This window comes from Cellulophaga baltica 18 (assembly GCF_000468615.2).
In the GTDB taxonomy this organism is placed as follows: Bacteria; Bacteroidota; Bacteroidia; order Flavobacteriales; family Flavobacteriaceae; genus Cellulophaga; species Cellulophaga baltica.
Genome location: NZ_CP009976.1, coordinates 1 through 57,671, shown reverse-complemented (window position 1 = coordinate 57,671; position 57,671 = coordinate 1). Strand labels below are relative to the sequence as shown.

The 57,671-nt window shown below is 36.1% G+C and carries 34 protein-coding genes; 25 read left to right on the top strand and 9 right to left on the bottom strand.

The features are described 5' to 3' along the window. Window positions 1–217 precede the first annotated feature (217 nt). The 3 genes from M666_RS00170 to M666_RS00160 all read left to right on the top strand — a co-directional run bounded on the left by M666_RS00170 (window position 218) and on the right by M666_RS00160 (window position 8,517). Window positions 218–3,289: a SusC/RagA family TonB-linked outer membrane protein gene (locus M666_RS00170; protein ID WP_226989942.1), complete on the top strand. Its 3,072-nt coding sequence runs from the start codon at window positions 218–220 to the stop codon at window positions 3,287–3,289. 16 nt (window positions 3,290–3,305) lie between these two features. Continuing rightward, entirely contained in the window at window positions 3,306–4,865 is a 1,560-nt protein-coding gene (locus M666_RS00165) for a RagB/SusD family nutrient uptake outer membrane protein (protein ID WP_029445454.1), read from the top strand. Between the two features lie 133 nt (window positions 4,866–4,998). Further along, entirely contained in the window at window positions 4,999–8,517 is a 3,519-nt protein-coding gene (locus M666_RS00160; protein ID WP_029445455.1) for a VCBS repeat-containing protein, read from the top strand. Window positions 8,518–8,546: 29 nt separating this feature from the next. Here the strand turns inward: M666_RS00160 and M666_RS00155 are convergent, their stop codons facing one another. The 9 genes from M666_RS00155 to M666_RS00115 form a co-directional block, all read right to left on the bottom strand. After that, complete coding sequence (locus M666_RS00155; protein ID WP_029445456.1) at window positions 8,547–9,713, bottom strand: alpha-hydroxy acid oxidase; 1,167 nt, start codon at window positions 9,711–9,713, stop codon at window positions 8,547–8,549. Beyond that, window positions 9,710–10,039, bottom strand: a complete 330-nt coding sequence (locus M666_RS00150) for an L-rhamnose mutarotase (protein WP_029445457.1) — start codon at window positions 10,037–10,039, stop codon at window positions 9,710–9,712. The genes M666_RS00155 and M666_RS00150 overlap by 4 nt, the downstream gene beginning before the upstream one ends. Further along, window positions 10,036–11,367, bottom strand: coding sequence for an L-fucose:H+ symporter permease (fucP, locus tag M666_RS00145; protein WP_029445458.1), 1,332 nt, complete (start codon window positions 11,365–11,367; stop codon window positions 10,036–10,038). The genes M666_RS00150 and fucP overlap by 4 nt, the downstream gene beginning before the upstream one ends. Window positions 11,368–11,404: 37 nt before the next feature. Beyond that, on the bottom strand, window positions 11,405–12,196 hold the full coding sequence (locus tag M666_RS00140; RefSeq protein WP_029445459.1) for an SDR family oxidoreductase: 792 nt from the start codon (window positions 12,194–12,196) through the stop codon (window positions 11,405–11,407). 3 nt (window positions 12,197–12,199) lie between these two features. Continuing rightward, window positions 12,200–13,027: an amidohydrolase family protein gene (locus M666_RS00135; protein ID WP_029445460.1), complete on the bottom strand. Its 828-nt coding sequence runs from the start codon at window positions 13,025–13,027 to the stop codon at window positions 12,200–12,202. Further along, the gene (locus M666_RS00130) at window positions 13,027–13,884 is read right to left on the bottom strand and encodes a fumarylacetoacetate hydrolase family protein (RefSeq protein ID WP_029445461.1); all 858 of its coding nucleotides are present in this window, start codon (window positions 13,882–13,884) and stop codon (window positions 13,027–13,029) included. Before M666_RS00130 ends, M666_RS00135 begins: the two co-directional genes overlap by 1 nt. 50 nt (window positions 13,885–13,934) lie before the next feature. Then, window positions 13,935–14,711, bottom strand: a complete 777-nt coding sequence (locus M666_RS00125; protein WP_029445462.1) for an SDR family NAD(P)-dependent oxidoreductase — start codon at window positions 14,709–14,711, stop codon at window positions 13,935–13,937. After that, window positions 14,711–16,039, bottom strand: a complete 1,329-nt coding sequence (locus tag M666_RS00120) for an L-fuconate dehydratase (RefSeq protein ID WP_029445463.1) — start codon at window positions 16,037–16,039, stop codon at window positions 14,711–14,713. The genes M666_RS00125 and M666_RS00120 overlap by 1 nt, the downstream gene beginning before the upstream one ends. Window positions 16,040–16,103: 64 nt before the next feature. Continuing rightward, window positions 16,104–16,997, bottom strand: coding sequence for an AraC family transcriptional regulator (locus tag M666_RS00115; RefSeq protein WP_029445464.1), 894 nt, complete (start codon window positions 16,995–16,997; stop codon window positions 16,104–16,106). A gap of 356 nt (window positions 16,998–17,353) precedes the next feature. Here M666_RS00115 and M666_RS00110 point away from each other — a divergent pair, with 356 nt between their 5' ends. The 22 genes from M666_RS00110 to M666_RS00005 all read left to right on the top strand — a co-directional run bounded on the left by M666_RS00110 (window position 17,354) and on the right by M666_RS00005 (window position 57,660). Then, window positions 17,354–18,685 (top strand): sugar porter family MFS transporter, encoded by a 1,332-nt coding sequence (locus M666_RS00110; protein WP_029445465.1) that lies wholly within the window; start codon window positions 17,354–17,356, stop codon window positions 18,683–18,685. A gap of 4 nt (window positions 18,686–18,689) precedes the next feature. Further along, entirely contained in the window at window positions 18,690–19,520 is an 831-nt protein-coding gene (locus tag M666_RS00105; RefSeq protein WP_029445466.1) for an alpha/beta hydrolase, read from the top strand. Window positions 19,521–19,708: 188 nt separating this feature from the next. Then, window positions 19,709–21,691, top strand: coding sequence for a glycoside hydrolase family 97 protein (locus tag M666_RS00100; protein WP_029445467.1), 1,983 nt, complete (start codon window positions 19,709–19,711; stop codon window positions 21,689–21,691). A gap of 121 nt (window positions 21,692–21,812) precedes the next feature. Further along, window positions 21,813–23,228 carry a sulfatase family protein gene (locus M666_RS00095; RefSeq protein ID WP_226989941.1) on the top strand — a complete coding sequence of 472 codons (1,416 nt, stop codon included), beginning with the start codon at window positions 21,813–21,815 and terminating at the stop codon, window positions 23,226–23,228. Window positions 23,229–23,363: 135 nt separating this feature from the next. Next, window positions 23,364–26,165 (top strand): heparinase II/III domain-containing protein, encoded by a 2,802-nt coding sequence (locus tag M666_RS00090; protein WP_226989940.1) that lies wholly within the window; start codon window positions 23,364–23,366, stop codon window positions 26,163–26,165. A gap of 1 nt (window position 26,166) precedes the next feature. Continuing rightward, window positions 26,167–27,042 (top strand): alpha/beta hydrolase, encoded by an 876-nt coding sequence (locus tag M666_RS00085; protein ID WP_029445470.1) that lies wholly within the window; start codon window positions 26,167–26,169, stop codon window positions 27,040–27,042. A 22-nt stretch (window positions 27,043–27,064) separates the two neighbouring features. Then, entirely contained in the window at window positions 27,065–29,431 is a 2,367-nt protein-coding gene (locus M666_RS00080) for a PDZ domain-containing protein (protein ID WP_029445471.1), read from the top strand. A gap of 26 nt (window positions 29,432–29,457) precedes the next feature. Continuing rightward, window positions 29,458–30,828, top strand: a complete 1,371-nt coding sequence (locus tag M666_RS00075) for an alpha-L-fucosidase (RefSeq protein WP_029445472.1) — start codon at window positions 29,458–29,460, stop codon at window positions 30,826–30,828. A gap of 96 nt (window positions 30,829–30,924) precedes the next feature. Then, a complete protein-coding gene (locus tag M666_RS20585; protein ID WP_029445473.1) occupies window positions 30,925–31,878 on the top strand; it encodes an SGNH/GDSL hydrolase family protein in 954 nt (317 codons plus the stop codon). 189 nt (window positions 31,879–32,067) lie between these two features. Further along, window positions 32,068–32,892 (top strand): 3-keto-disaccharide hydrolase, encoded by an 825-nt coding sequence (locus M666_RS00065; protein ID WP_029445474.1) that lies wholly within the window; start codon window positions 32,068–32,070, stop codon window positions 32,890–32,892. 93 nt (window positions 32,893–32,985) lie between these two features. After that, the gene (locus tag M666_RS00060) at window positions 32,986–34,650 is read left to right on the top strand and encodes an FAD-dependent oxidoreductase (protein WP_029445475.1); all 1,665 of its coding nucleotides are present in this window, start codon (window positions 32,986–32,988) and stop codon (window positions 34,648–34,650) included. An 8-nt stretch (window positions 34,651–34,658) separates the two neighbouring features. Then, entirely contained in the window at window positions 34,659–35,387 is a 729-nt protein-coding gene (locus M666_RS19840; RefSeq protein WP_029445476.1) for an SGNH/GDSL hydrolase family protein, read from the top strand. An 8-nt stretch (window positions 35,388–35,395) separates the two neighbouring features. Further along, window positions 35,396–38,128, top strand: coding sequence for an endo-acting ulvan lysase-like protein (locus tag M666_RS00050; RefSeq protein WP_052206633.1), 2,733 nt, complete (start codon window positions 35,396–35,398; stop codon window positions 38,126–38,128). A gap of 79 nt (window positions 38,129–38,207) precedes the next feature. Then, complete coding sequence (locus tag M666_RS00045) at window positions 38,208–40,151, top strand: hypothetical protein (RefSeq protein ID WP_039326151.1); 1,944 nt, start codon at window positions 38,208–38,210, stop codon at window positions 40,149–40,151. 283 nt (window positions 40,152–40,434) lie between these two features. Further along, window positions 40,435–41,931: a sulfatase family protein gene (locus tag M666_RS00040; RefSeq protein WP_039324844.1), complete on the top strand. Its 1,497-nt coding sequence runs from the start codon at window positions 40,435–40,437 to the stop codon at window positions 41,929–41,931. A 20-nt stretch (window positions 41,932–41,951) separates the two neighbouring features. After that, window positions 41,952–43,406 (top strand): sulfatase-like hydrolase/transferase, encoded by a 1,455-nt coding sequence (locus tag M666_RS00035; protein WP_029445480.1) that lies wholly within the window; start codon window positions 41,952–41,954, stop codon window positions 43,404–43,406. Between the two features lie 49 nt (window positions 43,407–43,455). Then, the gene (locus M666_RS00030) at window positions 43,456–45,957 is read left to right on the top strand and encodes a glycoside hydrolase family 95 protein (protein WP_029445481.1); all 2,502 of its coding nucleotides are present in this window, start codon (window positions 43,456–43,458) and stop codon (window positions 45,955–45,957) included. Between the two features lie 18 nt (window positions 45,958–45,975). Then, window positions 45,976–47,397, top strand: a complete 1,422-nt coding sequence (locus M666_RS00025; RefSeq protein ID WP_029445482.1) for a hypothetical protein — start codon at window positions 45,976–45,978, stop codon at window positions 47,395–47,397. Window positions 47,398–47,435: 38 nt separating this feature from the next. Next, entirely contained in the window at window positions 47,436–49,280 is a 1,845-nt protein-coding gene (locus M666_RS00020) for an arylsulfatase (protein ID WP_052206632.1), read from the top strand. A gap of 67 nt (window positions 49,281–49,347) precedes the next feature. Further along, window positions 49,348–50,979: a GH39 family glycosyl hydrolase gene (locus tag M666_RS00015; RefSeq protein ID WP_029445484.1), complete on the top strand. Its 1,632-nt coding sequence runs from the start codon at window positions 49,348–49,350 to the stop codon at window positions 50,977–50,979. 12 nt (window positions 50,980–50,991) lie between these two features. Continuing rightward, window positions 50,992–53,403 carry a glycoside hydrolase family 3 N-terminal domain-containing protein gene (locus M666_RS00010; RefSeq protein ID WP_029445485.1) on the top strand — a complete coding sequence of 804 codons (2,412 nt, stop codon included), beginning with the start codon at window positions 50,992–50,994 and terminating at the stop codon, window positions 53,401–53,403. 78 nt (window positions 53,404–53,481) lie between these two features. After that, complete coding sequence (locus tag M666_RS00005) at window positions 53,482–57,660, top strand: hybrid sensor histidine kinase/response regulator transcription factor (RefSeq protein WP_029445486.1); 4,179 nt, start codon at window positions 53,482–53,484, stop codon at window positions 57,658–57,660. Window positions 57,661–57,671 lie beyond the last annotated feature (11 nt).

Here is a 57,671-nt window from a genome sequence, read left to right as displayed (position 1 = left end):
TTTTTTGGCTGGTGTTAAAGCTACAAAAAACAATGTAATACAAAACATATTGTGCTTTTTTAAATGTTAGGAAAGCGCAAATCATTTAGCGTCGCAATTCCTTGTAGGCTAAGGACTACAACGGTTTTTAAACATTTGTTATAGTATAATAATCATCTATTACCTAAGAATCATTTTAATATTTTGAATTTGCAGATTCAACTAACAACTTAAAATTATGAGTGAAATAATGATGTTAAAAGAAGGGCGAAGTCTTAGCAGGTACTTAAGTGTACTGCTTCTCTTTTTCGCTTTTATGAGTATGAATGGCCAATCAAAAACGGTCACAGGAATAGTGGCAGATGGGCAAGGACCATTACCAGGCGTTAACGTAATTGTGAAAGGTACAAGCAACGGCACGCAAACAGATTTTGATGGAAATTTTTCCATTACCTCCGTAACAGCAGGAGATATTCTAGTTTTTACGTATATAGGATATAAGAAAACAGAAGTGTCTGTTGGGAGTGAAGCTACTTTAACGGTTACTTTAGAAGAAGATACACAAGCTCTAGATGAGGTTGTAGTCGTTGGTTATGGTACACAGAAAAAATCAGATTTAACAGGTTCTGTTGGTCAGGTAGATGGAGATGATATTGATAAGTATACATTTTCCGATGCTTCTCAGGCATTACAAGGTAGAGTAGCGGGTGTAAATGTAGAAGCTAACGGTGGTGCTCCTGGAGCTAATGCCATTGTGACTATTAGAGGGGCAAGCACCTTATCAGATGTAGGCCCACTGTATGTGATTGATGGCATGTTTACAGACAATATGAATTCTCTAAACCCTGCAGATATTGCAACTATTTCTGTATTAAAAGATGCTTCTGCTGCTGCAATTTATGGTTCAAGAGCAGCCAATGGGGTTATTCTTATTACCACTAAAAAAGGGGCAATAGGTAAAGTTGGGGTAGATTTAGATTATAGTTATGGGTTTCAGCAGTCCGTTAATAAATTAGACTGGGCTAATGCAAGACAATATGCCGATATTGTAAATAGAGCAAGAGATAATGATGGTAATCCTAGATTCCCAGCAAACGATACGCAATTCAATCCTAATATCGATAGTGATATTCAAGAGGCAAATTTAAGAACGGCACCTATTTTAAATGCGAATGCAAGAATTTATGGAGGTAGTGAAAATGTAAGATTTAGTCTTTCTTTAAATCACCTAGAGCAAGAAGGTATTATTAAGGAGTCAGATTATACAAGAACAACGGTAAGGTCTAATGCAACTCTTAATTTCGGAAAGTTTAAATTAGAGAACACGATTGGGTTAACAAGGTCTATTGACAATCCTAATACCTATTTTAATAAAGAGAGAGATCTTATTCCTACGATAAATATTTATGATGCTAACGGAGATTTTAGTGCTTCTGATATTCCGGATGTAGCTGGGGCTCCTACCTTATCTTCTTATTACGGAATAGGAAATATAAGTAACTCTTTAGCGCTTGCAAGCTTAGAAGACAGAACAGTTACCAGTAATTCTATTTTAGGAAGTATAGCTGCTTCTTATGAAATTTTTGATGGTTTAACGTATAAATTGAATTTAGGTTTAGATGCATCATTCACCAATAATTATAGATTTACACCAACCTACTTCTTAAATGCAGGTACGGTAGGAAATCAGCAATTTGCAGAATTGAGAGAAACAAATAATAATTTTATTTCTTCTTTAATAGAGCATACCTTAGCGTATAATAAACTTATAGGCAAGAGCAATGTAAACGCTGTTGTAGGGTATACAGACCAAGTTTCTAATACACGATCTTTAGGGGTTGTAGCCAGAGGCTTTCCTTCAAATGATATTCGTGTAGCTTCTGCAGCAGAAGATAGAGCAGAAATGCCATCATTAGATTTAACAAAAGCAATTCGTTCTTATTTTGGTAGAGTTAGTTATACCTATGATAGTAGGTATTTGTTAACCGCTACTGTACGTCGTGATGGGTCCTCATTATTTAAAGATGGTTTACGTTGGGGTACTTTTCCTTCTGTAGCCGTTGGATGGAATATTAGTAATGAAAAGTTTATGGAAGATGTAACGGCTATTTCTAACCTAAAAATAAGAGCTAGTTACGGAGAGGTGGGTTCAGATAACGTTTCTATCTATGCCATTAGTCCAGAATTGAACTTAAACAGTGAATATCCTTTAGGTACGGATCAAGAAAGGCAAACAGGATATTCTATTACCAAAGGTGTAAATGATGATATTACTTGGGAAACCAGTAAAACTACAGATATAGGTTTAGAATTTGCTACGTTCAATAATAAGTTGCGTTTTACGATGGATTATTTTAATAAGAAGTCTGAAGATGTATTAGTAGAACTTGCTTTACCATTATATACTGGGTTTGGTAATAGAGTGCCATTCAATACCGCAAGTATTACGAACAAAGGTTTTGAATTTTTAGCAAACTATTCTGATAATGTTGGGGAGTTAAACTTTAATATAAGCGGAAACTTTACAATTTTAAATAATGAAGTAACCACTTTGGGTGATGCAACACCAATTATAGAAGGACAGTTTACTTCAAACGGCTTAAAGGGTACAAAAACTGATGTTGGGCAACCTGTTTCTTCTTTCTTTGGCTATGTAACAGATGGTATCTATCAAACAGATGCGGAAGCTGCAGCAGCTAATGATTCTTTTAGCCCACAAGCAGGAGATATTCGTTTTAAAGATTTAAATGAAGATGGTCAGATAGATACGGAAGACCAACAATTTCTAGGAAATCCTTCTCCAGATTTAAATTACGGAATTAATATTTCAGCAGATTACAAAGGGTTTGATATTAACTTATTCTTTAATGGCGTTGCAGGCAATAAAATATTGAACTCCAATTTATATCGTGGTTATTTTGATACGGAAGGGAATTATTTAGCAGCTGCATTGAATGCTTGGACTCCTCAAAATACAGCAACTAATATTCCTAGAAATACCTTATTAGATCCTGGATTTAACAGACGTATGTCAGATTTTTACTTAGAAAAAGGAGACTATATTAGATTACGTAATGTACAACTAGGTTTCAAACTTCCTGAAGATGTCATTAACTCTGTAGGCTTGTCTAAGCTTAGATTGTATGTTTCTGCTAGTAATTTATTTACCATCACAGACTATACAGGATATTATCCAGAAGTAGGTAGAAATTCTAGAGGAGGTTCTAGAAGAATCTTCAGCTCTGGAGTAGATGAAGGTGCTTACCCAACAGCAAGATCATTTCAATTAGGTATACAAGCATCATTTTAATCATAAAATTAAGAACATGAAAAAAAGAAATATAAAAGCAAGCTTGTATGTATCACTGTTTGTATTAGCAGCGGTACTATATGGCTGTAGAAAGAATGAAATTTTAGATACTGAAAATCCAAATGCTGTAACTCCTGATTCATTTTGGAATACAGAAGAAGATGCTGTTAAAGGTATTGTGGGCGCCTATAGCCCATTTACACACATATGGTATTACAGTCGTTTTGAAATCTTCTTATCGGATTATAGAGATGATGTGGTCAATGCTTTTGGAACATCGGAGCGTACCGCTGCAGGTTCCTTTAATGGGGTGTCAACATCAAATGGTGCCTTTTGGGTATGGAGTACTATGTTTCAAGGAATAACTAGAGCAAATGAAGTATTGGCCAATGTTCCGGAAATTGAAATGAATGGAGAAACCAAGAATAGTATCTTAGGGGAAGCGTACTTCATCAGAGCATTTAACTATTTTAATTTATTAAATAATTGGAAAAATGTGCCATTGATTACCACTCCAATTAGTGACTTAGAAAACCCAAAAAGCTTATTGCAAGAAGATCCTGCAAAAGTTTGGGCACAAATAGAGTCAGATTTAATGAATGCAGAAGAACTGTTGCCAGATTCTTGGCCTACGCAATATACTGGTAGAGTTACTGCTGGTGCAGCAATAGGTTTGTTGGGGAAAGTATATTTATACCAAGGAAAAGATTCAGAAGCTAAAACAGAATTTTTAAAAATTATGGATGGTCGTTATGAGTTGATGGCAGATTATGCAGCTAACTTTACGGAAGCTTCTGAAAATAATAAAGAATCATTATTTGAAATTCAATTAGTGAATGACGGTAGCCAAGGTTGGGGTGGTGATGCTCCTGGTGCTGGTAAAGGTGCAGCCTTTCATCCAGATATTGCGCCAAAAGGATTTACAGGTCAAGATGGGATGCGTATTAATCAGTGGGTATTAGATTTATTTTTAGACGAGCGTACGGTGAATGATGAAATAGATCCTAGAGCTTTTACAACATTATTTTTTGATACCGATGAGGTTACTAATTATGAAGGTAAAGAGTTAAAATCTGTCACTTATGGAGATAAAAGTTACCAAGATGTATACCCAGGTGAAGATGGTGTTTGGGGAAACAAATGGTTAGATATAGCGTTTGGAGAATATACGGGCTCTCAAGATAATGGATGGCATCAATCTGGTAACAACTTAAGATTATTACGTTATTCTGATATTCTTTTAATGTTTGCAGAAGCAGAATTTAATTTAAACGGTTCTTCACAGGCTGCGTTAGATGCAATTAATGAAGTGAGAGCTAGAGTAGACATGCCCGCATTTACAAGCATTACCATGCAAGATATTGAAGATGAAAGAGTAAAAGAACTTAGTTTAGAAAGAACACGTTATTTTGATTTATTACGATGGGATAAAGTGCAATCTCGTATTGTTGCTAATCCAGAATTTAAATCGGAAAGTGGTGGAACATCCTCTTACAAGCCAGGGAAAGAATATATTGATATTCCTCAGAATGAAATTGATGCAAATCCTAATTTCAAACATAATCCTGGATACTAATTTGTCTGTTTTATAACTGCGTTCATTTCTAAAGAACACAGGAGAATATTTTTTATTCAATAAAGAGGGACTATTTTTATAGTCCCTCTTCGTTTTTCACGAAGCGTTTATCAACCTAAAACCAATCTAATCTATGTGGATTAAAAAGCTTTTTCTTTTAATCGGAATAGGAACTGTTTTATATTCTTGTACTACAGAAGTAACACAATTTGAATTAATTGAAGCAAAGGACTCTGGCATTCAATTTGTCAATAAAATTCAAGAATTAGATACCTTACACTATTTTAATTTCCCATACATGTACAATGGCGGAGGTGTAGGTGTGGCCGATTTTAATAATGACGGATTAGAAGATATTTTCTTTTCGGGAAACATGGTATCCTCTAAATTGTACATCAATAAAGGCAGTTTTAAATTTGAAGACCACACTCAAAAAGCGGGTCTAGAAACCAACTCATGGGTCATGGGAGTTTCCATTATCGATATCAACCAAGATGGTTGGCAAGATGTGTATTTAAGCGTTGCGGGTCATGCAGAAGGTGCAAAGCGAAAGAATAAATTATTTGTAAACAATGGCGACCTTACATTTACGGAAATGGCAGCGGAATATGGCATCGATGATAACGGTCATTCTACTCAAGCCGCATTTTTTGATATGGATAATGATGGTGATTTAGATATGTACCTCTTGACACATGCTAATGAACCTACCACAAATATTGATAAAATTTACACGCTTACAGATGGTACGGGCCCAAGTACAGATCGGCTATATGAAAATATAGGAATTGAAAATGGACATCCAAAATACCAAAATATTTCTACAAAAGCAGGGGTAACTATTGAAGGATATGGTCTTGGATTATCGGTTACAGATATCAATCAAGATGGGTGGTTAGATCTCTATATTACGAATGATTTTATTGCGGATGATATTCTGTATGTAAACAATCAAGATGGGACCTTCACGAACAAAGCAAAAGAGTACTTTAAACAAACAAGTAGAAATAGTATGGGTATTGATGCTGCCGATATTAACAATGATGACCTTATAGATTTTATAACACTAGATATGCTTCCAGAAAGTAATCTCCGGAAAAAAACAATGACCTCTAACATGAATCATGAACATTATAAAGATGTTTTAAAAAATGATTTCTCGCCTCAGTTTATTAGAAATGCCTTACAATTAAATAGAGGACAAGGCGCTAATAACCATCCTGTATTTAGTGAAGTAGGACGTTTGGCGGGTGTATATGAAACAGACTGGAGTTGGTCTCCCTTATTTGCTGATTTTGATAATGACGGACAAAAAGATGTATACATTACCAATGGTTTTATGCGGGATATTACCGATCATGATTTTCAAGAATATTCAAGTCAGTCTACCGTCTTTGTCAAAGGTACCGGGAAGTTATCAAAAGAAGATTTACTAAAAAAACTCAAAAATTTAAAAAGTGTTTACTTGCCTAATTATATGTTTCAAAATAATGGCAATCTAAGTTTTACAAATAGTACAGTAGACTGGGGAATGAATCAAGCTTCACTTTCTAATGGTTCTGCTTATGCCGATTTTGATAATGATGGCGATTTAGATCTTGTGATGAACACCATTAATGCTACTCCGTTAGTATATAAAAATAATAGCAGGCAGCTAAATAAGAATCATTATCTGCAACTACAGCTAAAAGCAGATAAAGGAAATATTGATGCCGTAGGAGCGCAGCTAACCCTTTTTATGCCTAACGATACAAAGATTCATCAAGAAATTACACCTGTACGAGGGTATTTAAGTACATCATCGTTAAAAGCTACTATTGGTGTGGGTACTATTTCAAAGATTGATTCTTTGCATATTAAATGGCCTGGGGGCACTTTCGAGAAATTAGGGAGCTTACGAGTAGATACCTTGTATACCATAGTAAAGGGAAAAAATGAGCCGCTTAATTTTCCCGCATTGCCGTCTAAAAATTTCTTGGTATCAGAAATTAGTGATGCTTTAAATTTTGAGCATACGCATATAGAGAATGAAGCAAATGACTTTAGGCATGAACCGCTGCTCTTACACTTAAATGACTATTTTGGACCAGGAATAGCTGTAGGAGATATAAATGGCGATGGTACTGATGATGTGTATATTGGTGGTGCGCGAAACCAAAAGGGAGCTTTTTTGATTCAGAAAGAGGGGAAATTTAATACGCAAGAATTGGCCGATTCTGAAAAGTACGAAGATTTAGGAGCACTGTTTTTTGATGTAGATCAAGATGGCGATTTAGATCTTTATGTAGTCAGTGGCGGGAGCTCTGTTAAGTATTATGATAAAGGCCACTATCAAGATAGAATTTACACGAATGATGGCCAGGGAAACTTTGTTTTAGATAAGGAAGCGTTACCTATATTAAAGGCGAGTGGTTCTTGTGTGGTTGCATCAGATTTTGATCAGGATGGCGATTTAGATGTGTTTGTAGGTGGGGCGGTTGAACCAGATAGCTTTCCTACAAGTCCTAGGAGTTATTTGTTAGAAAATAATGGAGGTAAATTTACAGACGTGAGTCATAAAGCACCCGGATTACAAAATATAGGTATGGTGAGAGCTGCTTTATGGAGCGACTATGACAATGACAATGATTTAGATTTACTATTGGCAGGGGAATGGATGCCGCTTGTAATTTATAAAAATACAGCAGGAAGTTTTGAAAAGGTAACGAATACTACATTAAATAAGTACTCTGGAATGTGGAATAGCATCACAGGGGCAGATTTTGATAGCGATGGAGACATTGATTACATTGCAGGTAATTTAGGAACCAATACCGCATATAAAGCAAGCAAAGAGCAACCTTTGCGTATGTATGCTAAAGATTTTGATCAGAATAATAGCATGGATCCTATAATAACCAGATATATTCAAGATGTTGAGGTCCCCATTGCTCCAAGAGGAGCCTTGGGTGGGCAACTACGGCAATTGTATAAAACTTTTCCGTCTTATAGTACGTATGCCAATGCAAGTGTTAAAGATTTTCTAGTGGTTTTAGATACTACGGGTATGGCTGTTTTTGAAGCCAATTACACCAATTCTAGCTATCTTGAGAATTTAGGGGATGGAAATTTTAAGGTCACGTCCTTACCTATTGAAGCGCAGTTTGCACCATTATTTGGAGTACAGGTTTTTGATATAAACCAGGACGGAAATCTTGATGTTTTGGGAGTTGGTAATTATTATGAAACGGAAGTAATTTCGGGAAGATATGATGCTGGTAAGGGTATGGTGTTACTTGGAAATGGTAAAGGAGGTTTTTCTAGTGAAACCTTGAACACTACAAATTTTGTGGTAGACAGTGACGCCAAAGCGTTATCGTTAGTGAAAATTGAAGATCGTATGAGTTGGGTGGCTACGAGTAGTGCAGGTAAAACCCTAGTATTTGCTCTTACAGATAGTTTAAACAATCAATACATTGATTTTAAAAGAGGGGAACAGTACGCGTTAATTTATAAGAAAAACGGTAAAATAGAAAAGCAAGAAAATTATTTGGGTTCTGGGTATCTTTCACAATCATCGCAAATAGTTCTTTGGAATGCTGCGATGGTAACTAAGATAGAATTCTACAACGAAAACGGAAGTTTAGAAAGAACTTATTCTCAAAATGAATAAGTTCTTTTAACCTCGGTTTAATGAGGGTTTTATTTGATTAAATGTTTTTTAAAATCCCTTACATCTTCACAGCAAATTTGTTCCATTACTTGTTGTAGTTCTGTTTTTAATAAGGAGATGGTATGGTCGCCACCTTGTTTACCGAGGGCTGCCACACCGTACATAAATGAGCGACCCATAAAAGTAAACGCAGCTCCAGAAGCCATAGATCTTGCAATATCAGGACCAGAGCGTATCCCACTATCCATCATTACAGTTATTTGATCTCCATATTTTTCTGCTATTCTAGATAATGGTTTTATGGTAGATTCCCCTGCATCTAGCTGTCTTCCGCCATGGTTAGAGACAATTAAACCGTCTAAACCTAGTTGGATTGCTTTTTCGGCATCGGCTTCATTAGCGACACCTTTAAGAACTAGCTTCCCAGGCCACATGTCTCTAATGGGTTTAATTTTTTCTTCATTCAACCGACCAGAAAATGTTTGGTCCATAAATTTGCCTAGTTGTTTTAAATCTAGGTTTTTAGGCATGTATGGTTTTAAGGTCTCAAAATTTGGTTGTCCATGTTTTAAAGTTTCTAAAGCCCAATGTGGTTTACCTAAAACTTGCAGAATGTTTTTTAGGGTCATTTTTGGAGGCATAGCCAAACCGTTTCTAATATCTCTTGGTCTAAAACCGAAGGTAGGAACATCACAAAGAATAACGAGAACAGGACATTCCGCTTCTGCAGCCCTTTTTATTAAATCATCTCTCAATCTATTCTCAGTAGGATGGTATAATTGAAACCAAGCATTACCTTCAGTAATCTCAGCAATTCTTTCTATACTACTTGTAGAGACCGTACTTAATACAAAAGGGACATTATGTTCAAAAGCAGCCTTTGCTAAAATTTCTGGAGCATTTGGCCACATTAATCCTTGTAAGCCAACTGGTGCTATCCCAAAAGGAGCATCGTAAGTTTTACCAAAGAGCTCGGTTTTCATAGAAGAGCCACTGTGCTTACTTAGGTAAGAAGGTAGTAATTCAACTTTTCGTATTTCAGACGTGTTTTTGTGGAGATTTACATCTTCATTACAACCGCCATCCAGATATTCAAATGCAAATTTTGGAATTTTTTTTTGAGCTTTTGTTCTTAAATCACTGACCGAAGGGTAAGCTGTATTTATTTTGATTTCTTTTTTTTTCTGCTCGCTCATAATTCAAAAATTTGTTCCATTAGTCTCCATTTTTCACCTTCTTTAGAATTGGGAAGTGCTTGTTGATAGTTCCACATCAATTTTTCCCATTCTTGAACTTTAAGATTGGCTAGATCAGCTTTGTTTTTAGATTCAAAAGAGAATTCATCACTGGTCTCCATGATCATAAAGAGTCTGTTTTCCACACTATAGATAGCTAAATGCTGAATTCCAGATGATTTAATGCTTTCCATAATTTCTGGCCATACTTTAGCATGATACGCTTTGTATTCTGCTATTAATGAAGCATCATTAATTAAATCTAGTGCTAAACAATATCGTTTCATAAGCTTGTCGTTACTGTTTTAACTTCATGATGTTTAAAAATATGGCGCCCGTACCAAGCAATGTATATAAAACACAATAGCGGAAGGATAAAAGAAAAATTAACTTCAGCAACGCCTAATATTTGTAAATCCGCTACGCCATTACCTCCATAATCTATAATCATTCCTTGTGCTTTAGGCATTAAAGCACCACCTACGATGGCCATTATCAAACCAGCAGAGCCAACTTTGGATTGTTCTTCTGTTAAGTCTTCTAGCGCTATGCCGTAGATTGTCGGGAACATTAAAGACATAAAAAAAGATATCGCTACTAGAAAATATAATCCTAAAACACCTTCAATAAACATAACGCCTGCGGCACAAGCAATTGCGAAAAGTGAAAAAAGCATCAGTAGTTTTCCCGCACTTGTAAATCGTAATAAATAGGTTCCTATAGCTCTACCAACGGTAAATAAGATAAAAGCTGCCATTTGATAATAACCAGCGGTAACAGCACTTATTTGGATGGCTTCTGCATACTGGTAAATATAGGTCCAGCACATAATTTGTGCGCCTACATATACTATTTGCGCTAAGACCCCTAAAGCATATTTTTTGTTTTTTAGAAGGATGCTAAATGTTTTTCCAATGCTAGGCATCGCACCCTCATCTTTAGATTGAGGCATTTTGTTCATTACAAAAAGAACAAAAATGCCGAGTAATACCAGACCTAAAATTACATAGGGGTTGCGTATCACCAATAGATCAGAGGTGCGAATGAGTACTTTAGAAGCTTCTTCTAAAGCACTAAAATCTGCAATATCATCTGATTGCAAATTTTTTAATACAAATTGTTGTGCCACAAATAATCCAGCAATCAACCCTATGGGGTTAAATGCTTGGGCTAAGTTTAACCGCTGTGTAGCGGTTCTTTTATCGCCCATGGCTAAAATATAAGGATTAGCGGCAGTTTCTAAAAAGGCTAAGCCAAAGGTTAAGACATAAAGCCCTAAACAGAAAAACCAAAATTGTTCTGTTATAGCGGCAGGGTAGAATAATAAGGCGCCAACAGCATATAATCCTAGTCCTATTAAAATACCAGTTTTGTAAGAGTATTTTCTCATAAACATGGCAGCAGGTAATGCCATACAGAAATAACCGCCATAGAAGGCCATTTGTACCCAAGCAGCTTGTGAGTTAGATAATTCAAGTACTTTTTTAAAAGCTTGTACCATGGGGTCTGTAACCGCATTAGCAAACCCCCATAAAGCAAATAAGGAGGTGACTAGAATAAATGGAACAAGTATCTTTTTTGATACTACTACAGGTTTTTCTGGGGAATTATTCATGATTAAGTTGCGTTGAGTTTTTTGTGATGTTGTAGCTTTATTTAGAAAGTAAGGAACGATCTAAATGTACATAACCGCCATCTACAGTAATGAATTGACCGGTAGTATGTGATGCCTTTTTAGAAATAGTAAATAAGCAAGTATCTGCTATTTCTTGTGGTGTGGTCATCCTATTCTCCAATGGAATCTTATCTACGATAGCTTTTAATTTTTCTTCGCCATTTTCCAGTGTTTTAATCCATGTATCATAAGCTGGAGTCCAACTTTCTGCGATGATAATAGCATTTACCCGAATATTATCTTTTATTAAATCTACGGCCCATTCTCTTGTCAAGCCTAATACGCCCCCTTTAGAAGCAGCATACCCAGATGTAGCTCCTTGACCTGTAAGACTAACCTTAGAGCCTATATTTAGTATAGTGCCTTGTACTTTTTTAATATAAGGAAGACAAAATTTAGTCATTGCAAAAAAGCTTACTAAATTTAGTTTTAAAGACCCCATAAAATCATCAATACTAGCATCTAAACCAACCCCATCATTTACTCCAATGTTATTAATTAGTGCATCTATCCGCCCATATTTTTCACCTATTTTTTTTGCTGCTGCTGCTACTTGCACAGGATCTGTCAAATCTGTTTTTACAAACAACGCATCAATTCCCTTGTCTTGTAATTCTTTCTCATACCCAAACCCTCTATCATTTCTACAAACAATTACGGGTATGGCCCCTTCATTTGCTAAAGCCTGTACAATCGTTTCACCTATACTGCCTTTTAATCCTGCTGCACCCGTTACAACAACAACTTTATCTTTTAAATGTAAATCCATAGCTTATAAATTGTAAAATTTTATTGCATTTTCACCCATGATATTCTGTTGTTCAGTAGGGCTACATTTGGCAATAAAATCTGTGGTTAGTTTTTTTACTTTAGCAAAGTTTCCTGCCACGAGGCATACGGGCCAATCAGACCCAAAAAGTATGCGATGAGGTCCAAAAGAATTGAACACTACATCCATATAAGGTTCAATCTGTGCAGCGGACCATGTCGTATAATCTGCTTCGGTAATCATTCCAGATAATTTGCAATAGACATTTTCATGTTTAGCAATTTCTTTGATTAATACGGCCCATCCCTCTATAAAACCCTCCTTAATATAGGGTTTAGCCATATGATCTAGTACAAATTTCTGATGAGGAAATTTCTTTATGAATTCTAAGGTGGCTCCTAGTTGATGGGGCAAAATTAAAAGATCGTACGTGTAATTATACTTTTCTAAGGCAGCAATTCCTCTTAGGAAATCTAACTGTAACAAAAATTTAGGATTCAGTTCTGCTTGCACAATATGCCTGAATCCTTTTAATTTTTTTACACTTGAATACGCTTCTAGTTGTGCTTCTATATTAGCCGCACTAAGAGCTACCCAACCTACAACTCCTTTTATAAATTGATGCTCGGCTGATAAGCTCATAAGAAACTCCGTTTCTTCTCTGCTTTGATCCGCTTGAACAGCGATACAGCCATCAATATTATTTTCTTGGTAGATTTTTTTTAAATCTTTTGGCAAAAAATCTCTCCGGATAGTAGACATCGTATCGTCTATCCAAGAATGCTTTTTTGCATTGTATACCCAGAAATGTTGATGGCTATCAATGATCATTACGCTTTGTAATCAATTACGTTTTGTTTAGAAATTCCCAAACCTTCAATCCCTAATTCCATAACATCGCCCTCTTTTAAATACATTGGTGGTGTTAAGCCTAAACCAACTCCAAATGGTGTCCCTGTAGAGATTACATCGCCAGGAAGTAAGGTCATGAATTGACTGATATAACTGATTACTTCTTGAACATTAAAAACAAAGTCAGTTGTACTGCTATTTTGCATCATTTCTCCATTCAATTTTAACCATAGGTTTAAATTATTAGGATCTTTTATTTCTTCTTTTGTGGCTAGGAACGGTCCAAGAGGCGCAAAGGTGTCACAACTTTTCCCTTTAACCCATTGTCCTTCTCTTTCTAATTGAAAAGCACGTTCACTTATATCATTATGTAATACATATCCAGCAACATAATCTAATGCATCTTCTTCAGAAACATAAGAAGCTTTTTTACCGATTACAATTGCTAATTCAACTTCCCAGTCAGATTTTGTGCTGCCTTTAGGTAAGATAACAGTATCATTAGGACCAATGATAGACGATGTAGCTTTAAAAAATAACACGGGTTCTTTCGGAATTTGCATTCCGCTTTCAGCGGCATGCTTTGCGTAATTTAAACCTACACACACTATTTTAGACGGGCGACATATAGGAGAGCCTAAGCGCGTATCTTCTGCAATTGTTGGACATTCTTTTTCGTTGGCTTTAAGCCATTTTTCTAAACGATTTAATCCATCAGATTCAAAAAAATGTTCGGTGTAATCTTCACCAAAACCAGAAACATCAATCTTGTTTCCATTTGATAATTGTACTCCTGGCTTTTCATTATTTATTTGACCAAATCTTATAAGTTTCATTTTTTTTATTTTTTATGATTGTGTTTTTTACTTTAATACACAAGGAATTATTATCCGTTTAATTTTATAAACCCACCGTCTATAGGAAAGTTAGTTCCCGTTACAAAAGAAGCTTCATCGGAACATAAATATAATGCTAAATTGGCAACCTCTTCAGGCATTCCCATTCTGCCTATTGGTTGTGTTTGCGAAAGCTTTTCAAACATTTCTTCTTTATTGTCTGGGTAATTCTCGTTTATAAATCCATCTACAAAAGGAGTATGGATTCTTGCAGGAGAAATACAGTTGCATCTAATGCCGTCTTGAACATAGTCTTTTGCAATAGAATAAGTCATGGTTAATGCAGCGCCTTTAGACATAGAATAGGCAAACCTATCTGAAATACCTACTGATGATGCTATAGATGCCATATTTATGATCACACCAGATTTATTTTTTCTCATATGAGGAATCGTACTGTAAATACAGTTGTATACGCCTTTGACATTCACTTGGTAAACGCGATCAAAAGCCTCCTCAGGCGTATTTTCAACATTACCAATGTGGGCAATACCTGCATTGTTAATTAAAATGTCAATTGAAGAGTTTTTGGCTATTTCATCAATAACCGCAATAACTTCCTTTTGATGTACTACATTACATTGATGTACCGCAGCTTTTCCTCCGCTATTTTCAATCTCTTTTTTTGTGAGTAGTGCATTTTCAATTTGCAATTCTAATATATGTACAAAAGCGCCTTGTTCGGCTAATGTTTTAGCAATCGCTTTTCCAATACCACTTCCGCCACCTGTTATAATTGCCGTTTTCTTGTCTAAATTAAATTTCATTAAAGCGCTGTTTTTGTCGTTTCATTCGACCAAATTTTTCCATTAGGAAAGCTATAGTCTTTTATAGATTCTTCTTTCATTGTGATGCTATAGCCAGGTAATTTAGGAGGCATATAAGCACCATTTTTCAGGATTACAGGGTCGTAAAAATGTTCGTGTAAGTGATCTACATATTCAATTATTCTATCGTCTAAACTGCCACTTATCGCAATGTAATCTATCATTGAAAGGTGCTGAACATATTCACATAAGCCTACACCGCCAGCATGTGGACATACTGGAATTTTAAATTTAGCGGCCATTAACAAGATAGCTAATATCTCATTAACCCCGCCAACTCTACAACTATCTATCTGGCAAATACCTATAGCACCAGCCTGCATAAGTTGCTTAAACATCACTCTATTTTGACAATGTTCTCCAGTAGCTACCAAAATTGGGGCAACGGCTTTAGCGATGGTAGCATGACCAAGAATATCATCAGGACTCGTAGGTTCTTCAATCCACCAAGGATTAAATTTTTTCAATTGTTCCATGTTGGTAATAGCTTCGTCAACATCCCATTTCTGATTGGCATCCATCATTAATTTAAGCTCATCACCAATTTCTTCTCTTATGATCGCAGCTCTGCGCATATCATCTTGAAGATCTGATCCCACCTTAATTTTCATGTGTTTAAAGCCTTCCGCTTTTGCTTCGCGGCATAAGCGTCTCATTTTATCATCAGAATACCCTAACCAGCCAGCAGATGTAGTATAGGCAGGGTATCCGTTTTGTTCTAGGTGGGCTATTCTTTCATGTTTAGATGCAGATTTATCTTTAAGAAGCGCTAAAGCTTCTTCAGGAGTTATAGCATCAGTGATATAGGTGAAATCTACGCAGCTCACTAATTCTTCGGGGCTCATATCTGCTAGAAGTTTCCAAAGCGGTTTTTTCTCCACTTTGGCATATAAATCCCAAACAGCATTTACAACAGCTCCTGTAGCTAAATGTATCACTCCTTTTTCAGGCCCTAGCCATCTTAATTGGCTGTCGCCGGTAATCATCTTCCAAAATACCCCCATGTTTTTGGTGAAAGATGCTAAAGATTTACCTTTAATTAAAGGCGCAATAGAATTGATTGCCGCAACACACAATTCATTTCCTCTTCCAATCGTAAATGTAAGTCCATGACCTTCGATACCTTCGGGGTGATTTGTTTTTAAAATCACATAGGCAGCTGAATAATCAGGATCAGGATTCATGGCGTCAGAGCCATCTAATGATTTGCTTGTAGGAAAACGAACATCTCTTGTTTCAATGTCCGTAATTAGTATAGGTGTAGCCATTTTAAGTTTGCTTATGAAGCAAAATTAGGCGGCATAAGCCATGAAAACCACCTAAAAAAACACTTTATTCAATACTTTTTTTGCCTTCCGTTTTATTTTTACTGTAAAATTCCAAATAGGAAGAAGGAGAACTATTTTTGAGGAGCTTAAATTGTCTGTTGAAGTTAGAGATATTATTGAACCCACATAAATAGGCTATAGCGGTGATACTTTCTTTATTCTCGATAAGCAGCTTGCACGCGTATCCTATTCGTATTTCATTCAGGTATTTTGTGAAAGGTTTGCGATGTATTTTTTTAAAAAAGCGACTAAAGGCAGATTTGTTCATTCCTATATTCTCTGCAACATCACCAGAACTCATAGGAGTATTAAAATTTTGAAAGACGTATTCATAAATTTTATCTAATCGTTTGTTTTCTGTCTTATGAAAACTATTAAGAAAACCACTGCTAGATAGTAATGTATAGTTTGTATGTCTTGAGAGCTTATTGAGTATTTCTAATAAGGAAATGATTTGTGTCGTATCATCTAATTGCGCTAAATCTTTTAAATTTTGTAGTAATTTCTCATTCAAGTTATTGAATTTGATTCCGCGAACGGCAAGATGTAAGAGCTGTGAAATTTGTTCGGTTTCGGGAACATTTAAAAATTTATCCCCTAGAAAATCTTTTTTAAAATGAACAGAAATAGCTTCGGCTTTAAGTGTAGCATCGTTTTGAAAATATTTATCTTCATTCAGCCACATATGAGGTAGGTTTTTTCCAATCAGAACAACATCTCCACTATAAAATTTTTCGATACTATCACCCACAAAACGCATTCCTGAACTTTTTTGAATAAAAACAAGTTCAAGTTCTTCATGATAGTGCCACACCTTTAAGAAATTATCGTAAATACTATGTGATACGGTAAGCGATTTGTGCTCTTTGTTAGATCTGTTTAAAAAATGGAGCTTCATAAATAATTTACTAAAATTAAATATTTCGTAGCAAATAAACTTTAAAAGTATGAATAATTGATATATTTTAGGGTTTTAATCAAAAATTATTAGGTGTTTATGCTTCCTTTTGAAGGCAATAAATTTAGATGGGAACAATATGAAATTAAGGGGAAGTGTTGGTTTCAATCGGACTTTTCTTAGTATTAGTTCAAAGAAATATAGCGCATAGAGGTATAATTTATAGCTTTTGAATCATAATTAATACCCTAAATTTCTTTTTCATTTTATTATTGTTGAAGCTAAAAATGCTTTAATCTTATTATTTTAAACCACGATTAATTAAAGCAAAAATTAGTCAATAACGAACTTAAATTATGAGCAAAAGAATTTTATTATGGTCAATAACAGCAGCTTTAGCCGGGTTTCTTTTTGGTTTTGATGTTGTTGTTATTTCAGGAGCAGATAAAAAATTACAACTCCTTTGGGAATCATCAGATACCTTTCATGGTTGGGTAGTTATGGGTATGGCGCTTTGGGGAACCGTGATTGGTGCCATCTTTGGTGGTTTTCCAACAAATAAATATGGACGTAAAAATACGTTAATTGCTATTGGAGTTTTATTTGCGGTTTCAGCGATTGGCTCTGCATTGTCTAATGATCCTTATGTATTTGCACTGTTTAGATTTATTGGAGGTATTGGTGTTGGTGCATCTACGATTGCAGCTCCGGCATATATTTCAGAGATTGCTCCTGCCAAGGATAGAGGTAGGCTCGTAGCTTTGTATCAATTTAATATTGTATTCGGAATTTTAATAGCTTTTTTATCCAATTATTTATTGAGTGGTATAGGGGAAAATGCTTGGAGGTGGATGCTAGGCGTAGAGGCGATACCGGCCGTATTGTATATCTTATTTGCCTTAAAAGTTCCTAGAAGCCCACGTTGGTTGCTGTCAAAGTCAAGAATTTCAGAAGCAAAAAAAGTATTAGCATTAATAGATCCAAAAGCAGATGTTGATGCTCAAATAGCAGCGATGAATCAGCACTCTGAAAAAAGTGATAAGTCAGAAACTATTTTTATTAAAAAATACAGATTTCCTTTAATATTAGCCTTTTTAATTGCTTTCTTCAATCAATTTTCAGGAATAAATGCTTTTCTCTATTACGCCCCTAGAATTTTTGAAGAAGCGGGTTTAGGAGAGAGTACGGCACTTTTAAGTAGCGTTGGGATTGGCGTAACAAATTTGGTATTTACATTGTTAGGAGTCTTTTTAATTGATAAAGTAGGTAGAAAAACCTTGATGTATGTAGGCTCTGTTGGGTATATTATTTCATTAGGCCTCGTATCTGCAGCATTCTTTTATGGATGGACAGGGTTAGCAGTGCCTATTTTCTTATTTCTATTTATAGCAGCACATGCTATAGGGCAAGGTGCAGTAATCTGGGTTTTTATTTCTGAGATATTCCCAAACCACTTACGAGCATCAGGTCAGTCTTTTGGTAGTTCAGTACATTGGATTTTGGCAGCACTTATTCCGTCTTTGATCCCTTATTTGTTTCAACATCCTATGGTGGGAGCAGGGGTCGTATTTTTAATATTTGCGGTAATGATGGTCTTTCAATTGTTATTTGTTATGTTTTTGATGCCGGAGACAAAGGGAAAAACCCTTGAAGAATTAGAGGATGAAATGTTAAGAAAAAAAGTATAAAAGGATGTTTAAATTTTTAAGCTTTTTAGTCGCGTTTGTTTTCTCGATAAGCCTATCGGCAGCAAAAATAGATACGCTCGTTATTTCAAGTAAATCAATGCGTAAGAAGATTAAAAATTTGGTGATTACTCCAGATTCATATCAAAAAAAAGAGCTACGTTATAATGTAGTTTATCTATTGCATGGCGCAGGTGGCAACCATAAGTCCTGGCTAGAAAAAGCTCCTGAGTTGGAGAAGTATGCGGACCTATATAATGTTATTCTAATTTGCCCTGATGGTGATAAAACGAGTTGGTATTTTGACAGTCCAGTTGATAAGAATATGAGTTATGAGACCTACATCGCAGAGGAGTTAGTATCTCATGTAGATAAAAAGTATTATACCATACCAAACGCTGAAAATAGGGCTATTACGGGGTATAGTATGGGAGGTCATGGAGCACTGTATTTAGCCTTTAAACATTTAGATGTTTGGGGATCTGCGGCTAGTATGAGTGGTGGGGTAGATATTAGACCCTTTCCTTTGCAATGGGATATTGCAGAACGCCTGGGAGCGTATGCTGATGCTCCTGAAGCGTGGGAAAAACATACCGTAATTAATTTAACACATCTGTTAAATGGACAAAATTTAGATTTTTTGATAGACTGTGGGGTAGATGATTTCTTTTACAATGCTAACCTAAGGTTACATCAAAAACTTCTGGAACGTAATATACCTCATGATTACATTGAAAGGCCAGGAGGTCATACCAATGAATATTGGAGGAATTCTATAAAATATCAAATGCTCTTTTTTAATGATTTTTTTCAAAAAGGTAGGCAACAAACCAAATAATTAAAATAGTTCTTAAGGTTTTCAACTTCATCTAAAGCTGAAATTAGCTTTACGGGTAACCTGTCCATATCCATGGGCTATAATGCCATACGTAATGGTGAAGCCATTTGTAGATTTAGCATAAGGAAAACTCAGGGTATGCATAAAGGTCACTTTAACGTAAAACTTCAAGAAAATAAACGCGCTGTATGAATTTTATTAGGACCAAGGCTTTTATTTTAGGCACCATTTTAATGGTATCTCTTACGGCATGCAATCGCAGCACAGCTATTGGCGTAACATCACCTAACGGAAAAAATACGTTTACACTATTACCAGGAAAAGGTATTGGTTTTTCTATGTCGTATGACGGACACCAAGTTTTATTGCCTTCTACTCTTGAACTGATTTCAAACGATATTAATTTTGACGGTAAGTTAGGGGTTCTAAAAGTTGAAAATACAACTATTGAAAACGAATGGAAATCTAATTTTGCAGAATTAAGTACGATACCTGATCACTATAATCAGCTTAAAGTACACCTTAAAAAAGGGGATGCTAAAATTACTATTATTTGCAGAGCCTACGATGAGGGACTCGCATTTTCCTATGAGATTCCGGTACAAGATCATATTACAGAAGTGGCCTTAGCGGAGAACATCCATTACAATTTCAAAGAAGATTATCAAGTATGGTCCACCCCAAAACGCGGACCAGGAGTACTTACGGCTCAAGGGGAGTATAAAAAAATACCCATAAGTAAATTACAAAAAGGTGTTGAACGTCCTTTGGTTATTGAAATTAGTGATCGTTTAATAATTGCGCTAGCCGAAGCGAAGTTGGTAGATTATGCTAGATTAAGTTTTGACAAAGGAACAAGTGCTACCTATAGTATTTTATCAAGTTTAGATGGTAGAATGGGCGATCAAAAGCAAGACACAATTACGGGTGCAATTATTTCTAAACGGGAAGAAGCAGGGGCTAAGGTGCATAAAAAATTACCTTTTCAATCTCCTTGGCGAGTGGTAATGATGGCTAAAAATGAGGGGGAATTATTGACCAATAATTATATCATTCAAAACTTAAATGATCCTTCTGAAATTAAAGACGAGTCTTGGATAAAACCAGGGAAGGTATTACGAGAAACAACACTTACTACAGAAGGGGCTTATGCAGCTATTGATTTTGTAGCTGCACATAACATGCAATATATCATGTTTGATGCAGGCTGGTATGGTGATGAGATGAAAAATAGCTCAGATGCCATGACGGTAACCTTAGATCCAAAAAGATCAAAAGGCCCTCTAGATATGGAAGCGGTAACCGCATACGGCAGAGAAAAAGGAATTGGATTGATACTGTATATAAATCGTCGTGCTTTAGAAAAACAGATCGATGAAGTATTGCCCTTGTTAAAAAAATGGGGCGTAGCCGGGATTAAATATGGCTTTGTTCGGGTTGGAGACCAAGATGCTACGGCTTGGTTGCATGAAGCGGTTAAAAAAGCAGCCGAATATGAAATGATCATAGATGTGCATGATGAATATAGACCTACAGGCTTTTCTAGAACGTATCCAAATTTTCTAACGCAGGAAGGAATTCGTGGTGATGAGGAAACAGTGCCTAATGCTCATACGTTGGTTAGTATGTTTACACGCACGCTTGCCGGAGCTTCTGATAATACAGTTTGTTATTACAATTCTAGAGTTGATGAAATGGGTTCTCATGCCTCTCAACTGGCCAAAACGGTTTGTATTTTCAGTCCACTTCAATTTTTATATTGGTATGATAAACCAGCGGCATCACCAGAAAAAAAAGATGGCCTGTGGGGAGATACAAGGCATATCGGTAACGAGCCAGAATTAGAGTTCTTTAATAATGTGCCTACCACTTGGGATGAAACCATCGTTTTAGAAGCTAAAATTGGAGAAATTGGGGTCATCGCCAGAAGGAAAGGATCAGATTGGTTTATTGGAGGAATTAATGGGGTAAAACCTCGGAATATAGTTTTAGATTTTTCTTTTTTAGCAAAAGGACAGCCATTTAAGGCCAGGTTTTATACTGATGATGCGCTTGTGGAAACACGAACAAAAGTGAAAGTTGAAGATTTTGACATTACAAGTGAGACTGTTAAGGACCTAGCGGTTAAAGCCAATAATGGCTTTGCAATACACATAACAACAAACAAATAATACGCGGATTATGAAAGTTTTTAAGAATTTTAAATCAGCTTTAATAATACTAATTTTCTTAGTAGGGAAGCCAACGGAAATGTTTAGTTTTCAACAAGTTCAAAAAACAAATAACTTAAAATTGAAAAAGCAGAAGGGGAAAAAACCGCGTAATGTTATTTTCATTTTAACAGATGATCATCGGAATGATTTTATGGGGTTTACAGGAAAAGTTCCTTGGTTAAAAACGCCCAATTTAGACAGGATGGCAAGTGAAGGAGCACATATGAAAAATGCTTTTGTTACCACCTCCTTATGTTCGCCAAGTAGGGCAAGCATTCTAACAGGGCAATATTCACATGTACATACCATTGTAGATAATGTGGCTCCCAACCCTGGTGATTTAACATTCTTTCCTCAATATTTACAAAAGGCGGGGTATCAAACGTCCTTCTTTGGTAAATGGCATATGGGCGACCATAATGATAGTCCAAGACCCGGTTTTGATCATTGGGAAAGCTTTGCAGGTCAAGGAGATTATTACGCACCAAACTTAAATATCAATGGTAAAAATACGCAGTATGATGAAGAGACCTATGTGACAGATTTGTTAACTGATCATGCGGTAGACTGGTTGGATCATAGAGATCAAGATAAACCCTTTTTTATGTATTTATCGCATAAAGCAGTACACGCTATGTTTTTTCCTGCCAAACGTCATGAAGGTATGTACGCGGGTAAAAAGATTGACAAGCCAGATAGTTACACCCAAACAATTGGCTCTGAGTATAAAAAATTAAACTGGCCAGATTGGGTGAAGAGACAACGGGATAGTTGGCATGGGGTAGATTACATGTATCATGGTACTGCCGATGGAACTTTTGATGATTTAGTGCAACGCTATTGTGAAACCTTAATGGGAGTAGATGATAGTGTGGGTACGGTATTAGATTGGTTAAAAGCAAATGGATTAGAGGAGTCTACCATGGTTATTTATATGGGTGATAATGGTTTTAGTTGGGGAGAACACGGACTTATAGACAAACGCCATTTTTATGAAGAGTCTGTAAAGGTGCCCATGTTGGTACGTTGTCCTGAATTATTTGAAGGAGGAAAAACCGTTGAAAAAATGGTGCAAAATGTAGATATAGCACCAACAATTTTAGATTGTGCAGGCTTAGAAAAACCAACATATATGCCTGGGAAATCTTTTGTGCAATTACTACAAGGAGATGAAACCAAGTGGCGCGATAAAATATTTTATGAATACTATTTTGAATATGATTTTCCGATGACGCCAACAGTTTTTGGGGTTAGAACAGATAAATACAAATACATAAGATATAATGGTATTTGGGATACGAATGAGTTGTATGATATTGAAAATGATCCCAATGAAATTGTCAATTTAATTGATGATCCAAAACTGCAACCATTGATTAAAGATTTTGCAAATAGTTTGTATGACTGGTTAGAAAATACAAACGGAATGCAAATCCCTTTAAAGCGAAATGTGTTTCATAGGATTGGAGATTATGAGCATGCCAATCAATATTAATAAATAGAAAAAGAATCAGGGTATTGTAATCTGCTTCACATTAAAAAGCAGAGGTTCAGGCGAAAAAAGAGCATTTTACACAGACCAGTAAGTTATAATTTATACGAGAGATTAATGAGAAAGATGGAGTTAAAATTGAATTCAATTGTATTTGTACTGCTTTTTAGCATGTTAACAGGGATAGTAACTACGAATGCTCAAAAAAGTGCACACCCCAGAATTTATACGACTAATGAAGCTAAGCCTGAATTTTTAAATAGTATTAAAACTATTGAATGGAAAAAAAGTTTAGTAGATAAGAAAATTAAAAATTTAGAAAAATATTTGGAGTTTGTTGAAAATGATCCAACATGGTTGGTTTCTAGGTTACAAATGAATTGGAAGACTAAACATGATAAGGTCTTTCTTAAGGGAGGATATTTTGATCATTCGGAGGGGAATGCTCCAGTGCCTACGGTACGTTTTTCAGGAACTAGAGATTGGGCTTCAGAATATTCAACACCTAATTTAGAAGAGGTAGAACCGTATTTTGATGATCCGCGTGGTTATTATCTAGCACATAAAAAAACAAAGGTTAAAGAATGGGTGCATCCTTCAAAAATAGGCTTTGCTATAGAGGGGATTAATCGAAAGATTATGAGTCTGGTGGAAGATGCTTCTTTTTTATATTGGGTCACGGGCGATAAAAAATATGCTGAATTAGCAAAGCCGGTTTTTGAAACCTATATCGCAGGAATGTATTATAGAGATGCTCCTATCGATTTAGAAAATGGAGTACAACAGCGTATTTCTGGATTGGCCACATTTGAAGTTATTCATGAAAAAATATTGATTCATTTAATTACAACTTATGATTTTCTGTATGATTATTTTGAAGGGGAAAAAGTAAACCTAGATCAAGCATCAGCAGTATTTCAAAAATGGGGAGATCAAATTATCACTAATGGAATTCCAGATAATAATTGGAATCTTTTTCAGGCTAGATTTTTAACCTATGTAGCCCTGGTCTTAGAGGATAACAATGCGTATAAAAATGGAAAAGGACGCCAGTATTTTCTAGACCGTACTTTTAATACCTCTTCAGAAAGACAGTTAGCTATTAAGGAATCCTTATTGGTTTACAATCAGGAAACGGGTATGTGGCCAGAATGTGCTTCCTATTCTGTTCATGTGATTACTACCTTACTTGATATTTTTACACTTTTAGATCATGCCACAAATAAAAAGGAGTTATCAAACTTTCCAATCATAGAAAAAGCGGCTTTAGCATCTTTTCAATATTTATTTCCTAGTGGGTATACTGTTGGTTTTGGCGATTCAAATCACAAAACATTACCGCCAGAAAATTTTGAGCTTTTAATTTCAAACTATAATAAATACAAGAATGTAGAAAAAGAAACTATTATTTCTGGACTGTTAGCCCAAATGATAGCTAAAGGAGAATATGAGCGAGAAGCGAAAGATTTGCCGCAATTATTCTTTTATGTGGATGAGTTAAAAACGTCAGAAAATGATAAAAACGGACTGGATCAATTAACATCGCCAACGTTTTACGCTTCTAATGTTAGTATGTTTAATCAGAGACTAGGCAGCGGAGCTCATGCCATGATGGTTTCTACGGCTGGTTCTTATGGTAACCATTCTCATGCCAATGGTATTTCTATTGAGCTATTTGCAAATACTTATGTTTTGGGTCTAGATATGGGGAAAGGTTCTAGTTATTGGCATAGTGACCATAGAGAATATTACTCTAGATTTCCAGCGCATAATACAGTTGTGGTAGATGGCATTTCAGATTACAATGCGATGCGGGGCTACCATCCTTTTAAATTAGATAATAATTTTCCGAAAGTAAGTGAAAAACCTTCGTTTGATAAGTTGACCTTCTCTAAAGTGTCTTTTTTTGAGCCTAAAACTCAGGCAGACCAACAACGCTTTACAGCAATTATAAAATCGAACGCTTCAAATGGCTATTTTATAGATGTATTCCGATCAAAAAAACAAGCAGGTGGCGATCAACGGCACGATTATTTTTATCATAATCTAGGGCAATCACTTCAAATTTTAGATAAAAAATCTAATGCACTTACTTTAAAAACGACGAAAGATTTTGGTAGTATATATGGCGATATCAAAGGCTATGATTATTTGAGAAGTAAAAAGAAAGTGAAAACGGCTGAAGATGTGCAAGCACTTTTTAAGCTTAAGACTACGGATAGTCCTGATAATTTAATGAAAGTTTGGATTAAAGGAAGTGAAAAGCAAAGTATTTACACCGCTTTAGCTCCCAAATCCAATGTATTAAAGAAAGATTCTGGCACAGCACCTTCGGAGGTATTTGGAGATTCAATTCAAACTTTAATTGTAAAGCGAGAAGCATCAGCTTGGGAGAATCCGTTTGCCATGGTTTTTAATCCTTATTTCGAAGGAAAAGATAATCCAATTGCTGAGGTAAACTATTCCTCAATTAAAGAAAACCCGAGCACACAAGTCATTAATGTGACATTAAATGATGACACCACAGATACCATCATTTTAAACACAACGGAAGAAGACGTAGTTGAAAAAGATGGGGTGTACCAAAAGGGATTGTTATCGGTTGTAAAAACAGTTAAAAGTAGTGATGATTTAGCGTACTTCTTTCTTGGGGGGATGTACAAATACGAACAGCATGGTTGGGAAATTGTAGCTTCTGGAATTCCTGTTAATATTTCTGTAGAACGTAATGGAGATACTTTTGTTTTAGAATCAGACGGACCAATTTTAATAAGAGCACCTTTTCTGAAAGGGAAAAAATCGGCCGAATTACAAGTTTATGAAAATGATATTTTAATTAGTTCAAGAAAAGGGCAGGTGTCAAGAGCTAACCCCGAACAATTGGTGTTTAGATTAGAAAAGGCATATCGTAAAGTAGTTATAGCATACTTAAAAGAATAAAATGAAGGTCTTAATAAACATTGTAGTCATTTTTAGCTTCTTGGGATTTTTGTCTGAGGTTCACGGTCAGGATAAATACGAAGCTAGAGAAATACTACCAGATAGTTTGGTGTATAAAATAATTGAGGGAGATACCTTAAAACTAACGCTGTTCTATCCTGAAAACGTGCATCAAAAGAAAAAATTTCCAGCTATTGTTTTTTATTTTGGCGGCGGTTGGAACGGAGGTACCACCACGCAATTTGAAGACCAAGCAAAGTATTTTGCAACAAGAGGAATGGTCGCAGTTTTGGTGGATTATCGGGTACAATCAAGACACAAAACAACTCCGTTTGATGCCGTTCGTGATGCGAAGTCTGCAATACGGTATTTGAGAAGTAATGCTAAAAAGCTGCATATAAATCCTAAAAAAATAGTGGCCTCTGGCGGTTCTGCGGGAGGGCATTTGGCTGCTGCAACAGCGATAATAAAAGGCTTAGAAGAACCTACTGAAGATATATCAATTAGTTCTAAAGCAAATGCGCTAGTCTTATACAATCCTGTAATTGATAATAGCAAGACTGGATATGGCTATGATAAGGTAGGTGATCGCTATTTAGAAATATCACCCCTACATAATATAGCAAAAGGAGCACCACCTACCTTGTTTTTATTAGGGAGTAAAGATCCTCTAATTCCGGTTGCTACTGCTTATGAGTATCAGTCTAAAATGCAGGCTATTGGGAGCCGCTGTGATGTTGTTATTTATGAAGGACAGAAGCATGGGTTTTTTAATCAATGGAAAGAAAACGGACCTGAATATTTTAGAAAAACAACAGTAGAAGTAGATGCTTTTTTACAAGCTATAAAATATTTAAAAGGAAAAGCAACAATGTAGTTGCGAACGAGAAGATTTTAAAATGAAGAAAATTGTACTATTATTCACAGCAGTATTACTCCTTATTTCTTGTTCCATACAGGCGAATACGATAGAATTATTTGTTTCTGTAAACGGAGTAAAGAATAGTAAAGGATCAAAAAGCAAACCTTTTTTAACCATAGAAGAGGCTATTAAAAGAGCAACAGAATTAAAAGAAAAAGATACCAGCTTAAGTATCGTTATTAACATCCTTCCAGGAGCATACTATCTTACCAAATCAATTCAAATTCCATCGATATTAAATGGCTTACAGATAAAAGGGACAGATGCTTCAGAAGTTCATATAAAGGGATCCATTCCTTTAAAAGCCAATTGGAAAAAGTATAATAGTACGATGTATGTCACCAAAGTACCAAAAGATTTAAATTTTGATCAATTGATAGTGAATGGAAAAGCGCAAATTTTAGCACGTTATCCCAATTATGATGAGAATGGGCATTATTGGCAGGGGTACGCAGCCGATGCTATTTCTAAAGAACGCATTGCTACGTGGAAACATCCAAAAGGTGCTTATTTTCATGCCTTGCATAGTGGTCGTTGGGGCGGTTTTCATTTTGAAATTACTGGAGTAAATGAAGATGGGACCGCTATTTTAGAAGGAGGTCAACAAAACAACAGAGCTTCTAAACCCCATGAAGAGTTTCGTATGGTAGAGAATGTTTTTGAAGAGTTAGATAGTGCAGGAGAATGGTTTTTAGATAAAACTACTGATAAATTATATTACTGGCCATCAGAAGGGTTAAATCCAGAGACGACTACGTTTGAAGTTTCAGTACTTAAAGATTTGATACAAGTTGTGGGTACTTTAGAAAACCCGGTTAAGAATGTAAGCATAAGCAATATTACATTTGAAAATACCCAACGTACGTTCATGGAAGTATATGAACCTTTACTGCGTAGCGATTGGAATATATACAGAGGGAGTGCTATTTTCTTTGAAGGAACGGAGAACTGTAACGTAACCAATAGTGAGTTTACCAATTTAGGCGGTAATGTTATAATGGCGAGTAAGTACAATAAAGCATTAAGCATTATAGGAAACCATATTCATGAATGTGGCGGGAGCGCCATTTCATTTGTAGGAGACCCTTCGGCAGTACGTTCGCCTTCTTTTCACTATTCGGAGTTTGTTCCCGTAGCCGAAATGGATACTATTCCTGGACCTAAGAACGAGTTGTATCCTCGTAATTGTTTGGTAGAAGATAATTTAATACATCGCATTGGTCGCATAGAGAAACAAACAGCCGGAGTCCAAATTTCTATGGCGATGGATATTACGGTCCGTCATAATAGTATTTATGATGTGCCAAGAGCAGGTATAAATATAGGCGATGGTACTTGGGGCGGTCATATTTTAGAATTTAATGATGTGTTTAATACCGTATTAGAAACTAGTGATCATGGCTCATTTAATTCGTGGGGTCGTGATCGTTTTTGGCACCCAAAACGTGCCGTAATGGATAGTTTAACTACAGCCAACCCAAACATGCCTATGTGGGATGCTATAAAAACTACGATTATCAGAAATAACCGTTTTCGTTGTGATCATGGTTGGGATATTGATTTGGACGATGGGTCTTCTAATTATCATATTTATAATAATTTATTATTAAATAACGGACTTAAGTTGCGTGAAGGATTCAATCGGATCGCTGAAAATAATATCATGGTAAACAATTCCTTGCATCCGCATGTGTGGTTTGTAGAAAGCGGAGATGTTTTTAAGCACAATATTGTGAGTGATGCTTATCAAGATGTTAGGCTTCTAGGGTGGGGAAAAGAACTGGATTACAACTTTTTTTCAACGGAAGAGGCCATGTTAAAATCTCAAATTTATAATAGGGATAATCATAGTGGGTTTGGCGATCCATTATTTAAGGACCCTGCTAGGTTAGATTTTACGGTAGCTGAAAATTCACCAGCCTTAGCTGTTGGTTTTAAAAATTTTCCAATGGATGAGTTTGGAGTTCAAAAACCATCGCTGAAGAAGCTTGCAAAAACTCCAGAAATCCCTCAATTAAAAAAACCGTCAGCTAATGAGAACAATGTTTCTCCTACAATAGCATGGTTACGTAATGATATAAAGAGTGTAAGCTCGGCACAAGAGCAGTCGGCCTATGGCCTAAATACAGCAGAAGGTGTAATTGTTTTAAAAGTATGGAGTCAAAGTCCGGCAGTACAAAATAACGGACTTAGAGCGGGAGATGTGATCTTAAGCGCATCAGGCAAAAAAACAGGAACGGTTAAAGACTTTTTCGTCATAAGTGCGGCGAATGCAGGAGCAGAATTAAAGCTTCTAATCATGAGAAATCAATCAGAACAAGAATTAATAATTAAAACCAAATAACGCAATACACTATAAAAATTAAAGAAATGAAAATAATAAAGAAATCATTAGTAGTAGGGCTACTTGCTGTACTGCAAGTTACCTCAAGTTTTGCTCAAGAAAAGTCAGACGTAAAAAAATTGGATGATGACCAACGCATGGAATGGTGGCGTGATTCTAAATTCGGTATGTTTATTCATTGGGGGGCATACTCCATAATTGGAGGTGAACGTGGTACCCAAATAGCTGGTGGTGGTGCAGAATGGGCCATGGATAAATTAGATTATACCATTGAAGACTATGAGAAATTTCCTGAAATGTTTAACCCAACAATGTTTGATGCAGATGCATGGGTAACTATGGCTAAAAATGCAGGAATGAAATACATTGTTATTACGGCGAAGCACCATGAGGGTTTTGCATTGTGGGATTCTAAAGTATCAGATTATGATGTGATAGATAAAGCTCCGTTTAAGAGAGATGTGATTAAAGAATTGTCAGAAGCCTGTAAAAAGCAAGGGATTAAATTTTGTTTTTACTACTCTATTGTAGATTGGCATCACCCACAAGCACAAGGAAATTTATATCCAAATTATAACATTTCTCAACATGATGATCCTACGGTTGTGAATCCTAAGTTTCCTAAATACTACAAGAACTACATGAAACCTCAAGTGAAAGAATTATTGACAAACTATGGGGATGTTGGTGTCGTTTGGTTTGATGGCGATTGGATTTCGGACTACACAACAGAAATGGGAAAAGATCTTTATAGCTACATTCGGGATATTCAACCAAATACGATTGTAAATAATAGAGTTGATAAAGGTAGAACAGGAATGGACGGTATGAATAATAATCCAGGACAGTTTGCGGGCGATTTTGGGACCCCAGAACAGGAAATTCCAGATACAGGAATTGATTCTGATTGGGAAGCGTGTATGACAATGAATGGCTCATGGGGCTATAAACCATCTGATACTGATTGGAAAAGTAGTGAGGACTTAATCCAAAAATTAGTAGATATTGTTTCTAAAGGAGGTAACTTTTTATTAAATATAGGACCAGATGGTTTTGGTAGGTTTCCTTCAGAAAGTATTAGACGTTTAAATGCGATGGGAGAATGGACGCAAAAAAATGGCGAAGCTATTTATGGTGCTTCGGCAAGTCCGTATGCAAAGCCAAAATGGGGGCGTTATACGAAAAAAGATGGTGTACTCTATGCTCATGTTTTTGATTGGCCAGAAACAGGTACGTTAAAATTACATAAAGACATCAAGGTTAAAAAAGCAACAGTATTAACAGATTCTAAAACAGCATTGAAGTCATTAGCCACTTCTAGGGAGGTAGTCTTAGAGGTGCCCATGTTGGCTCCAGATGCTACGGTTTCTGTGATTAAAATTGAATTGGAGAACTAGTTTAAAAACGGAGTTGCTAAATAAGAAAAGAACAGACCAAACACCATTCAGGTGCTTGGTTTGTTTAACACGTAAAAGTTTAAATAGATATAAAGTATGAATGTTTCCAAGAAAATAATTAGTGTAGCCATTGCTTTTATTTTAAATGTGGGTGTTGGGTTTTCTCAAGTCAATGAGTACGCTAAACCAGAATGGGGAGGATATACAGAAGGAGAAGACGGATTTTTGTTGGCACATGTTTTTAATTGGCCCGCAGATGGTAAGTTGGTGATAGACAGGGCTATTAAACCAAGAGAAGCACGATTGCTTTCTGAACCAGATAAAAAGATTAAAATAAAATTAATAGAAGGTAAATTAACGATATTATTACCGGAGGAGGCTCCGGATACTCAGGTTTCGGTGGTTAGAATTCAATTAGTACCTACTGATGATTGGGCTAATCTAGGCCGATATGAAAAAGAAAATTCAGAATTGAAAGCACCCGCTAGAAATGAGAATAGAGTGGTTTTTATGGGGAATTCTATTACCGAAAAATGGGTAAAATTTAAGCCTGATTTTTTTGATGATAATAATTTTGTGGGCAGAGGAATTAGCGGACAGACGTCACCGCAAATGCTTTTAAGGTTTAAACAAGATGTTATAAATCTAAGCCCTAAGGCAGTAGTGATACATGCAGGAACAAATGATATAGCACAAAACAGAGGGCCTATTACCCTTGAGCAAATAGCTGAAAATATCTTTTCCATGGCAGAATTAGCTAAAATTCACAACATTAAAGTGGTATTAGCATCGGTATTGCCTGCGAGTAGTTATTCTTGGAGCCCTTCTATAGAGCCTGCAGACAAAATTATAACACTAAACAGCTTAATTAAAGCCTATGCTAAGAAACATAAACTAGTGTATTTAGATTATTACACGCCTATGGTAAATGCAGAAAAAGGCTTAAAAGTAGATTTAGGTAGGGATACTGTTCACCCTAATATTGCAGGTTATGAACTAATGGAACCTTTAGTAAAAGAGGCTGTAGAAAAGGCTTTAAAAAAGAAATAAGCATAAAAAACGATAGCTTATAATGTTTGCATTATAATTTATAGCAGATAAATAGTAAAAAGGATAACATTGGTACAACAAGTTTTGTTGCTGTCAATGTTATTTTTTTTGGAAGATAATAAACCACCTAAAAAGTGGATTGATTGACAACGGGTAAAGAATAATTGTAATTCACAAATTGAAGAAATCATGAAAATTAAATCCAACCAAGTACTCGTATTTGTTTTGTTAATCACTTTAGTTATTTCTTGCTCAAGCGCTAAAAAAACATCTTCATCTAATGAAGGATTTGTCGATTTATTTAATGGTGAAAATTGGGAAGGTTGGTACTTAAAGCTAAAAAATGGGGACCATGAAATGGCTAAAAATGTCTATGCCATAGATAATGAAATGGTACATGTTTTTAAAAATATGCCAGATAGTTTAGACTTAGGTACTGGCGAAAATGGAACACATGGTCTTTTTTATACTAACAAAAAATACAGTAAATATATACTTCGCTTTGAATACAAATGGGGGACTAAAATCACGAATAATTTTGAGAGATGGCAATATGATGCAGGTATTTATTACCATGTAACCGATGATAAAATTTGGCCTACAGGTATAGAGTATCAAATACGATATAATCATGTTTCTAATACCAACCATACCGGAGATTTTATTACCGGCGGAACTTCTCTTAACTGGTTTGTGGCAAAAGATAGTTCAACGTTTTTATTACCAGAAAATGGAGGGTTACCTACAGGGCAGCGTAAAAATAAAATGCTATTGGCAAGTCCAAATGTTGCCGTTAATGCTTTGAATGATCAATGGAACCAGTGCGAAATAATTGTAATGGGAGATACGTATACCATTCATAAATTAAATGGTGTCATTGTAAATATGGGAACAGACCTGTCTGTGAACGAGGGTATTATCGGTTTTCAATCAGAAACAGCAGAGATTTATTATAAGAATATTAAGATCAAAGAATTTGATGAAATCATTCCGATGGAAAATTTTTTAGATTAAGAGAGATTTATCTAATGCTTTTGAGAGAAGCTTCGATGAACCCTCAGAAGTTATCTAATGACATCAAACAAAAAAACATCAAACCTTTTGAAAATGAAAAAATCAAGCCTATTATTTTTTGTGCTATTCGTTTCTTTTAGCAGCTTTTTATCAGCTAATGATACACCTAAAACATACAAGGCAGATGTAATTATTTATGGTGGCACATCAGCGGCGATTGCCTCTGCGATACAATTAAAACGAATGGGAAAGTCGGTCTTAGTGGTGTGCCCTGAAAAACATATAGGCGGACTCTCTTCTAGTGGCTTGGGGTTTACAGATCTTGGAAATAAAAGAGTCATCGGTGGTATATCAAAAGAGTTTTATGAAGAGGTCTATGCCCATTATCAAAATAAGGAGGCGTGGAACTGGCAGCCTAAAACAGATTATGGAAACATAGCGCAAGGAACCACGGCTATAGATGATGACTTAAAAACCATGTGGACGTTTGAACCACATGTAGCTGAAAACATTTTTGAAAATTTTGTAAAAGAGAATCAAATTGAAATATTACGGGACAAATGGCTAGACCGTGAGAGTGGCGTTAAAATGGAAAAAGGTAAAATTGTTTCCATAACGATGTTAGATGGGACTACGTATAAAGCTAAAATATTTATTGATGCTACTTATGAAGGAGATCTTATGGCGGCAGCAGGGGTAAAATATCATGTAGGCAGAGAAGCAAACAGTGTTTATAATGAGAAATGGAATGGCGTGCAGAAAGAAGAATTTCATCACAGTCATAATTTTGGCGATCGTAAAATAAGTCCTTATGTGATACCTGGCGATCCAACTAGTGGCATACTGCCAAGAATCTCAACAGAAGATCCAGGAGAGCAAGGTTCTGGAGATCATAGAGTACAAGCCTACAATTATAGGTTGTGTACTACCAATGCAGAAGGTAATGTTGTTCCTTTTGAAAAGCCAGAGAATTATGACCCTGCTCAGTATGAATTACTGAGAAGAGTTTTTGAGTCCGGCCGATATTCTATGTTTGGCGGAGGTAAAATACCAAATATGAAGCGAGATGTAAATAATGTAGGTCCGTTTAGTTCCGATAATATAGGAATGAACTATGAATACCCTGAAGCATCTTACGAGAAAAGAAAAGAAATTTTAGACGAGCACATTGCATACCACAAAGGCTTACTTTATTTCTGGGGCCATGATGAAAGTGTGCCAGAAAGATTTAGAACAAGTATAAAAAAATGGGGATTAGCAAAAGATGAATTTGCAGATAATGGCCATTGGCCGTATCAAATCTATGTGCGGGAAGCAAGACGTATGATTGGAAAATTTGTAATGACAGAAAATGAAATATTAGGAAAAAATAAAGTAAATCAATCCATAGGAATGGGGTCTTACACGATGGATTCACATAATGCACAACGCTACATTACCAAAGAGGGTTATGTACAAAATGAAGGTGATTTGGGGATTGATGCAGAAGAGCCCTACCAAATACATTTAGGAACAATACTTCCTAAAGAAGAAGAGTGTAAAAACTTATTGGTTCCTGCGGCAGTTTCAAGTTCGCATATTGCTTTTGGTTCTATCAGAATGGAACCTGTTTTTATGATCTTAGGGCAGAGTGCAGGTACCTTAGCAGGTTTGGCTTTGGAAGATAATAAGAACCTCCATGATATTTCTTATGGCACCTTACGTAAGGTATTACAGAAAGATGGTCAAGTCTTAGAATTTTCAACGCCTAAAGATTAAAGGTTCTTATGAAGTTAAAAATAACTACGATACTAATTTTATGGTGTGCTTTCAGCTTAACCGCCCAAGCTCAAGTTATAAATGCAGGGGTTAGTGGTAATACTACTTCAAACCTTTTAAACAGACTAGAGCACGATGTACTTGAGCAACAACCAGATGTGGTTATCATTATGGTGGGTACAAATGATATGTTGAATTCTAAAAAAATGATATCCTATTCCACCTATGAAGAGAATTTAAGTACGCTGATAAAAGCGATAAAAAATAGAAGTTCAAAAGTACTTTTAGTAGCACCACCTACAGTAGATAGTACCTATCTATTTGAGAGGCATGATAGAAAATTATTTAGGGAACTACCGAATGTAAAATTAGATACGGTTCGCGTTGTGATGATGAGATTAGCGAATGAATTTAATGTTGATTTTGTAGACGTATATCAAGAATTTGTGAACCTAGATTTGCCGCAACATAATGAAGATTTGGTGATCCGTAATGAAAAGAATAGTACTCGAAAAGATGGAGTTCATTTAACGGCATTAGGATATAAAATGTTAGCACAATCAATTTTTACCGCCTTAGAAAGCAATGATTTGCTTCAGAAAAACCAGAAGGTAATTTGCTTTGGAGATTCATTAACCTTTGGAGCAGGATTAAAAAAGGGAGGTGCCGTGATTGGAGAAAGTTATCCTGCAGTACTTCAAAAACTAATACTTGAACATTTCGAATTAAAAAAATAGCATTAACGATGATTAAAAATACACTAGCATTACTAGTCTTTATTTCTTTCGCGAGCTGGTCTCAAGCACAGATTCCGCTTCCTAAAAGTCAAGAATCAGGATACCCTCGTCTGTATGTCACACAAGATGAAAAAAAGGATTTACAAAAGACCCTTAAGAAAGAAGCCTGGGCCAAAGAGGTATTATCAGGTATTCATAAACGAATAGATACCCATGTAGAGCGCCATGTTGATGATCCAGAATGGATGGTTTCCCGTTTGCAAATGTATTGGAAAACAAAAGCAACCAATGTTTACGTTAATGGGGTAGATTATTCTCATGCAGATGGGGAAGCTCCTGTGCCTACAGTACGGTTTACAGGATCTCGAAATTCTGCTACCCCTTATGGTAAACCCGCTTTGGAAGATATTTTGCCTTATATGGATGACCCGCGTGGGTTATACTTACCAAACCGAACTAAAGAAGGTAAGCCTTTTGAGTGGGCAGAGCAATCGGAGACTGGTGGTATAATTATTTCAATTAATAGAGAGATAATAGGCTTAGGTAAAGAAGCTGCTTTTCTGTATTGGTTAGAGAATGATGATGCGTTTGCTAAGTTTTCTTTTGATTTATTTGATACCTATATGATGGGTATGTCTTACAGAAGCGAACCTATTGATATCTTAAATGGCCATATTCAAACCCTTGTGGGACTCACCAATTTTCAAGTAATACACGAAGGTACTTTGAGTGATATAGCAGAACTCTATGATTTTTTGCACCCTTATATTGAAGCAAATTACCCGGAAAAGATTGGTATGTATGATACGACCATTAAAAAGTGGACAGATTTGGTAATTAAAAATGGCGTACCTCAAAATAATTGGAACCTTCATCAAGCAAATATCATTTTAAAAGCAGCGATGGTGCTGCAAGATAATAGCAGTTATGAAGACAAAAAAGGGCGCGAATACTACATCAATTATATATTGAATGTTACTTCTGCAAGACAATGGTCTTTAACCAAGTTTATGGACTACGGTTATGATGAAAGTAATGGTGTTTGGAATGAATGTCCTGGATATTCTATAGGCGTAACTAAGAGTCTTACCAATTTTATTAGAGATTTTGACAATACATTTGATCATAATATACTGCCATATACTCCTGTAATGGAAAAAGCTGTAAAAATGCTACCACAATATGTTTTTCCGAATGGTGAAATTGTTGCTTTTGGAGATAGCTATTATGGTCCACTAGATACAGAAGCTATGAGTGATATGATCCGCATTGCTCAAAAAAATAAAGACGCAAAATTAGAGGAAGAATTTACAGGTTTGTACCGTTTGTTCAATGACGATGTAGAGAATTCTGAAAAGACGCATAAACCAAAGGCCGAAATCGCTTCGTTTTTTGCGAGTAAACCTCTGGTGTTGAATCCAAAGTATGGTAAAGGAAATATAGATGATTATAAAACTCAAACTTTTTATGCTCCTAATGTCAGTTGGCAGGTACAACGCATGGGTACAGGCAAAGATGGGATGATGGTATCGTTAAACGGATCATTAGGAAACCATATGCATGCCAATGGTATTAATATGGAATTGTATGGAAAAGGATTTGTGCAAGGAGCAGATCCAGGCAAGGGTGCTAATTATCTTCAGCCTATTTATTTAGAATATTACTCACAGTTTCCTGCTCATAATACGGTAATGGTAGACGGTACCTCTTCGTATACCGAAATGTTGAGTAACCATGCCTTTGATTTAGTGGGGCAGTATCCAAAATCAGAAGAAAAAGAAGGGTTTTATAAAGCTATTACGTATTCAGATGTATTCTTTTTAGAGCCAGAAAGTCGCAGTGATCAAAGCAGGTTGGTGAGTATTATCAAAACCGGAGAAAGTACAGGGTATTACGTAGATATTTTTCGTTCTAAAAAACAACGTGGTGGCGATAAGTTTCATGACTATTTCTATCATAATCTAGGACAAAGTATGCACGTGAGTGATGCCAATGGGAATCCATTAGAATTAAAGCCAAGTGAAGAAATGGGTTTTGCGGGAGGTCATTTATATGCCTTTGATTATATGTGGGATAAAAAATCTGTTCTCACAAATGAAGATTATCAGGCAGAATGGAAAATAGATATGCCTGAGGGTGAAGAAGATGTTTTTATGAACCTTTGGATGAAAGGTACGGAAGGGCGTGAAGTGTTTACCATTAAATCTCCTCCTAATAAAGCATTTAAATACAATAAAAAAATACCGTATGATGTTAGTGAGGCACCTTATTTGACTCTTGCAGCAAGGCAACATGGTGAGGCCTGGAACAAGCCTTTTGCTTCGGTTTATGAACCATTCACGTCTAGTGAAGGAAAAAGTGTTGCTACTATTTCAGGTTTTGAAGATGAACATGGGAGCACAGATTTTGTAGGTCTTCATGTAGTGCATAAATCGGGAAGAGAAGATTTTGTTTTTTCATCAACAGAAAATAAAATAGCAAAATATAAAGGGACAGCTACTGATGCAGCCTATGCTTTAGTGGGTCAAGAAAAAAATAAGGATATCATTTTATTTTTAGGAAACGGAACAGAACTTACCGCTAAGGGGTATAAGATAGCAACAAATAAAAGGGGGAATGTAGTTCTTGAAATTAAAGCAGGAAAATTGTTTTTAAATAATGAAGTTCCAGTAACCATCACACACGATAAAAAAGAAAAGCAATTTGCGGTTGGAGCATATCGCTCTGTCCAATTAGATTAATACTATTAGTATTGGATTTCTAGAATGAAATGGATCAACTAAATGAAGAGGGTGTTGTATGAGAACAAATAATATAGATATGAAAAAAAAGAAAGCCCTAGTTATCTGCTTGAGTTTCTTATGTTCTTTTACCTTGGTATTTAGTGCTACAACTCAAAAAGAAGCGCCCTTAGATATACGCGAATTTTTAAAACATGCGGACGGTGAAACAATTTACCCGTCAGCAAGGCAGCTAGAAATGCTTAAAAAAGTGATACCAACTAGAGCATACAAACCAGCACCTGCAGGTTCTGATCGGGTGTATTGGAATGCCATTGCCGCAACACCATCAGGAAAGGCATATGTACAGGAAGCATTGACTATGTTATCTAAAGCTCCGGAAGTACCTATTTCCGATGAGATTTATAAACGTGCGAATAAAGAAGGGAATAGAGGAATATATAAGCCCAGGTATTACCGAACCATGGAGCGTTTAGAGCATTTTATATTGGCAGAATGTTTAGAAAATAAGGGGCGGTTTGTTCCACAAATACATACGTATATACAGGCTATTCTAGATATGAAGTCATGGTTACATCCTAACCATGATGATGCTGAAAATGGTGTTCTTGAAGGCAGGCGTGTGTCAATTGATTTAGGTGCACGAAAATTTGGAGGGGTATTGGCATTGGCATCAGCACTCTTAGAAGATGAGCTTTCTGAGGCTATGCGTGATGCTATAAAAGAACAATTGCAATGGCGTATTACCGATAATTATTTACAAAGTTGTAAAGTGCCCGATGAAAACAATCATTGGCTTAATGGTACGAGTAATTGGAATTCAGTCTGCACAAGTGGGTCTATTTTGGTCACCATTACAAATTCTGACAGTTCAGAAGAACGTGTGGCGGCTATTGGGTCAGCAATAAACAGTATGAAGTATTATTTGAGTGGCTTTGGTGCCGATGGGTATTGCTCAGAAGGCTTAGGATATTGGGGTTACGGTTTCAGCCATTATTTGTATTTGGCACAAATGCTGTCCGATTATACCGATGGGAAAATAAATTTATTTGCGTTTGATAATCCAGAGAAATTAAAGCGGGTAGGAAATTTTCCAGAGCATTTTGAAATACAGAAGGGTACGTGTGCTCCTTTTTCTGATGGTGTTTCACATATAAAAAGTGCTGGAAGTAATTTTGCTGAGGTCTTGTCTTCTAAATATTATGGAGCGAAGAAACCATCAGAAATTAGAATGGAAGAAGCTGTAGAGCAAATCATGGTGTGGAATAATCCAATGCTTTTTAGCGTAGAAGAAACCACTTCAAAACAAGAAACGGGCTTAAAAGGGCACACGTATTTTGATGATTTTGGAATGGTCATTTCACGAGGAAAACAGAAAGTGCCTTTTTCAATAGCGCTTAAAGCCGGGCATAATGCTGAAAATCATAACCATAGTGATGTAGGTACCTATAGTATCGTTCTAGGTGAAGATTTTATGACTGGCGATATTGGAGCACCTTCGTACATAGCAGGGTCATTTTCGCCAGACAATAAAGCTCGTAGTTCATGGGGACACCCTGTGCCAATAGTAAATAATACACTACAAGCTAATGGTAGGGCGTTTGAAGGAAAAATTATAGAAACGGTCTTTGAAGATACTATTGATAAGGTGGTAATGGATCTCAAATCAGCCTATGCTATGCCACTATTAAAATCTCTGACGAGAACGATACTAAATGATAAAGAAGGAGCGGGAAAAATAAGTATAGAGGAGGATGTTGTAAGTAATGTGCCTATCTCTTTTGGCACGGCAATAATGACCTATTCACAGTATGAATTCATAGATGACCATACTGTGGTATTAACTTCTGAACATCAGAAATTAAAAGTTGAAATTAAGAGCAAACAGGGCGTATTAAAAATTACGGATGAGAAAGTACCTGTTGTGCATTTAAGAGAAGGAGGTATAGCGTATAGAATTGGAATCGATTTTGTAAAACCAATTAAAAAAGGGAAAATCACAATTACCTATACGCCATTATAGCAACTACTATTTTTACCATTTGTAAAATTTCATTGCTTAAAAATTGACATTATCTTCTAAATATGCTTCTATTTTAAGAGTATGGCAAAAAAAGTATCAATGTCAGTTTTAAAATTGGTGGATTTGAAGAAGTTTTGAATGTAAGTTTAAACCTTGGAATACATCCGTTGTGATTATTTCAAGCAGGATAGGATTACTCTTTTGTGAGCTGCAGGTTTGATGTGAAAATTGGCTGTTCCTAAAGTAATTCTCTAATACCAACTAATACTCAAATAATTTTCTGATGAATAAAATGATGTTCCTGTATAAATTAGGATTAACGGTACTACTAGTTACAAGCTTCTCTTGTAAGGAAGAGAAAAAGACAACTATAGAGAAGAAACCTAATTTTTTATTTGTTCTTGTTGACGATCAATCCCCTTTTGATTTACAGGTGTATGACGGTGCTTCCATTCTGGAAACCCCCACCATAAATCAATTAGCAAATGAAGGGACTGTTTTTGACGGAGCCTATAATATGGGCTCTATGAACGGAGCAGTTTGTACTCCTTCACGGCATATGATCATGACCGGCCGCACTGTATGGCATTTACCACCAAGTGCAGAATTTCAAGATAATACAGCTCCGAACCCTTTAGATGAACAAACCATAGGCGCTATTTTTAATAGGGCTGGATACAAAACCATGAGAACCTGTAAGGTTGGCAACTCTTATCCTGGCGCAAATAAGCAGTTTACTGTTGTTCATGATGCTACCAAAAGAGGTGGAACAGAAGAATCTGGTAGTGCTTGGCATTCTAAACAAGTACTTGATTATTTAGCAACTAGAGAAGAAGAGAAAGAAACGAATCCCTTTTTTATCTATTTCGGTTTCTCTCACCCACATGATACTAGAAATGGCACTCCAGAACTTTTATCAAAATACGGAGCGACCAATCATAAGGATGAAAGCTCATTACCGCCAGCAAATGTAAAGCAGCCGGTTTTACAAGAAAACTATCTTGCGGAGCATCCTTTTTTTCATGGACACCCGGAATTACGTGATGAAGAACGCGTAAGTGGGGTGTGGAAAAATAGAGATGAAAATACCGTTAGAAATGAGTTAGGTCGGGAGTATGCTTGTGATGAAAATATAGACAACCAATTACAAAAAGTACTTGCTAGGCTTAAAGAAACGGGCGAATTGGAGCGTACCTATGTAATATATACTTCAGATCATGGAATGTCTATTGGGCGCCATGGATTAATGGGAAAGCAGAACTTATATGAGCATACCTGGCGTGTCCCATTTATGATTAAAGGCCCTGGAATTACCGCAAATAAAAGAGTGCAAGGAAATATTTATTTACTAGATGTATTGCCTACGTTATGTGATTTGGCAGGCATAGAAATTCCAGAAACAGTAGAAGGGAAAAGTTTTGTGCCGGTTCTAAAAGGGGAAAAAGAAACAGTACGTGAGGTGATGTATGGCGTATATGCGGGAGGAACAAAACCAGGGATGCGAAGTGTGAAAAAAGGAGATTGGAAATTAATAAAGTATGATGTAATGGATGGTGCTGTACGAGAAACACAACTATTTAATTTAAAAGCAAATCCAAATGAATTCCTTCCAGAGCACCAAAAAACAGGAGCAATGGAAACAGATTTAGCGGAGAATCCTGAATACGCAGATAAATTGGCGGAGATGGAGCAATTGCTACTGGAGCAAATGATTGAGAATGAAGATCCATATCGTTTATGGAATCAAACAGAAACGCCAAGTAGTGCTAGCGATAAATAATTGATAATACAAAGAAAGTAATGGAAGTAAAGGCTTATAAATTGATGGGGATAGTAACACTATTTTTAGTGTATTTCAGCATTTCAAATAATGGATATTCGCAAAACGAGCAACCTAATATTGTCGTTTTTTTATGTGATGATTTGGGGTACGGCGATTTATCATCTTACGGCCATCCATTTATTGAAACACCAAATATTGATCAATTGGCAGCAGAAGGCATTAAACTAACTAATTTTTATGCCGCAGCACCAGTATGTTCTCCTTCAAGAGTTGGGCTTTTAACGGGTCGAAGTCCAAATAGAGCAGGGATCTATGATTTTATTATTGGGGGAAATAAAAAAAGAGATGATAATAGAGATATGGTACACCTGCAAGCAGATGAAGAAACTATTCCAGCTCGATTAAAATCTGTAGGCTATGCCACTTGCTTAGTCGGGAAATGGCATTGTAGCTCTCTTTTCAATTCGGAGGAGCAACCTAAACCTAGTCACTTTGGTTTTGATCATTGGTTTGCTACACACAACAATGCCGCTCCTAGTCATAAGAACCCTAAGAATTTTGTTCGTAATGGAGAAAAAGTAGGAGAAGTAGCAGGTTTCAGTAGTCAGATTGTGGTAGATGAAGCTTTACAATGGCTCGATAAAAAAGAAGATAAGAAACCTTTTTTCTTGCAGGTAACCTTCCATGAGCCTCATGTGCCTGTAGAGTCTCCACAAGAATTAGTAAACAAATACCTTCCAGTAGCTAAAAATGAAAATGAAGCTCAGTTTTTTGCTAATGTGGAAAATGTAGATTTGGCCGTTGGCCGAATGATGGACTATTTAGAGAAAAATCATTCAGAAAATACCATTGTAATTTTTACTTCAGATAATGGTCCGGAAACACTTATGCGTTATGAAAAGGCCTATAGGTCTTATGGTTCTCCTGGCGCATTGAAAGGGATGAAACTATGGACCAATGAAGCAGGGTTTAAAGTGCCTTGTGTTATAAAATGGTTGGGCAAACCAACGTTTACAGGAACCTCTGATGCGGTGATTTCAGCGCTTGATTTTATGCCTACATTCTGTGAATTATCGGGTGCAGCGCTACCAGAAAATGCATTAGACGGGCAGTCTATGCAATCGTTTCTCCAAACTGGAAATATCGAGAGAGAGAAACCCTTGTTGTGGAGTTTTTACAATGCCGAAAATGATCATGTCATAGCCATGAGAGATGGGGATTGGAAAATAATGGCACAGCTGAAAAATAAGGGCAACTATCTGCCTAAAATATTTAATGTCTATGATGGTAATGAAGCTTTTGTAAAAGAAAGTAAGCTAACCGATTTTATACTGTACAATTTAAAAGACGATGCTAGTGAAACTACAGATGTAGCATCAGAAAGCGGAAAGAAATATAAGGAGATGCGTAAAAAGCTAAAAAGAGAATATGAAGAATTACTAGCGGATAGCCATATTTGGATACGAGATTAAAAAGAATAAATTTTCGAAGTACCTATAGTTACGGAAAATGAATACAGAGATGAAATTAAAAATTGCCTTATTACTTTTTTGGGGAGTAGGTTTAGGAACATGTTTCTCTCAAGAAAGCAAGGACCTAAAACTATGGTATGATGCACCGGCATCAGATTGGAATGAAGCCTTGCCTATAGGTAATGGCCGTTTAGGAGCAATGGTTTTTGGAAACCCAGCACATGAAAATATTCAATTAAATGAAAATACGCTTTGGGCGGGTGGCCCACATAGAAATGACAACCCGAAAGCAAAAGAAGCACTTCCAAAAATTAGAACACTTTTATTTGAGGGTAAATATTCTGAAGCACATAAACTGGCCAATGAAAAGTTTATTTCGGAAACTTCAGCAGGAATGCCTTATGAAACCGTAGGTAATTTAAGGTTTAATTTTCCAGGACATAAAACTTTCGACAATTATAGCAGAGTATTAGATCTAGAAAATGCTGTAAATACGATTACATACACCGTGGATGGTGTTGAATTTAAACGAGAGCTATTTACTTCGTTTACAGATCAAGTTTTGATTATAAAACTATCGGCCAGTAAAAAAGGTAAAATTAGTTTTTCAGCAACTATGGATCGCCCCGAACCTTCAAAGGTGAATGTATCTACTGAGAATAATAATGTTTTAGTAATGACAGGGTGGAGCAGTGATAATAAAAATAAACGTTTACCTGCAGAAAGTCCGGCGATTAAAGGTCAAGTAGAATTTGATACTAGAATTAAAATTGTTCAAGATGGCGGGAAAATTGCTTCAACGAACAATCAATTAGTAGTTTCAAAAGCAAACAGCGTAACCCTATACCTTTCTATTGCTACAAATTTTGTGAACTACCAGGACCTTAGTGCAGATCCGCATAAAAAAGCAGAAGCCTATATCATTGAAGCAGAAAAGAAAGATTATAAGCAGTTAGTAGATGATCATACTTCTTTTTACAAGAACTATTTTAATCGGGTACGCTTAAATTTAGGAAAATCTGAAGCGGCTAAAAATACTACGGACATCAGGATTAAAAATTTTAGTACAGGTTTTGATCCTTCCTTAGCCGCATTGTATTTTCAATTTGGCAGGTATCTATTAATTTCTTCGTCACAACCAGGTCGGCAAGCCGCAAATTTACAAGGCCTTTGGTGTAAAGATTTAACACCACCTTGGAAGAGTGCGTATACGGTGAATATTAACACTCAAATGAATTATTGGCCATCGGAGGTGACGAACCTTTCGGAAATGCACGACCCTTTAATCGATTTAGTAAAAGAGCTTTCGGTTACGGGTCAAAAAACAGCGGCCGATATGTATGGAGCAGAGGGATGGGTAACACATCATAATACAGATATTTGGCGTATTACAGGTCCTGTAGATGGTGCTACTTGGGGCATGTGGCCAACGGGTGGCACTTGGTTAAGTCAGCATCTTTGGGAGAAATACATGTTCAATGGCGATGTAAACTATTTAAGTTCTGTGTATCCAGCGATGAAAGGCGCAGCAGAGTTTTGTTTGAGTTTTTTAATTGAAGAACCAACAAATGGATGGCTGATTATCTCACCAACAATTTCTCCGGAACATGGTCCTAAGGGGCGCGATAAATCAGTAAATATAGCAGCAGGTACCACCATGGATAATCAGCTGGTTTTTGATCTACTAACAAAAACCGTAGCCGCTGCTAAATTATTAGATACCGATAAAGAACTCATACAAAGAATAGAACAGACACTTCCTAAATTACCTCCAATGCAGGTTGGTCAATACAATCAATTGCAGGAATGGATGCAGGATGTAGATGATCCGGAAGATAAACACCGTCACGTTTCTCATTTATATGGCTTATACCCATCAAATTTAATGTCTCCCTATAGAAATCCAGAATTGTTTGAAGCGGCAAGAAATACTTTAATTCAAAGGGGAGACCCTTCTACGGGTTGGTCTATGAATTGGAAAATAAATTTATGGGCGCGATTGTTAGATGGTAATCATGCCTACAAATTAATGGGAGATCAAATTAAATTAGTGGGCAGACCAGATTCGCCAAAAGGGGGTGGTACGTACGCGAATATGTTAGATGCACATCCGCCATTTCAAATTGATGGAAATTTTGGTTTTACTTCTGGTTTGACAGAAATGTTAGTGCAAAGTCATGATAGTGCTATTCACTTACTTCCTGCACTACCGGATGTTTGGAAAACAGGTGATGTAAGAGGGTTGAGGGCTCGTGGTGGTTTTGAGATTATTGATTTACAGTGGAAAGATGGCGTTCTCGTAAAAGCGGTTATAAAATCGACTTTAGGGGGTAATTGCAGAATCCGTTCCTATAATGAACTCAAATTTGAAGATGAGAAAGACTTAATGACTGCTCAGGAGATTAACCAAAATCCATTTTATCAAACCCCAAAAACTAAAAAAGCCTTAGTTTCTAAAACAGTAATATCAAAGAGCTTAGAACTTAAACCAACCTACGTGTATGATATTCCAACAACAATAGGTCAAGAAATTGTATTGATTAAAAAATAACCAAACAGAACAAAATATATGTGGACAGAAAAGATAATTTCAGTAACTAAATTAGGTGTAGTAGGATTCTTGTTCTTGCTATTTTCAAATAGCAATGCGCAAGTAACCGTACATTCTTTAAGTGAATTAATTCCCTATTTAGATGACGATAATGTAGATGTAAAGCTAGCGCCAGGCGTATATTCCATAACAGTAAAAGATGTTGAGAATGGACTATATCAGCAAGAAACAAAAATTAAAAATCTTAGTAAGGTACTGTTGCTGTTTGAAGGTAATAAAAGTACGTATGATTTTACAGGAGTAACACTTAATATTGAAACGAAGGTTTTTGCGGCCTTTGGCAATGTGGAAGTTTATGAAATACAAATCTTAGGAAATAGTAATGTACTAAAAAATCTAACTTTAGTAGATGTGGGCTCTGTTTATGATAGCCCAACACGAAGAGCATGTAATATTGTAATGGATGGTGCACATAATAGAATTGAAGGCTTTAATGTAACTACAAAAGGTTCTTATCCATATGGCTATGGAGATGCCTTTGGTAAGGGTGGAGCAACGGTTATTCCACATCAAAAGCATAGTGCATGTTTAATTCGCGGGGAATCTAATCATCTTAAAAACTCTAGTTTTATACACCGAAGTTACGGGCATTGTATTTTTATGCAAGCTGCTAGCAACCCTTTAATTGAAGGGTGTTATGTAGAAGGCGAAATGCGTTCTACAGATGATATTTTAGCAGAAAAAGGAACGGGAACTCCAGCAGATAAGGTCGATTTTATGACGGTCTGGGGTTATAAACTTCCGGCGGGCTATATGCTGAGTACAGGAGAAGCAGGCATCCGTGCCTACAATGCAGGAGAAACGAGTATTGATGGAAAGTTTTATGCCAGAGGAACCTCAAATCCTACCGTATTAAACTGTACCGTTAAATATATGCGAACAGGTGTTACAATAGCGCATGCTACAGGTAAAAAATATGTAGAAGGCTGTACCGCTATTGCTTGCGAAAATGGTTTTTCTCTGGGTTCTGGTGATGTGGTTAATTGCAGGGCAGATTGTACCTATGGTCCCGTATACACTTCTACCTATGAAACTGATGAAAACTACAATGCAGATATTACCATTTTAGCATCAAGCTTACCGTATATGAACGGCTCGGGCAGTGTTGCTTATATTGGAGGTAGCGGTCATAATATTCTACTAAGAGGCTCAGACGAAGGAGCAAAATTAGGATTGAAAATTAAAGTAGGTGGTGATAAAAATAACATTCGACTATTGCACGGCAATCTACCAGATCAAAACAATTTCAAAGCATCGAATTTTGAAATTCAAAACCTTACCCATTATCCTTTATTATTATCAGAAAAAAGCACTGAGGTTAGCGGACAATCCTTAGGTGTTGTTACAGATTTAGGGAAGAAAAACAAGGTTAATAACTAAATAAAACCAACTCAACTTAATATCGAAAAAATAAAAATATGTGTGTATCACCTATAAAAAATATAGTACTCAGTAGTATTGCTCTTCTTTGTTTCGGGAGCTTCTTCTCATGTGAATCTGTTCAAGAACTACCTCAAAAACCAAATGTAATTCTGCTTGTGGTAGATGATCAAGGTTATGGTGATATTGGACGCCTAGGAAATGCGGTGTTAAAAACACCAAATATTGATGCACTTTATGATGAAAGTGCGCGATTTACACAATACCACGTGTCGCCTACTTGCGCGCCAACTAGAGCAGCACTAATGACAGGGCATCATTCGAATAGAGCAGGAGTTTGGCATACGGTAAACGGACGTTCTTTGTTATTAGAACGCGAAACAACCATTGCTCAAGTGTTTAAAGAGAATGGCTATGCTACAGGAATTTTTGGAAAATGGCATTTGGGAGATAACTACCCTTTTCGTCCGCAAGATAAAGGGTTTGAAGAAGTATTAGTACACGGTGGGGGCGGAGTAGAACAAACTATGGATTATTGGGATAATGATTATTTTGATGATACCTATACGCACAATGGCAAACTAGAAAAATTTAAGGGTTTCTGTACCGATATATGGTTTGATAATGCTAAGAAATACATGGAAGAAAATAAGAAGAACAATAAACCTTTCTTCTGTTATTTATCTACTAATGCCGCACACACCCCCTATTTTGTAGCAAACAAATATTCAGATCCTTATAAGGATAATGAAAATGTACCTAATGCTGCGTTTTATGGCCTTATTGCTAATGTAGATGAAAACATAGGCAAGCTTGTAGCCTATTTAAAAGAAATTGATTTGATGGATAACACCATTTTAATATTTACGACTGATAACGGCACCTCTGCAGGTGCTAAGATTGAACAAGGGGGCGATAGATTAGATGGGTTTACCGATAAAGGATACAATGCAGGGATGCGCGGTATAAAGGCAAGTATGTATGAAGGAGGTCACCGAGTGCCACTTTTTATTCATTGGAAAGACGGAGGTATAACCACTGGTACAGATATTAATGAATTAACGGCGCATTATGATATAGCACCCACCTTAATAGATTTATGTGGTTTAAACCTTAAAGAAGATTTGAAATTTGACGGAAAGAGTTTGAAGCCTTTAATGGATGGGAAAAATGAAGAATTTAAAGACCGTGTGGTGATCACCAATTCTCAACGGATTGAAGTTCCAGAACCTTGGAGAAGAACAGCTTTTATGAAAGGCGATTGGCGATTAATAAATGGAACGGAACTTTATGATTTAAGTACAGATCCAGAACAACGCACCAATGTTGCCGATCAATTTCCTGAAAAATTAGCGGCATTTAAGGTCGAATATAATACTTGGTGGAATGAGATAGCTCCTACTTATAAAGATGAACCATACATTATTGTGGGCAATCCAACAGATAACCCAACGACCTTACATGGTCATGATTGGCATACTACCGCGGTGGCAAGTCCGTGGCACCAAAGGCATATTAGACAAGGCTATTTAGATAATGGCTATTGGTTGGTAAAAGTAGCAGAAAGTGGGATCTACAATGTAAAACTACGTCGCTGGCCTGTGGAAACTCATTTACCGTTAAATGGCATTGCCCCAGTACGGCCAACATTAGCAGGAACAACGGTTAGAGAAAGTGTGAAGAGTAAAGCACTTAGCATAAAAAATGCTAGAATCAAAGTTCAGGATCAAGAACAGCGTACCCTGGTAGATCCTAATGCGGAATTTGTAGAATTCACGGTAGCTTTAAAAGCGGGTGAGTCGCAACTTCAAACTTGGTTTACGCTTGATAATGAGAAAGAACTTGGTGCCTATTACGTAACCGTAGAAAAACTAATGGAATAAAAGATTGGCTATTTTTCTAGCCGTTGCCTCGTATTTGGAAGTATGAATTAGCTATAAAACATCAACAATGAACCTATTTAAATTTATAAGTATATCAATTTTATTTTGCTGCTGGAGTGCAGTAAATGCTCAAAAAATCACAATTGACACCCATCAAGAGGGGGTCAAATTTGATCATTTTTGGAGTAAGAGTGTGGGAGCAGGTCGTGCCAATGAAGCATTGCGTGCGGGTTGGTTAGAGCAACTGGAACAGGTACAAGAAAATTGTGGATTTGAGTACGTACGGTTTCATGGACTGTTCCATGATGATATGTTTCCAATTGTAGAAGAAAAAGGTGCATTAAAATACAATTGGCAATATATAGATGATGTTTTTGACCGGATGTTAGATTTAAAAGTGAAGCCCTTTGTAGAATTGGCATTTTTACCTTCAAGTATGGCTGCCGAAAACTCAAAGACTGTTTTCTGGTGGAAGGCAAATATTACGCCAACGGATGGAACTTTTGAACAGTGGCACCTTTTAGTAAAAGCCTTCACCGAACATTGTGTTGCTAGGTATGGAATAGAAGAAGTAGCTACATGGTATTTTGAAGTTTGGAATGAACCTAATTTATACCCTTTATTTTGGGACGGTACAAAATCGCAATATTTCGAATTGTATAAACAGTCGTTTTTAGCTATAAAATCTGTAAATAGTTCCTTGCGAGTTGGTGGGCCATCAACAAGTAATTTTGTGCCAGATACTCGTTTTGATGGAGAAATAACTAATGATAAGGCATCTGATGAGGTCTTCAGTTCAAAGGATATCAATAGCTTACAATGGCACGGCGTCTGGATAGAAGATTTTTTGAGCTATTGCGAAAAAGAAAAACTTCCCGTAGATTTTGTGAGTACGCACCCTTATCCCACAGATTATGCTTTTAATCCTGAAACAGGAAAAGGAAAGGGACTTACTAGATATGCAGATTCAACAAAAGAAGATTTAGAATGGTTGAACGCTACGATAGCAAAAAGTGCTTATCCAAATGCAGAAATTCACCTTACGGAATGGAACACCAGTCCTAGTAGTAGAGATGATATGCATGATAGGTTACCCGCTGCCGCGTATATTGTAAAAACGAATCTTGATTGTATTGGCTTAACCAATTCGCTAGCTTTTTGGACATTCACTGATATTTTTGAAGAGAAAGGTGGGGCAGCAAGTATTTTTCATGGTGGTTTTGGAATGATAAATTATCAAGGCCTAGTAAAACCATCCTACCATGCTTACAGGATGCTGCATGAATTAGGAGATGTGAGTTTGTATAAAAATGATTATCTCTTTGTAAGTAAAAACACAAAGACTAATACTATAGCTGCTATCGCCTATAATTATCCAGAGGAATATTTAAATGCCGTTCCATCAGGAGCTGATAAACGAGAAAATGGTAGCGTAAAGCAGTTGCATTTCAGCTTATCAAATTTAAAGCCTGGAACCATGTTTAAAATCGAAACCTTAGATAAAGATCATGGCAATATTCATAATTTTTGGGAAGATATGGGGAGACCAGAACCACCGACTAGAGAAGAAATAAAAGTGATGAAAGCCTATGCAAACGCTCTTAAAACAGAATTTGTATACGCAGATACAAAAGGTAATATTTCTATAAATCGCGAACTAAAACCATGGAGTTTAGTATTAATCAAACAAGTAAATTAAGGAGACTATAAAATGAAATATACATCAATAGTGTTCATCGCATCTAGTATTCTACTGTTATCACTTTCTACTAAAAAGGAACAACCGAAGATATATCATAAAGGCTGGATTGATTTTAATAAAAATGGCATCATGGATGTTTACGAAAATCCTAAAGCGACTATTGATGCTAGGGTTGCAAATTTGGTTTCTTTGATGAATGTAGAAGAAAAAACCTGTCAAATGGCTACTCTTTATGGATTCTCTCGTGTTTTAGCAGATGAATTACCTACAGAAAATTGGAAAAACGAGATATGGAAAGACGGGATTGCCAATATTGATGAACACTTAAATACTATTTGGAATCAGCCTAAAACTCAAACACCATATTCTTTTCCTTACAGCACACATGCAGAAGCGATCAATAAAGTGCAGAAATGGTTTATAGAAGAAACTAGAATGGGAATTCCTGTAGATTTTACCAATGAGGGTGTTCATGGTTTATGCCATAAAAAAGCAACGCCATTACCGGCTCCTATAGGTATAGGAAGTACTTGGAACAAAGATCTAGTGTACAAAGCAGGAACCATCGTTGGTAGAGAAGCAAAAGCTTTAGGATATACCAACATTTATGCCCCCATATTAGATGTGGCTAGAGATCCGCGATGGGGGAGAGTTTTAGAATGTTACGGAGAAGAACCCTTTCATATTGCAGAGATGGGCAAACAAATGACCTTAGGGCTGCAATCACAAAATGTAGCTTCAACGCTAAAGCATTTTGCAGTATACAGTATTCCTAAGGGAGCCAGAGATGGTGATGCACGTACAGATCCGCATGTAGCGCCAAGAGAAATGCATCAGTTGCACTTATATCCATTTAAGCGTGTCATTGAAGAGGCTTCGCCAATGGGGGTTATGAGTAGTTATAATGATTATGATGGCGTGCCCATTACAGCCAGTCATTATTTTTTGACAGAATTGTTAAGAGAAAAATATGGCTTTGACGGCTATGTTGTTTCGGATAGTGAAGCGGTAGAATACGTTTTTGAAAAGCATCATGTAGCAGAAGATTACAAAGAAGGCGTAAGGCAAGTAGTAGAAGCAGGGTTAAATGTGCGGACCACCTTTAGAACGCCAGAATCTTTTATAGAACCTTTAAGAGCCTTAATCCAAGAAGGTAAAATAGCAATGAAAACAATTGATTTGCGAGTTTCAGAGGTATTGAAAGTTAAATTTCAGTTGGGACTTTTTGATCAGCCTTATGTAGAAAACCCAAAAGCATCTGATGACCTCGTGCATACCAAAGCAGATGAGGAATTTTCAAAGCAAATAAATAGGGAGTCTCTAGTCCTTTTAAAAAACGAGAATAATACCTTACCGTTAGATATTTCTAAGCTTAAGAACATACTGGTTACTGGCCCCCTAGCAGATGAAGTAAATTTCACATATAGTAGATACGGACCTGCAGAAAACCCATCTACATCAGTGTATCAGGGCATAAAAAAATATGCAGCAGGAAAAGCTACCGTAACCTACCAAAAAGGATGTGATGTGGTAGATGCTAATTGGCCAGAGAGTGAAATTATTCCTATGCCATTATCTGAAGATGAAGAGGCAAGTATTGCCGCAGCAGTAGAAAAAGCCAAACAATCTGATGTTATTATAGCAGTGGTAGGTGAAGATGATAAGCGCGTAGGAGAAACAATGTCCCGAACAAGCTTAGGATTGCCAGGCAGACAATTTGAATTGGTTCAAGCGTTATATGCCACAGGGAAGCCTGTAATTCTCGTCTTAATTAATGGACAACCACTTACTATAAATTGGGAAAATAAATTTATACCGGCTATTTTAGAAGCTTGGTTTCCTAGTACTGCTGCAGGAGAGGTTATTGCAGAAACATTATTTGGGGAGTACAATCCAGGAGGCAAACTAAGCGTTACTTTTCCTAAATCTGTTGGGCAAATTCCGTTAAACTTTCCTTTTAAACCAGGATCTCAGGCCGGACAACCAAGTTCAGGACCTAATGGTTCCGGAAATACGCGCGTATTGGGTGCTTTGTACCCTTTTGGTTATGGGTTGAGTTATACTTCTTTTGAGTATTCAAATATTATAGTACATCAAAAAAGCAAACAATCACAAGGAGAAATCAAGGTGTCTTGTGTGATAAAAAACACCGGTAGTGTCGCCGGAGATGAGGTGGTGCAGTTATATATAAAAGACAAAGTTAGTAGCGTGACGACCTATGAATCCCAGCTTCGTGGTTTTGAACGGATTCATTTAAAGCCTGGAGAATCCAAGAAAGTAAACTTCACTCTAGAACCAGATGATTTAGCTATATTAGATAAAAACATGAACTTCAAGGTAGAACCTGGCGCTTTTGAAATAAACATAGGAGCTTCTTCTGTAGATATTAGATTGAAAGAAGAATTTGAAATTATAAATTAGTAGTTTTATGTTTTTAGGAAAGTAGCTTTCTTAGTTGATTTTAATATCGATTTTTAAAATTATTGTAACGTAATGTAAATGAATATAAAAGTATATTTCACACTTATTTGCTGCTGTATCTTTCAATTTTCTATAGGTCAATTCAATAACTTAAAGTTTGAGAATTTAGATACTGTAGATGGTCTTTCTAGTAGTACTTGCTTAGAATTATACCAAGATACGGAAGGTTTTTTATGGTTTGGAACTATAGACGGACTTAATAAATACAACGGGTATGAGTTTGAAATATACAGATCAATTTTAAATGATACTACTTCCATAAGTAACAGTAGAATTAATGCGATCCAAGAAGATAAGAACGGTAATCTGTGGATAGGCACCAACAATGGATTAAATCTTTTTAATAAAAAACGGAATAATTTTACACGAATTAATCTTTACAAACAAGTTTCTTTAACCAATAACCCTCGTAAAATTATTAATGATTTACTTTTTGATGAGGAAAACAATACACTTTGGGTTGCCACCAATACCGGAGTAATTAAAATTTTATTAGGAGCGCATACCAATGATACTGAAGCCTTAAAATTTTCATACTACATACATGATCAATCCAATTTACATTCTATTGATAACAACAATGTGTATGTACTTACGAAAGATAAAAATAATACCATTTGGGTAGGAACAAGTGGTCAACACCTTAATAGGTATAATCCTGAGCGTGATAATTTTGAACGTGTTTTTATCTCTAACAACCAGCCCTACGAGCTAAATCATATTCATAAATTGGTTTTCATTGATCATGATGATGATTTTTGGATAGGAAATGATTTGTCCAATCTTATTGTATGGAATAAAAAAGAGAATAATTTTAGGCATTTGTCTCTCGTAGACGAGCATATAGCGGTAAGAGATTTTTATCAAGATAAAGAAGGTTTGTTTTGGATATCTACAGACGGGCATGGGATATTTTTATATGATAAAAAGGAAGGTAAAATAAAGAAGCATATTGAAAATAATCTCTCCAATTCTTTCTCTTTAGCGAATGATAAGCCTTCTAAAATTATTGAAGATTCTAATGGGGTTTTCTGGATAGGAAGTTATGATAGAGGAGTTAGTAAATTAGATCCGTCATTGTATTCTTTTGGGCACTACTACTATCAACCAGATAATCCAAAAGGGTTGAGCGAAAAAATTGTACAGTCTGTTTTGCAAGATTCTAAAGGCAGAATATGGTTGTCTACCTATGAAGGGGGACTAAACTTGTTTGATGAAAAAAATAATTCGTTTGAACATTTTGGTCATGACCCTAAAGACAACAATACAATAAGTTCCAATAAAATATTATATACGTTTGAAACTCATGATGGTAGTATTTGGATTTGTACTTTAGACGGTGGGTTAAATAAGTTTAATCCAGATACTAATACTGTAGAACGGTTTTATCATGATGAAGAAAATCCTTATTCTATTGGGCAAAACTCGGTATGGACGGGGGTAGAAGATTCAAAAAATAGATTGTGGTTAGGGCTAAGAACAGAAGGTTTAAGTTTGTTTGACCCTAATACAGAAAAGTTTCACAACTATAAAAACACTTCAAATCTAGAAAATAACTTATTGAGTAATTTTGTTTTTTGTCTCTATATCGATTCAAAAAACAGACTTTTGGTAGGGACCTCCTTAGGGCTTAATTATCTTGAATTAGATGATTTAAAAGATTTTACTCCAGAAGATATTACCTTTTCAGAAGTGAAAGAAAGGGGTATTGAGGCCAATAATATAAATTATATCACAGAAGATCATCTTGGTAACATTTGGATAGGTACCGATAGTGGCATCTATAAGTTAGATGAGAACTTAACACTAATGAAGTCGTTTTCTTCTCAAAACGGACTCCCAAATAACTTTGTGGTGGGTATCAAAGAAGATGATAACCATAACTTTTGGATTACAACTAAAAGCGGACTTTCAACCCTCAACATAAAAACAAATAAGTTTAAAAATTTCAATATTCATGATGGTCTTCAAGGTACAGAATACCAAAGTAAGTCTATAGAAAAAACGTCAGATGGGCGTATTATTATTGGTGGTTTAAACGGATTTAATATTTTTAATCCTAAAGATATTGCGGTAAAAACACCACTAGTTTTGGCGCCAAAAATAACAGCACTCAAGTTATATAATAAAAATATTGTTGTAGGCGATACCATAAATAACAGGGTGTTATTAAAACAGTCTATTGAAGAAATAGAAAGTCTTTCTTTACGACATAATGAAAACTACATCTCGTTTGAGTTTTTAGCACTCTACTTAGAAAATCCAGAGCAGGTTCAGTACATGTATAAAATGAATGGGCTAGATAAGGACTTTGTAAATGTAGGGAACAGGAGAGAAGTGAATTACTCTAACCTCGTACCAGGAGAATATGAGTTTGAAGTTATGGCTTCAATTGATGGTCAATGGGAGGCCGCAAAATCTACTAAATTCAAGTTTAAAATTACTTCTCCACCATGGAGTACTTGGTGGGCGTATTTAATTTATGGTATTATTGGGGCTTTAATTATTTGGGTAATTATGCGGTATTATACGCAAAAGGTCCAAGAAGCTCAGGAACATGAGTTAGATCAATTAAAGCTAGAGTTCTTTGTAAATGTGTCTCATGAATTTAGAACACCGCTTACTTTAATCTTAAATCCTGTTGATAAAATACTGTCTAGTTTCAATACAGATCCTGATGTTATAAAAGAATCTGCAATTTCTATTCAACGTAGTGCCAGAAGACTATTGCATTTAGTAAATCAACTTTTAGATTATCGAAAAATGGATGTAGGAATGGCACCTTTACAATTAGAAAATGGAGATGCGGTGAAATTCTGCGGTGATATTTTCGCTTTGTTTAAGGGCTTAGCAGCAAAGAAAAGTATTGAATATCAATTTATAACAGAATCAAAGCATATTACTTCCTTATTTGATTTTGATAAGCTAGAAAAAATCATCACGAATCTAATTTCTAATGCTATAAAATTCACCGATTACGGAGGTGAAATATCTGTTTTTATTAATGAGGTGAAAGTAGATAAAGCCAATACCAACCTGTTGTTATTCAAAAAAAATGAGGGTGAAAATTATCTAGAGATCATTGTAAAAGATACAGGCGTTGGGCTGAATAAAGAACAGTTGAAAAATATCTTTTCACGTTTTTACAATGTTGATGTTACCAAAACAGGAACAGGAATAGGTTTAAACTTTACCAAAGCCTTAGTAGAGCTTCATGGAGGTGAAATTTTTGTAGAAAGCGAATATCTTAAGGGAAGTAAGTTCGTGGTGCGTTTGCCTTTGGATATAGAAGCAGAGCCCGAGGTGGTGAAGAATGTAAAAAATGAGTTTTTAATCAATTCAATGAACTCCGTAGATTATGAAATGTCTATCGCGAACACTCAGGATACAGAACCACCTGTAGTACAGGATGGAAGTACAGTTAAGTTACCTATCTTACTTTTGGTAGAAGATAATAAAGAGCTTAGAGTCCATTTGAAAAACGACCTTATTGCTAATTATGAGGTAAAAGAAGCTGTAAATGGTGAGGAAGGTTTAAAAATGGTAAAGAAATATTACCCAGATATTATTATTAGTGATGTAATGATGCCAAAAATGGATGGGTTTGAAATGTGTAAAGCCTTAAAGCGTGAATTTGAAACCTGCCATATTCCTATAATTCTTCTTACGGCTAGAACCTTAGAAGATGATAGAATTGCCGGGTATGATAGTGGTGCCGATGGGTATATAGCCAAACCTTTTGTAACTGCAGTATTAAAAGCAAGGATTAAAAATTTATTAGAAACCAAAAAAAGACTGCGAAAAAGATTTGCAGAAATAGGAGGCGTGTTTCCATCAAGTGAGGTTACTACTAATAATATTGACGAAATATTTTTAGATAAAGCCACAAAGATTATTGTAAATAATATTAGTGATGTAGACTTTAAACAAGAAGACTTATTAAAGGAAATGGGTATTGGAAGGTCTCAGTTATATCGGAAAATAAATTCTTTAACAGGGAACAATCCTAGTTATTTTATTAGAACGATACGTCTACGCTATGCTTCAGATCTTTTGGTTCAGAATAAATATTCCATAAAAGAAGTTACGCACCTCTCAGGGTTTAATTCTACTGCTTATTTCAGTAAAACCTTCCGTGAGTTATTCAACGTCACACCCTCGGAATATATAGAGCAGCATAAAAAAGAAACCGAATAACCAACTAGCTT

Coding starts and splice junctions, on each gene's coding strand:
- M666_RS00170 (WP_226989942.1), top strand. CDS start 218: ATGAGTGAAATAATGATGTTAAAAGAAGGGCGAAGTCTTAGCAGGTAC.
- M666_RS00165 (WP_029445454.1), top strand. CDS start 3,306: ATGAAAAAAAGAAATATAAAAGCAAGCTTGTATGTATCACTGTTTGTA.
- M666_RS00160 (WP_029445455.1), top strand. CDS start 4,999: ATGTGGATTAAAAAGCTTTTTCTTTTAATCGGAATAGGAACTGTTTTA.
- M666_RS00155 (WP_029445456.1), bottom strand. CDS start 9,713: ATGAGCGAGCAGAAAAAAAAAGAAATCAAAATAAATACAGCTTACCCT.
- M666_RS00150 (WP_029445457.1), bottom strand. CDS start 10,039: ATGAAACGATATTGTTTAGCACTAGATTTAATTAATGATGCTTCATTA.
- fucP (WP_029445458.1), bottom strand. CDS start 11,367: ATGAATAATTCCCCAGAAAAACCTGTAGTAGTATCAAAAAAGATACTT.
- M666_RS00140 (WP_029445459.1), bottom strand. CDS start 12,196: ATGGATTTACATTTAAAAGATAAAGTTGTTGTTGTAACGGGTGCAGCA.
- M666_RS00135 (WP_029445460.1), bottom strand. CDS start 13,027: ATGATCATTGATAGCCATCAACATTTCTGGGTATACAATGCAAAAAAG.
- M666_RS00130 (WP_029445461.1), bottom strand. CDS start 13,884: ATGAAACTTATAAGATTTGGTCAAATAAATAATGAAAAGCCAGGAGTA.
- M666_RS00125 (WP_029445462.1), bottom strand. CDS start 14,711: ATGAAATTTAATTTAGACAAGAAAACGGCAATTATAACAGGTGGCGGA.
- M666_RS00120 (WP_029445463.1), bottom strand. CDS start 16,039: ATGGCTACACCTATACTAATTACGGACATTGAAACAAGAGATGTTCGT.
- M666_RS00115 (WP_029445464.1), bottom strand. CDS start 16,997: ATGAAGCTCCATTTTTTAAACAGATCTAACAAAGAGCACAAATCGCTT.
- M666_RS00110 (WP_029445465.1), top strand. CDS start 17,354: ATGAGCAAAAGAATTTTATTATGGTCAATAACAGCAGCTTTAGCCGGG.
- M666_RS00105 (WP_029445466.1), top strand. CDS start 18,690: ATGTTTAAATTTTTAAGCTTTTTAGTCGCGTTTGTTTTCTCGATAAGC.
- M666_RS00100 (WP_029445467.1), top strand. CDS start 19,709: ATGAATTTTATTAGGACCAAGGCTTTTATTTTAGGCACCATTTTAATG.
- M666_RS00085 (WP_029445470.1), top strand. CDS start 26,167: ATGAAGGTCTTAATAAACATTGTAGTCATTTTTAGCTTCTTGGGATTT.
- M666_RS00080 (WP_029445471.1), top strand. CDS start 27,065: ATGAAGAAAATTGTACTATTATTCACAGCAGTATTACTCCTTATTTCT.
- M666_RS00075 (WP_029445472.1), top strand. CDS start 29,458: ATGAAAATAATAAAGAAATCATTAGTAGTAGGGCTACTTGCTGTACTG.
- M666_RS20585 (WP_029445473.1), top strand. CDS start 30,925: ATGAATGTTTCCAAGAAAATAATTAGTGTAGCCATTGCTTTTATTTTA.
- M666_RS00065 (WP_029445474.1), top strand. CDS start 32,068: ATGAAAATTAAATCCAACCAAGTACTCGTATTTGTTTTGTTAATCACT.
- M666_RS00060 (WP_029445475.1), top strand. CDS start 32,986: ATGAAAAAATCAAGCCTATTATTTTTTGTGCTATTCGTTTCTTTTAGC.
- M666_RS19840 (WP_029445476.1), top strand. CDS start 34,659: ATGAAGTTAAAAATAACTACGATACTAATTTTATGGTGTGCTTTCAGC.
- M666_RS00050 (WP_052206633.1), top strand. CDS start 35,396: ATGATTAAAAATACACTAGCATTACTAGTCTTTATTTCTTTCGCGAGC.
- M666_RS00045 (WP_039326151.1), top strand. CDS start 38,208: ATGAAAAAAAAGAAAGCCCTAGTTATCTGCTTGAGTTTCTTATGTTCT.
- M666_RS00040 (WP_039324844.1), top strand. CDS start 40,435: ATGAATAAAATGATGTTCCTGTATAAATTAGGATTAACGGTACTACTA.
- M666_RS00035 (WP_029445480.1), top strand. CDS start 41,952: ATGGAAGTAAAGGCTTATAAATTGATGGGGATAGTAACACTATTTTTA.
- M666_RS00030 (WP_029445481.1), top strand. CDS start 43,456: ATGAAATTAAAAATTGCCTTATTACTTTTTTGGGGAGTAGGTTTAGGA.
- M666_RS00025 (WP_029445482.1), top strand. CDS start 45,976: ATGTGGACAGAAAAGATAATTTCAGTAACTAAATTAGGTGTAGTAGGA.
- M666_RS00020 (WP_052206632.1), top strand. CDS start 47,436: ATGTGTGTATCACCTATAAAAAATATAGTACTCAGTAGTATTGCTCTT.
- M666_RS00015 (WP_029445484.1), top strand. CDS start 49,348: ATGAACCTATTTAAATTTATAAGTATATCAATTTTATTTTGCTGCTGG.
- M666_RS00010 (WP_029445485.1), top strand. CDS start 50,992: ATGAAATATACATCAATAGTGTTCATCGCATCTAGTATTCTACTGTTA.
- M666_RS00005 (WP_029445486.1), top strand. CDS start 53,482: ATGAATATAAAAGTATATTTCACACTTATTTGCTGCTGTATCTTTCAA.